The organism is Actinomadura sp. NPDC048394 (assembly GCF_040651755.1).
Lineage (GTDB): Bacteria > Actinomycetota > Actinomycetes > Streptosporangiales > Streptosporangiaceae > Spirillospora > Spirillospora montaniterrae.
The window spans coordinates 1-54,794 of sequence record NZ_JBEZJL010000059.1 but is presented as its reverse complement, the minus strand read 5'-3'; the positions used below and the strand labels follow the sequence as shown (position 1 = coordinate 54,794).

Below are 54,794 nucleotides of genomic sequence, written 5' to 3'. Positions count from 1 at the left end.
CGCCCGATGACCGCCGTGACGTTCCGCGACGAGACCGCGACCGGCACGCCCGTCGCCGCGTTCGAGGTCGGCGGGCTGCCCGCGCGGATGACCGTCCGGGAGCTGATCCGGCTGCGGGTCCGCGAGGAGGTCGCCCGGTACAACGCCCGCCCGTCCACCCGGTTCAACGGCCTGGTCCGCCCGGACGACGCCGAGACCGAGCTGAACGGCTACCGGATGCGCGACCGCCGCCCCATCGACTGGGAGCGGCAGGCGGAGATCGCCGAGCGGGCGTTCCTCGGCAACGGCTTCTTCGTGCTGGCCGGGGACCGCCAGGTCGAGGACCTGGACGAGGAGATCGACCTCACCGGCGACCCCGACCTGGTGTTCGTCAAGCTGGTCCCGCTGGTCGGCGGCTGATCCGCGGCCGGTCAGCCGAGCAGGCCGAACTCCTGGGCGCGCAGCCCCGCCTGGAACCGGGACCCGGCGTCGAGCAGGGTGAGGATCTCGGCGACGCGGCGCCGGTAGGTGCGCAGCGACAGGCCGAGCTGCCGGGCGGCGGCCTCGTCCTTCAGCCCGCCGGCGAGCAGCCGCAGGATCCGCCGGCTCTCCTCGCTCAGCGCGGGCGGCCGCTCGCGCCGGTAGTCGGCGAGGTCGGCGGAGGTCTCCCAGGTCGCCCAGAACAGCGACACCACGCCCTTCACCACGCTCGGCGACCGGACGACGGTGTACTCGCGCACCCCGTTCTCCGGCGGCCCGGCGAGGATCGCGGTACGCCGGTCGACGATGATCGTCTCGTGCGGCAGCGGCGTCGTGCAGATCCGCACCCGCGCGCCGCCCTTGGCGATCTCCACGAGCCGCCGCTCGGACTCCTCGTCGGCGAGCGCCGCCGGGTTGTGCAGCTTGTACGCGGCGGGCCGCGGCACGAGGCTGCGCCGGTGCGCGGCGATCCGCTCCCGGATCTCCGGCATGGCCCAGGTGTTCATGTCCGTGGCGGCGCACGCGAACTCCTCGCGGGCGAGGAACAGCCGCCAGGCGCGCTCGATCAGCTCCCGCTCGCCGCGCAGGATCACGTTCTGGTCCACGTCCACTGTCATCACCGGCCAGTCTGCCACGCGGGCGGGACGGGGTGGCAGCAAGATGCCAGCGGCTCGTCCGGGCGCGACCTGCGCAGCACAGTGGGACGCATGACGACACCGACCACGCGTAACGACCATTTCGACCTCGGCGGCGACCTGCGGATCTCCCGGATGGGCTTCGGCGCGATGCGGCTGCCGGCCAGCACCCGCGGCGGCGCCCCCAACGACCGGGACACCTCCCTCCGGGTGCTGCGCCGCGCCGTCGAGCTGGGCGCCGACCACATCGACACCGCCGCGTTCTACTTCCACCCGTCCGGCCTCGCCGCGAACGAGATGATCCGCAGCGCCCTCGCGCCCTACCCGGACGGCCTCGTCATCGCCACGAAGGTCGGCCCGTACCGGGCGCCGGGCGACCCGTACCCGAGCGGCCAGCTCCCCGCGTCCGGGCTGCGCGCCGAGGTCGAGCGCAACCTGCGCGAGCTGGGCCGCGACAGCCTCGACCTCGTCTACCTGCGTCCCGGCGGCCTGGAGACGCCGCTGGACGAGCCGATCGGCGAGCGGTTCGAGATCCTCGCCGGGCTCCGCGAGGAGGGGCTCATCCGGCATCTCGGGCTCAGCCACGTCAGCGCGGCGCAGCTCGCCGAGGCCCGGACGATCGCGCCCGTGGCCGCCGTCCAGAACAGGTTCGACATCACCCAGCCCGCGGACACCGAGCTGCTGGCGATCTGCGAGCGCGACGGCATCGGCTACGCCCCGTACTTCCCTCTCGGCGGCTTCGGGATCCCCGACGACGACCGCGTGAAGGCCGTCGCCGCCCGCCACGGCGCCACCGTCCCGCAGGTGCTGCTCGCGGGCCTGCTCGCGCTGTCGCCGGTGATGCTGGCGATCCCCGGCACCGGCTCCCCGGCGCACCTGGAGGAGAACATGGCCGCCGCGGAGCTGGCGCTCAGCGCCGCCGACCTCGCCGAGCTGCGCGCCTAGCCGGGGCTCGGGAGGACCGGGCCCGGGACGCCGGAGCCCGGGAGATCGGCGGTGAGATCGGCGGCGGCGAGGTCGATGATCGGGTCCGGCTCGGGCGGCTCGGCCTCGAGCGCCGCCGCGCCCGGTGCGGGGACCGGCCGCCGGGGGACCGGGGCCCCGGACGACCCGCCGCGGCCCCGGTACACCACCAGGCCGTTCACCGGGTCGGGGACGGCGTCCAGGGCCGCGCGCACGACGGGCAGGGCCCGCCACGCCTCCCACTGCTCCTCGTCCTCGAAGAACACCTCGAAGACGACGCCCCAGCTGTGCGCGTGCCATTCCCAGTGGAGCGCGCCGTAGGTCAGCGCGGTCTCCGCGAGCGTCTCCTGCCACGACCGTTGCCAGGCGGACGCGGGCAGGGACGCGTCGAACACCTCGATGGACCACCATTCCGCAGCCATGGCACGACGCTAGGCCGGGACCCGTCCCGGGACCAGTGCCCGCCCGGGAAGGACCCCCTGGCGCGCGGCCGCCGAGGGGGCGTGCCACCGGCGCCCGCCGCAGGCTCTACCCTGAACGTCGGCTCGATCAGGGAAGGGTGATGATGTCGGCGACGCGGCTGCTGGTCCTCGGCGGGGTGCGGCGGTTCGGCTGCGCCCACGGGTACGAGGTCCGCCGGGAGCTGATCTCCTGGGGCTCGGACGAGTGGGCCCACGTGAACCCGGGCTCGATCTACCACGCGCTGCGGCAGCTGGCCAAGGAGGGCCTGCTCCTCGCGCACGACGTGGAGGAGAGCGACGCCGGGCCGCCGCACACCGACTACGAGATCACCGACGCGGGCCGGGAGGAGTTCTTCCGGCTGCTGCGCTGCGCGATCTCGACGGTGGACATCCGGCACCCGGAGATGCTGACGGCCGGGCTCGCCTTCCTGGCCGAGCTGACCCGCCCCGAGGCGATCGAGCTGCTCCGGCAGCGGCTGGACGGCCTGGCCGCCCGGCGCGCCAACGTCATGCCGCTGTACGAGGCGCCGGCGGACCCCGCGCACCTGCACGAGCTGCTCGGCTGGTGGGTGCACTCCGCCGACTCGGCGATGCGCTGGGCGCGCGGCCTGATCGAGCGCCTGGAGGCGGGCGACTACGTCATGGCGGACGAGCGCTAGCCCTCCTGGTCGCCCGTCAGCTCCCAGCCGCCGCGGCGGCGCAGGACGAGCGCGAAGTACCCCGCGGACACCGCCATCACCACGACCGTGACGATCAGGCTGGGCCGCCCGACCTCGGGGTCCTCGGCGTTCTGGTAGATCACGTACCCGAGGGCGGCGAGCGCGGCGACCGGCGCGACCGGGAACAGCGGCATCCGGTACTTCGCGTGCGCGGTCGTCCCGTTGCGGCGCCCGGCGATCACCGCCAGGCACAGCGCCGCGTACACCGCCACGAGGGACGTGCCGGTGACGACGAGCAGGAACTTCTCGTCCAGGAAGCAGGCGGCGGCGCTGAGCACGCCGGTGACGACCGTGGCGATCCAGGGGGTGCCGAACCGGGGGTGGATCGCGGTGAGCGCCCCGTCGATCCGCGGCGTCCAGGTGCCGTCCCGGCCGGAGCTGAAGATCAGCCGGGCCGTCAGCAGCATGATCGCTATCACCGCGTTCAGGATGGCGAGCGCGATCGCCAGGCTGATCACCGTGTTGAGGGCGTGGCCGCCGCGCGCGGTGACGAAGTACTCCATCATCGCGTCCGAGCCCAGCAGCTCCTTCAGGTCGGGGGCGCCGAGCAGGACGGCGGTGACCGGGACCAGCTCGGCCGCGACGGTGATGCCGAGCGCCCACAGGATCGTGCGCGCGACGGCGCGCTGCGCGTCGTGGGTCTCCTCGCCGAAGTACACCGCGGAGCCGTAGCCGTTGTAGGCGAAGATCGCGACGGCGGTGGCGGCGGCGATCAGCCCGGCGGACGTGGCGGCGAGGCCCCCGCCGTCCGCCGCCGCGACCGGGTGCGCGAGCAGGTCGGTGAACGGCCGCTCGACGTGCAGGAACCCGAGCCCGGACAGCACCAGCAGCGCACCCATCTCGATCGCCAGGAAGACCCCGGTGACCAGGGCGTTGACCTTGATGTCGAGGATCGCGACGACGGTGGCGACGGCGACCGCGAGCGCGGCGACCACCGGGCCGTCCAGGCCGTGCACGAGCACGCCGAGGTAGGTGCCGACGCCGAGCGCGATCACCGCGAGGATCAGCAGCTGGGTGATGAGGATCAGCCCGAGCACCACGAAGCCGGGCAGCCGGCCGAGGGTGCGGCCGACGATGGCGTACTCGCCGCCGGTCAGCGGGTACGCCGACGACAGCTCGGCGTACACGAAGGCCATGAGGACGCCGACGGCGCCCGCCGCCGCGAAGCTCCAGAACGCGCCGGTGCCGGCCTGCGCGATCACCCCCGGCGCGATGATGAAGACCGACGACGCGGGCGTGACGGCGGACAGCACGATGAGGAGCGCGCCGAGGGTGCGCAGCCCCCGGTGCAGGGCCGGGGGCCGGCCGGCGGCGGCCGGCGGGCGGACTTCGGATGCGGCCATGGGGCACCTCCCGACGGAGTTCTTTGAACGAGTATCAAAGAACCCTGGGGCATCGGGTCAAGCGAGACGCCTGTAACATCTCGGTCTCGGATGCGTGTGCGCCCGTCCTGACTTGAATTGTCTGAATGATCTTCGGAGAATGTCGACCATGGCACGACCCAGCAGGGCCGCCGAGAAGCGCACCGAGCTCGTCGCCGCCGCGCGCCGCGCGGTCGCCGAGCGCGGCATGCTCGGCCTGCGGCTGCGCGACGTGGCGGACCAGGCGGAGATGTCGCCCGGCTCCGTCCTGTACTACTTCCCCACGCTCGCCGACCTGCTCCGCGAGGTGCAGCGCGAGGCCGTCGACCGGTTCTGCGCCGCCCGCGAGGACGCCGTCCGCGCCGAGCCCGACCCGCGCCGCCGGCTGGCCGCGATGATCGCCAGCGGGCTGCCGTCCGGGCCCGGCGACGAGCTGTGCGTGCTGCTGTACGAGCTCGGCACCGTCTCCCGCCGCGACCCGGCGTACGCCGCCGAGCACATCCGGCTGTTCGAGCGGCAGGCCGGCGTCTACGCGGGGATCCTGGAGGCCGGCGCCGCCACCGGCGCGTTCCGGCTGACCCGCGACGCCGCCGACATCGCGCGCACCCTCGTCGCGCTGGAGGACGGGTACGGTCTGCACATCGTCAACGCCGTGCCCGCCGTGGACGCGGCGCACGCCGCGCGGCTGCTGCGCGCCTACGCCGCCGACGCCACCGGCCGCGACCCCGGCGACTTCGACCTCGACCGCCGCGACCTGGAAGGTGACACATGACCCGCGCCCGCGCCCTCGGCCTGCCGCTGCCCGGCGACACCGGCCCCCTCAACGCGATCACCGACGTGCCCGGCGTCGAGGTCGGCACCGTCACGCTGGTGTCCGGGGACGGCCCGCTGCGCCCCGGCGAGGGTCCCGTCCGCACCGGCGTCACCGCGCTGCTCCCGCGCGGCCGCGCGGGCCTCGCCGACGCGTGCGCGGCCGGGGTGTACTCGCTCAACGGCAACGGCGAGATGACCGGCACGCACTGGATCGCCGAGACCGGCGCCCTCAACACCCCCGTGCTGATCACCAACACGCACGCCGTCGGGACCTGCCACCGCGGCGCCATCGACTGGATGCTCCGCGAGAGCCCCGGCTCGGAGGACTGGATGCTGCCCGTCGTCGCCGAGACCTGGGACGGCTACCTCAACGACGTCGGCGGCGCCCACGTGCGGCCCGAGCACGCCGTCCAGGCGCTGGACGCGGCGCGCGGCGGCCCCGTCGAGGAGGGCAACGCCGGCGGCGGCACCGGCATGAACTGCTACGGCTTCAAGGGCGGCAACGGGACGTCGTCGCGGGTCGTGCGGTACGGCGGCGACGCGTACACGGTCGGCGCGTTCGTCCAGGCGAACTTCGGCTCCCGCAAGGACCTCACCGTCTGCGGCGTCCCGGCCGGCGCGGCCCTCGCCGACGACAACCCGATGGAGGACACCGACTGGCTCGGCCTCGCCGGCGCCGGCTCCGTCATCGCGGTCGTCGCGACGGACGCGCCGCTGATCCCCGGGCAGTGCACCGCCCTCGCCCGCCGCGTCCCGCTCGGCCTGGCCCGCACCGGCACCTACGGGCAGCACTCGTCCGGCGACATCTTCCTCGCCTTCTCCACCGCCAACGCGGGCGCGCTCACCGGCGGCTTCCCGGCGGGGGAGGAGGGCTACGAGACGCTGCGGTTCGTCCCGTGGAACCGGATCGACCCGTTCTACGAGGCCGTCGTCCAGGCCGTCGAGGAGGCCGTGCTGAACGCGCTGCTCGCCGCCCGCACCATGATCGGCCGGGACGGGCACCGGTCGCCGGCCCTCCCGCACGACCGGCTGCGGGACCTGCTCGCGGCGCGCGGCGTGCTCTGACCCGCGGCGTGCTCCGACCCGCGGCGTGCTCCGACCCGCGGCGTGCTCCGACCCGCGGCGTGCTCCGACCCGCGGCGTGCTCCGACCCGCGGCTGCGCGGGATCAGGTGTCGTCGAACGTCTGCGGGACGATCACGCGCAGCGCGTTGCCGCGCAGCCGGATCGTCACCGGCGTCCGGCCGCGGACCTCGCCGTCGACGTCCACCCGCATCGGCGGGTCCGTCTCGATCTCCACGTGCCCGGTGGTGAGGAACGCGTCCTCGTCCAGCGTCCGCCACGGGCCGGTCAGCACGTGCCGGGCCGTCGCGGACGCCAGCCGCAGCCGCCGCTCGTCGCCCAGCCGGTAGACGGCCAGCAGCCGGTCGTCGGGGCTCGCGTCCCGCGCGATCCGCTGGCCGCTGTGGTGCGCGCCGTTCGCGACGTTCAGCTGGTGCGTCTGCAGGGTCGTGGTCTCCCCGTCGATCGTGATGCGGGCCGTGAACGCCGCGTGCCGGGGCAGCAGCCCCGCCGCCGTCAGCGCGTACGCGGGACGGCCCAGGTACCGCTTGAGCAGGTGCGGGACCTTCCCCGCGACCTGCACCGACAGGCCGAGGCTGACCATGTTCGCGAAGATGTGCTCGCGGTCGGCGCCCGGCCCCTCGCCCTGCGGATCGCCGGTGCTCTCGAACCAGCCGACGTCCACGTCGGCGACCTTCCCGCCGCCCGGCCCGCCCACCGCGACGGTCCGGACCGCGCCCGGCAGGTCCAGCGGCAGCTCCAGGCTGCGCGCGAAGTTGTTGGTGGTGCCGAGCGGCAGCACGCCGAGCGCGATGTCGCGGTGCGCGAGATGCCCGACGGCCTCGGCGACCGTCCCGTCCCCGCCGCCGACCACGACCAGGTCGGGTTCCAGCGCCAGCACGTCGCCGAACAGCTCGCGCAGCCGGGTCGGGTCGGTCACCGGGAAGACCTGGTCGAAGGCGATCCCCGCCTCGTCCAGCAGGCGGCGCGCCCGGCCGTACAGCCGGCGGCCCCGCCGCGACCGCGAGTTGATCACCAGCACCGCGCGGCCGCCCTTGCCGATCGCCGACTCCAGCTCCGCTTTGCTCCGCATCTCGACTCGGTCGCCCTCCACTCGTTCGCGCCACCCTACCCGGCCGCCGTCCGGGAACCCCGGTCCGCTGCTTTATAAACCCATTACTTCGCGTTGAAACATGGCCGGAAGTGGGGACATTACCGGTGAACCACAGCTGAATGACCGGGACGGAAAATATGTCCATGGCCACCGGGGGCGCCGCCCCGTCCGCAGCACCCGCCGACGACGGCGCGACCGTCGTCGGCGAGCACCGGCCCCGCGGCCGCGTCCTGGACCTCGCGGTCCGCTCGCCCGTCCTCCCCGGCGTCGCGCACGCCCGGCTCCTGCTGCCTCCCGGCTGGTCACGGGACGCCCACCGGACCTGGCCCGTGCTGTGGCTGCTGCACGGATCCGGCGCGGAGCACACCGCCTGGACCGACCACGGCGGCGTCGAGGAACTGATCGGGGACCGCGATGTGATCGTCGCCATGCCGGACGGCGGCCGCTGCGGGAATTACACCGACTGGTGGAATCGCGGCGACGGCGGGGCGCCGAAGTGGGAGACGTTCCATCTGGCGGAGCTGCGGCAGATACTCGAACGCGGATACCGCGCCGGAACGCGGCGCGCGGTCGCCGGGAATGGGACCGGCGGGATGGGCGCGCTCGCCTACGCGGCCCGGCACCGCGGCCTGTTCCGCGCCGCCGCGTCGTTCAGCGGCCCCGTGCACACCCTGCACCGCGACCCGCACGGCCTCGACGTCGCCGACCTGGTCGAGCTGACCGTCGCGATCGCCGAACCCGCCCGCGACTGGACCGACGTGTGGGGCGACCCCGACGAGCAGCGCGTCGTGTGGCGGCAGCACAACCCGTTCGACCTCGCCGACCGCCTCGCCGGCGTGCACCTGCACGTCAGCGCGGGGGACGGGCGGCCCGGCCCCTACGACCCGGAGCCCGGCACCGGCCACGACGTGGTCGAGGCGCTCGCCGGCGCCGTCAGCCGCGAGTTCGCGGGCAAGCTGAAGAAGCTCGGCATCCCGATCTCCACGCACTTCTACCGGGGCACCCACTCCTGGCCGTACTGGCGGCGCGAGCTGCGCGCCGCGCTGCCCGCCCTGCTGGCCGCGATCGGCTAGCTGTACTCGGTCGTGAGGTTGGTGACACGCCGGGTTGGTGGTTGATCAAAGCGAAGACCTCCGAGTGCGGTGGAGATAGCCGTCTTCACCCGTCTCGGAGGTCTTCATGGCCCACGCTAATGCACGGTTGACCGTCCACGGCCGTCGTCTGCTGGTCGAGCGTGTCCGTGTGCAGGGACGCCCGGTCGCGCACGTCGCACGGGAGCTGGGAGTCTCGCGGCAGTGCGCGCACCGCTGGGTGCGCCGCTTCGATGCCGAGGGCATGGCCGGGCTGCACGACCGGTCCTGCCGCCCGCACCGCACTCCCGGCCGCACCACACCGCAGGCCGAGGAACGCGTGCTGGAGCATCGGCGCCGCCACCGCCGGGGCCCGGCCTTCATCGCCGCCGCGACCGGGGTGCCCGAACGGACCGTCACCCGCATCCTGCGCCGCCATGCCGTTCCACGACTGGCCGAATGCGACCCGCTCACCGGCCGCCGCGTCCGGGCCACCCGCCACACCACCATCCGCTACGAGCACGACCGGCCCGGGGCACTGCTGCACATCGACGTCAAGAAGATCGGACGCATCCCCGACGGCGGCGGCTGGCGCGCCCACGGCCGCGACGGCTCCCGCCTGACCCGCCACAAACACGCCCGCATCGGCTACGACTACGTCCACGCCGCCGTCGACGACCACACCCGGCTCGCCTACGCCGAGATCCACCCCGACGAGAAGGGCCCCACCGCGGCCGGCTTCCTGCGCCGAGCCGCCGACTTCTTCGCCGCCCGCGGTATCACCCGCATCGAGCGGGTGCTGACCGACAACGCCTGGTGCTACCGCCACAGCCGCGACTTCGCCACCGCCCTGGCCGATCTGGACGCACGCCACAAACTCATCCGCCCGCACTGCCCCTGGCAAAACGGCAAGGTCGAACGCTTCAACCGCACCCTGGCCACCGAATGGGCCTACCAGCAAGTGTTCACCAGCAACACCCAACGCACCCACCGCCTGACACCCTGGCTGCAGTACTACAACACCCAACGCCCACACACCGCACTCGGCGGTCACCCACCCACCAGCCGCCTGTCACCAACGTCATGACCGAGTACAGCTAGCGGCTGCGGCGGGCCGGGGGCGTCCGGCTAGGGTCGGGGCGTGACTGAACCTCGTTCGGATTCCGCCGTCCCCGCGTTCTGGCAGGCGCTCGGGCTGCCCGGCATCGTCGACGCGCACGTCCACTTCATGCCGCCGCGGCTGATGAGCGCGGTCTGGGCGTACTTCGACGACGCCGGCCCGCTGATCGGCACCGAATGGCCGATCCGCTACCGGGACTCGGAGGAGGAGCGGCTGGCGTTCCTGCGCGGCCTCGGCGTCCGCGCGTTCACCGCCCTGGTGTACCCGCACCGGCCCGGCATGGCGGAGCCGCTGAACGAGTGGGGCGCCGAGTTCGCCGCCCGCGTCCCCGAATGCCTGCAGACCGCGACGTTCTACCCCGAGCCGGGCGCCGCCGCCTACGTGCGGCGCGCCCTCGAGTCCGGGGCCCGCGTGTTCAAGGTCCACCTGCAGGTCGGCGGGTTCGACCCCCGGGACAAGGAGCTGGACGAGGCGTGGGGGATCCTCGCCGACGCCGGGGTGCCCGCCCTGGTCCACGCCGGTTCCGGTCCGGTCGCCAACGGGTTCACCGGCCCGGGGCCGTTCGCCGGTGTGCTCGCCCGGCACCCCCGCCTCACCGCGATCATCGCGCACCTCGGCGCGCCCGAGTTCGACGGGTTCTTCGCCCTCGCCGAGCGGTACGGCGGCGTCCACCTGGACACCACGATGACCTTCACCCGGTTCGCGGGCGGGCTCGGCACGTTCCCCGAGGCGCTCCTGCCGCGGCTCCGCGACCTCGGCCTGGACGGCCGGATCCTGCTCGGCACCGACTTCCCCAACATCCCCTACGAGTACGCCCACCAGCTGGAGGCGCTGGCCGCCCTCGGCCTCGGCGACGACTGGCTCCGCGCCGTCTGCTGGGAGGCCGCCGCCGGGCTCTTCGACCTCTGACGCCGGCCTCTGACGCCGCGGGCGGTCAGTGGTCGCAGGGGGCCGAGCCCGCGTGCTCGTGCGGCTGGTCGGCCTCGCCCACGTGGCGGGGGCCGTGCGAGTCCTCGCAGTGCCCGTGCCGGGACGGGCCGTCCACGTGATCGACCTCCAGCGTCGTGTGGGTGATCCCGTACGAGTCGCGCAGCACGTCCTGCATGTCGCGGCGGACGGCGTGGCAGTCGCCCTCCACGTCCACCAGCACGTGCGCCGACAGCGCCGGATAGCCGGACCCGACCTCCCACACGTGCAGGTCGTGCACCTCCTCGACGCACGGCCGCTCCGCCAGCCGGGCGCCCAGCTCGGACGGGTCGATGCCCGCCGGGGCCGCCTCCATCAGTACCCGCCCCGCGTCCCGCAGCAGCCCGTACCCGGCCTTCAGCATCAGCGCCGCCACCACCAGCGACGCGATCGCGTCCGCCCGGGCGAACCCGGTCGTCCAGACCACGAGGCCCGCGATGGCGGTGCAGACGAACGCGAACAGGTCGTTCAGGATGTGCTGGAACGCGCCCTCCACGTTCAGGCTCGTCCGGTTCGCGCGGCTCAGCAGCCAGGTCGCGGCGAGGTTGACCACGATGCCGGCCAGGGCCGTCCAGAACACGAACTGCCCGTGCACGTCCGGCGGGCTGATCAGCCGGTGGACGCCCTCGTAGACGAAGAACGCCGCCAGCAGGATCAGCGTCAGCCCGTTCAGCTGCGCCGAGAGGATCTCCGCCCGGCGCATCCCGAACGTGAAGCCGCCCTGCGGCGGGCGCGCCGCGATCCGCATCGCGACCAGCGCCAGCGCGATCGCGAACGCGTCGGTCAGCATGTGCGCGGCGTCGGAGAGCAGGGCCAGCGACCCGGCGATCAGGCCGATCGCGACCTCGCCCGCCATGTAGGCGACGATCAGCGCGAGGGCGCCGCCGAGCAGCCTCCGGTCGGCGCCGGCGGAGATGCCGTGCCCGTGGCCGTGCCCATGCCCATGGCCGTGTCCATGCCCGTGCCCGGGGCCGTGCCGTTCCGGCTCGTTCTCCGGCTTCGCGGTCATGCGCCTTCCTCCCCGTGGCCGACGTGGGCGAGGGCGAGATCGAGCAGCATCCGGACGTGCGAGTCGTCGAGCCGGTAGTAGGCCATCCGCCCGGCCCGGCGGACCCGGACGACGCGGTTGGCGCGCAGCAGGCGCAGCGCGTGCGACACCGACGACTCCGACTGCCCGCAGGACGCCGCGATGTCGCACACGCACATCTCTCCCCCCTCGAGCAGCGCGGTGATCACCCGGAGCCGGCCCGGGTCGGACAGCAGCCCGAACACCTGCGCGAGCTCCCCGACCGTCTCCGCGCCCGGCATCGAGGCGGAGACGAGGGCGACCTTCTCGGCGTCGACCACGCGGACGGCGCACGCCTCCGCGGGGACGACGTCTGAAGCACTGCTCATATGTGCAAATGTAGCACCACCGGTCAGAACGCCGCGGGCGACCCCGCCGGGGACCCCTCCGACGGGCCGGGCGGCGCCATCGAGATCACCGGGCTCTGCGGCTCGTCACCGGGCGTCCCGGCCCCGCCGGTGGCACCGCCCGTGCCGCCGGAGCCGTCGCCGCCCGAGCCGCCGTCGCCGGTGCCGGTGCCGGTGCCGGTGCCGGTCGTGGTGCCCGTGCCCGGTCCGCCGCCCGGCGACACCCCCGGCTGCGAGATTTCCGGCCCGGGCGACCCGGCGCCGGGCGACCCCGGCCCGGAGATCCCCGGCTCCGGCGACCCGGGATTCGGCGACCCGTCGCCCGGGACGGGGGAGCCGGAGGACCCGTCGCCCGAGTCGACCGGCGCGGGGGAGTCGCTCGGCGGCGCGGTCTCGGTCGGCGGCAGCGGCTGCGGCGGCCCGTCGTCGTCGCCCGCCGTCGCGCGCGGCCGCTCGAAGCCCATCGTGGCGCCCGGGTCGACGAGCACGAAGACCGTGATCGTGCCCTTCCGGGAATCCCGCGGCCGGATCCGGGTCACATTCCGCTTCTCGAATCCCGGCCACTTTCGGCCACTGTACCGCGCGTTCGACGTTTTGATCTTGCCTTCCGGTGCGGTCAGCGGATTACCGCAATTGCACTTCACCGCCGGCATGCCGTAGCCATTGACCAGAACCCCCATTCCGGCCTGGAGGACGGCGGCGGCGCTCGTCGCCCTCCCGTCCCGGTAACCGTGATTGGTCACCAGCGTGTCGGTGCGCAGCAGCACCGGCGTCAGCCGCGACACGTACCGCGCGATGTCGCTCACCGGGATGCCCTGAACCCTCGCCCACGCGCGCGCCTTGTCCGGGTTGGCCTGCAGGAACGCGACGAGCCTGCGCTGGTCGCAGCTCGAGATCCGGCGCGTCCCGCCGTACAGGCCGGGCGCGTCGCCGTCCTTCGTCCCGCCCCGCGCCGGGCGCGTCGTGACCTTCGCCTGGTCGGTGTTCGCCGCCAGCGTGTACGGGTCGGGGCCCGGCGAGCCCACGGTCAGCCGGGTGATCGCGGCCCCCGCGTCCCCGCAGCCCGCGAGCGTCCCGGCCGCGAGCACCAGCGCGCCGGCCGCCGTGATCACGAGCCGGCCCCGCGCCATTCGTGAATTGATCTCGAGCATGCGTCGTCTCCCGCTCCGGGTGGTGCGAACCTATACTCTTGGATGCCGGGCGGCGCCGATTTGTGCCCGGGAAATCACGGAATTCTCGCGGCCGGCCGGCGGCCGGTATTACGGGAACCTGACGGGGGTCACAATGGCGAGCCCGCTTCCCCTCACCGCCGCGGATCCCACCCGCCTCGGCGGCTACGAGATCCTCGGGCGCCTCGGCACCGGCGGCCAGGGCGTGGTCTACCTCGGCCGCCCCGCGGGCCCCGCCGCCGGTGGCGCGCCGCCGCGGGTCGCCGTCAAGCTGCTGCACGCGCAGCTGCTCGGCAACGCCGCCGCGCGCGGCCGGTTCGTCCGCGAGCTGGCGCTGCTGGAGCGGGTCGCCGGGTTCTGCACCGCGCAGGTGCTCGCCGCCGACATGGACGGCGACCGCCCGTACATCGTCAGCGAGTACGTGCCGGGCCGGTCGCTGCGCGAGCTCGTGCACGAGCGCGGCCCGCGGGCCGGCGCCGACCTGGACCGGCTGGCGATCAGCACGGTCACCGCGCTCACCGCGATCCACCGCGCGGGCGTCGTGCACCGCGACTTCAAGCCGCAGAACGTGCTGATGGGCCTGGACGGCCCGCGCGTGATCGACTTCGGCATCGCCCGCGCGTTCGACGCCGGCGCGACGATGACCAGCCAGGTCGTCGGGACCCCCGCCTACATGGCGCCCGAGCAGTTCGCGGGCCGGGTGTCGCCAGCCACCGACCTGTTCGCGTGGGCGGCCACGCTGCTGTTCGCCGCCACCGGCCGCGACCCGTTCGCGGGCGGCGCGCTGCCCGCCGTGATGTACCGGATCATGCACGAGGCGCCCGACCTCGGCGCGCTGCCGGGGCCGATCGCCGAGGTCGCCGCCGCCTGCCTCGCCAAGGACCCGAAGGCCCGCCCGACCTCCGAGGACGTCCTGCTCCGGCTCCTCGGCGACCGTCCGGGGCCGCCCCACCCGCGCCTCGAACCGTCCGCCGCCCGGGGGACGGAGCCCCTGCCCGAACCCACGGCCGCCACCTGGACCGGCACCGCCCAGCCCAGCGCGGCCCAGCCCGGCGTCGTCCCGCCCGGCGCGGCGCAGCCCGGCGCCGCCCAGCCCAGTGCGGTCCAGCCCGGACCGACGCGGCCCGGGCCCGAGCCCGGCGTGGGCTTCACCGGATCACCGCCCGGCGCGTACGGCGTCGCGGAAGCGCCGACCGCCGTCGGCTTCGGCACCGGCCCCGGGTCGACCGAGGCCGCCGCCCCCGGCCGCCCGGCCGGCCCGGGTGCGCCCGCGACGTGGGACGCCGCCGCCCCCTCCGGACCGGACGCGGACACCGCGTCCGCGCTCCACCCGGCCCCGTCCGGCAACTCCGGCCATCCCGCGTATCCGCAGCCCATGGGCCATCAGCACCCTCAGCGGCCTCAAGAACCACTGGATTATCAGGGCCCGCCCGGCCATCCCGGCCCGGTCGCCGCCCACGGACGGCCCGAGCACCCCGCGCCGCAGCCGGCGCGGACGTACCGGCGGCTGCGGCGCGGCCCCGGGGTCGTCACGGGCCTGGCGCTGGCGGCGCTGCTCGCCGTGCTGGACGTCGCCGCCCTCGCGATCCTGATCGCCCGGCCGTCGCTCAGCAGCGGGCACCGGGGCGGGCTGCTGCCGGTGGTCGCGTCCTCGTTCGCGCTCGTCGCCGTCGTCACGCTGGTCGCGGTGATCGTCGCGTGGCGGGGTAGCCGTGCGGCGGCGTGGACGGTGGTGGCGGCGCGGGTCGTCCGGGTCGCGATGTGGGCGGGGTGGGGCGCGCTGGTCACCGTGCAGCCGTCCGCGCTCGCCGGGCACGCCGCCCTCACCGCGCTGGTGGTGCTCCTGCTGGCCCAGGGCCTCTGGGCGTCCTGATCACCGCCGCTCCGCCCACTCCCCGAGGTCGCGGCGCTCGATCGCCGCCGCCATCAGGTCGGGGAAGGCGTCCGGGGTGCAGGCGAACGCCGGGACGCCGAGCGCCGCGAGGGCCGCGGCGTTGTCGTGGTCGTAGGCGGGCGCGCCGTCGTCCGACAGCGCGAGCAGCACCACGACCTGCACGCCCGCCGCCGTCAGCGCCGCGACCCGCTGCAGCATCCCGTCCCGGTCGCCGCCCTCGTACAGGTCGCTGACCAGCACCAGGATCGTCTCGTTGGGCCGGGTCACGAGGCCCTGGCAGTACGCGACCGCGCGGTTGATGTCGGTGCCGCCGCCGAGCCGGGTCCCGAACAGGACCTCGACGGGGTCGTGCAGCTGGTCGGTGAGGTCGGCGACGGCGGTATCGAACGCCACCAGCGACGTCCGCAGCGACCGCATCGACGCGAGCACGGCGCCGAACACGCTCGCGTACACCACCGACGCCGCCATCGAGCCGCTCTGGTCGATCGCGAGGACCACGTCGCGCTGCACGGCCTGCCGCCGCCGCCCGTACCCGATCATCCGCTCCGGCACGAGCGTGCCGTGCTCGGGCAGGTAGTGCCGCAGGTTCGCGCGGATCGTCCGGTCCCAGTCGACGTCGGCGAGCCGCTTCGGCCGCCGCACCCGCGCGGACCGGTCGAGGGCGCCGCCGACCGCCGAGCGGGTCCGCTGCGCGAGCCGCCGCTCCAGCTCCTCGACGACCTTGCGGACCACGGCCCGCGCCGACTCCCGGGCCTTGTCCGGCATGACCTTGTTCAGCGACAGCAGCGTCCCGACCAGGTGCACGTCCGGTTCGACGGCCTCCAGCATCTCCGGCTCCAGCAGCAGCCGGGTGAGGTCGAGCCGCTCGATCGCGTCCTTCTGCATCACCTGGACGACCGTGGACGGGAAGTAGGCGCGGATGTCGCCGAGCCAGCGGGCGACCGACGGGGCGGAGTCGCCGAGCCCGGCGCCGCGGCGGCCCGGCCGGGGCCGGCCCCCGCCCGCGTCGCCCGCCCCGTAGAGCTTCTCCAGCGCCGCGTCCATCCGGGCGTCGTCGCCGGTCAGGGACACGCCGGTGCCGTCGGCGCGCTCGCCGCCGAGCACCAGCCGCCAGCGCCGCATCCGTTCCGGATCCTCGCCCACGGCGCCTCCGTTCCCGATGCCTCCGTTCACGGCGTCACGGTTCACGGTGCCTCCCAGCCGAGGACGCGCAGGGCCGTCGCGACGGCCGGGGCCGCGCGCTTCTCGTCCACGTCGCCGGCGGACGGGCGCGGCGGCCCGGAGCCCGTCCCGGCGCGGCGGACCCGCTCGCCGATCGCGCGCCGCTCGGCGGCGGCGTACGCGCCGAACGTGCGGCGCAGCAGCGGCAGGACGTCGGTGAACGCGTCGTCGGGCAGCCCGGCGATCCAGCCGTCCACCAGGCGGAGCAGCTCCTCGTCGTGCACGAGGACGAGCCCGCCGCCGGACAGGAACCCCTCGACCCAGGCGGCGGCGCGGGCGGGCGCGGCGCCGACCGACACGGCGCGGGCCATCCGGGCGGGGACGTCGTCCAGCCGGCCCGCGTCGAGCAGCAGCCGGGTGACGCGGCCTTCGAGCAGCCCGTGCAGGGTCTCGGGCCGGGCGATCAGGGTCTTCAGGGCCGCGCGCCAGCGTTCGAGGTGGGCGTCGTCGGCGAGCAGGGCGAGGGCGCCGTGCACGGAGTCGATGTGCCCGAGGAAGTCGCGGGCCGCGTCGTCGTCGAGGCCGGACACGGCGGGCGGCAGGCCGACGCAGATCCGGACGACGAGGCCGTCGACGACGGTGCGCAGCGGGCCCGTCGCGGTGCCGCGCACGTCGCCGTAGCGGAGCGCGCGGACGAGCGCGGGCAGCGCCGCCATCAGGTGCGCGACGTCGGTGTCGAGCGCGGCCCGGTCGGCGAGCGCGCGCATCACCGTCGGCAGCGCGTCGCCGAGGTCGGCGAGCAGGCAGCGCTCCGCGACGGACGTCAGGTCGGGCAGCGCCGTGGCGTCGGCGGCCATCGCCTCGGCGCGGGCCGTGGTCGCGTCCCGCACGGTCGTGCCCCACGCGCTCGCCTCGATCAGCTCGACGTCGAACTCGGGCCGCCACGCCAGCGTCCACGTCTCCCGGAACGTGCCCTTCGACCGGCTCTCGGCGGGGACTCCCCAGTCGACGTCGAGCAGCCGGAGCCGGTGCAGCAGCCGGCTGCGCTCCAGGTCGGTGGGCTTGCGCAGGTCGAGGTCCTGCTCCTTGTCGAGGGCGGACGGCTTGAGCCGCAGCCGCCGCTGCTCGGCCTGCAGGTCGCGCTGGAGCGGCACCATCGGCGTCCGGTCCGGGACGGAGCCGAGCCGCTCCCCGACGACCATCCGCTCGCGGATCAGCTCGACGGGCAGTTCGGCGCCCTCGCACAGCACCGCGCGGGTCGCCTCGGTGACCTCGTCCAGCCCGGCGAGGGGGCGGCCGCGCAGCGCGGCGAGCGTCTCCGCCAGCCGGACCGCCTCGATCACGTGCGCGGACGAGACGTGCAGGTCCTCCTCGCGCAGCAGCCGTGCGGCGCCGGCGAGCCAGCGTTCGACCGGCCGGTCCGGCGCCGCGAACAGGTGGTGGTACCAGCCGGGGGCGCGGACGCCCGCGCCGTACCCGGAGCGGCCCGCGAGCCGGCCGTGCGTCCACGGCACCCACGTCATCGCGATCTTCGTCTTCGGCAGCCCGCGCAGCGTCCGGTCGTCGTGCGTCGCGGGCACCTTCGCCAGCAGGGCCGGGACGTGCCAGGCGCCGCAGACCACCGCGACCCGCTCGAACCCCTCCTTGAGGGCGCGGCGCACCGTCCGGCGCATGTGGGCCTCGCGCTGCTCCTCGCGCCGGTCGACCCGGCACGGCTCGACCCGTTCGCGCAGCTCGGCCATGGCCTCGGCGATCGCCGGGAACGGCGAGGGGCCCTCGTGGCGGTGCTCGACGACGTCGTCCCACCAGCGTTCGGCGTCGTCGTAGCCGGCGGCCTTCGCCAGCGTCCCGAGCGGATCGAGCCGGACGTCCTCCGGCGCCGCGCCCTCCGCCGTCTCCGCTGTTTCCGCCGCCTCCTCCGCGTCCGGCGGGACGAGCTGGTTCGCGGCGGGAAGGTCGCAGAACCGGACGGCCGCGCCCGCCGCCAGCCCGTACCGGATCGCCTGCCATTCCGGGCTGAACTCCGCGAACGGCCAGAACGCGGCCTTCCGGTCGCCCTTGCCCGCCGGAGCGCCGGACGGCCCGGCGGGGGAGTACGCCAGCAGCGCGACCGGCGGGACCATGCCGGGGTCGCCGGCGAGTTCCACGATCCCGTCCGCCTCCGGCGGCCCCTCGATCAGGATCGCGTCCGGCTCGAACTCCTCCAGCGCGCCGCGCAGGGCGCGCGCCGAGCCGGGCCCGTGGTGGCGGATCCCGAAGACCTCGACCCGTCCGGCCGTCAAGACACCTCCCGGCAGGCGCGGTAGAAGTCCCGCCACTCGGGCCGGTCCCGCACGACGGCCTCCAGGTACTCCTGCCACACCACCCGGTCCGACACCGGGTCCTGGACGACGGCGCCGACGAGCCCGCCCGCCACGTCCGCCGCCCGCAGCACCCCGTCGCCGAAGTGCGCGGCGAGCGCCAGCCCGCTGGTGATCACCGAGATGGCCTCGGCGGTGCTGAGCGTCCCGCTCGGCGACTTCAGCTTCGTGCGGCCGTCGGCCGTCAGCCCTGAGCGCAGCTCCCGGAACACGGTGACGACCCGGCGGATCTCCTCCAGCCCCGCAGGGGCCTGCGGCAGCTCCAGCGACGCGCCGATCCGGTCGACGCGCCGGGCGACGATGTCGACCTCGTCCTCGACGGTGTCGGGCAGCGGCAGCACCACCGTGTTGAACCGCCGCCGCAGCGCGCTGGACAGCTCGTTCACGCCCCGGTCGCGGTCGTTCGCGGTCGCGATGACGGTGAACCCCTTGCGCGCCTGCACCTCGGTGCTCAGCTCCGGGACCGGCAGCGTCTTCTCCGACAGCACCGTGATCAGCGCGTCCTGGACGTCGGACGGCATCCGGGTCAGCTCCTCGATCCGGGCCACCGTGCCGCGCCGCATCGCCCGCATCAGCGGGCTCTCCACCAGCGCCTTCTCCGACGGCCCCTCCGCGAGCAGCCGCGCGTAGTTCCAGCCGTAGCGGATCGCCTCCTCCGCCGTCCCGGCCGTCCCCTGGACCAGCAGCGTCGAGTCGCCGCCGATCGCCGCCGCGAGGTGCTCCGACACCCAGGTCTTCGCGGTGCCGGGCACGCCGAGCAGCAGCAGCGCCCGGTCGGTCGCCAGCGTCGCCACCGCGACCTCCATCAGCCGCCGCCGGCCCACGTACTTCGGCGAGACCACCGTCCCGTCGGGCAGCTCCCCGCCGAGCAGGTACGTCGTGACGGCCCACGGCGACAGCCGCCAGCCCGGCGGCCGGGGCCGGTCGTCGTGCTCGGCCAGCCGGGCCAGCTCGCCGGCGTACTCCTGCTCGGCGTGCGGGCGCAGCACCCCGGCGGGCACGGGTTCTCCGGTCACGGGTTCGGTCACGGGGCGAGCTCCTTCAGCATCTCGTCGCGGAAGCGCAGGGTGGTGATCAGGGCCGGGACGGCGCGCGGCAGGGCCCGCCCCTGCTCCTCGGGCGGGCGGCGGGCGAGCAGCTCCTCCAGCCGGGACGCGGCGGACGGGTCGAGGCGCCGCTCGGCGAGCCGGCACAGCTGGGTGAGGGCGTGCTCGTCGCGGCGCGTCGGCCGTCCGGCGGACGCGGCGAGCGTGCCGACCACGGCGGCGGCGAGGTCGCCGGTCCACGGCCCGGGGACCCGCTCCAGGATGGGCGGCAGCTCGGACCGGCCCTCCACCCAGCGGATCAGCCCCGCCGCCGCGGCGTCCCGCTCGCCGGCGGGCAGGACCGCGAGCAGGTCGGCGAGCGCGCCCGGCTCGTCTACCATCACCCCGCCCTTCAGCAGCGCGCGCGCCCACTCGGTGTCGTGCTGCTTCAGCGCGGCCCGCGCCCACCCGATGTGCACGTCGCGGGCGTCGCCGTCCTGCTCGTCGCGGCCGGGCCGCCCCTCGGCCGCCCCGGCCGCCGCGACCGGCAGGCACACGATCTCCATCGGCGGCAGGCCGAACAGGTCCGTCCAGGTGCCGAGCGGCGTGCGGGCGAGGATCTCGCGCAGCCACGCCGCCCGCGTCCCCACCGGGCGCCCTCCGCCGCCGGGCGCGAACGACCCGCCCGGATGGAACGGGACGCCGTCGCGCGCCAGCTCCTCGTCGTGCGCGGCCGGCGGCTCGACCATGATCCACGTCTGCTCGCGGCCCCGCACGGTGCGCCGCCGCGGCGTCAGGCAGGCGCGGGCGCGCGCGGCCATCCGCTCCCCGTACGCGGAGCCGGGCAGCCGGGCGAGCAGGTCGGCGGCGAGCTGCCGGACGTCCTTGCCGCGGTCCTCCAGCGCCGACTCCAGGAACTCCTCGTCGTCGGGCGACAGCCCGGTCCGGAACGTGCCGAGGAAGGCGGCGCGGTCGGGCGCGGGCTCCTTCGCCCACGTCTCCCGCAGCGCCTCGCGGGCGGCGGCGGGGTCGGTGCCGCGCAGCGCGGTCAGGTGCGCGGCCCGCTGGTTGCGGGTGCCGGTCTCCCACACCTCGGCTCCGCCGCCCGGGTCGTCGCCCGCCCCGACCAGGTACGCCCAGTCGGTGTTCCGCAGCGCCAGCCACACGCCGCGCCGCCCTGCCGCGCGGCTGATCGACGGCCGCAGCATCCGGTCGCCGCGGCCGCGTTCGAGCAGGTCGGGCAGCAGCCGCGCCGGCACCCGCAGCCCGCGCGCCGCCGCCGCGTCCAGCCACTCGGGCAGCACCTGGACGTACTCGCCGCGCAGGATCCGGCCGAGCCGGGCGGCCGCCGCGGGCGGCACGGCCGGCGCCTCCTCGGCGGGCGCCGGGGCGATCACCTCCGGCGCGCCGCGCCCGGGGACCCGCCCGGCCCGCCGCGCGACGGCCAGCAGGGCGGCCTGGTCCAGCAGCCGGCCCGCCCGGTCGGCGTCCGGGCCGTCCGGCGCCTCGGGCAGGACGGGCGGGTCGCGGCGCTCGGTGCCGAGGAGCGCCGCCGTGACGTGCTCGTTCCAGCCGCTCACAGCGGCACCGCCCCCTCGTCGGCCTGCCAGGCGGTCAGCGGCCGCAGCCCCTCCGGCGTCCACTCCCCGGCGAGCGTGACGGGCCCGCCGCCGGACACCGCCAGCAACCGCCAGGGATCGGCCGTCCGCAGCGGCAGCGCGTCGCCCGCCTCGTCGACGACGTGCAGGCCGCCGCCCTCCTCGCGGGCGAGCCGCACCTTCTCCAGCGTCGCGGGCCAGCGCTCCAGCCACGGATCGCTCGCCACCGCCGCGGCGTGGTCGTCCAGGAACCCCGCGACGGACGTCCCGCCGGGCGTCGCCGGGACGGCCGGGCCGTGCCGTTCGGCGACCAGCACCCGCAGCGGCCGGGCGCCCGGGTAGAACGCCAGCTCGGCGTCGACCTCCGTGCCGACGACGAGCGAGGAGTCCAGGGCCGCGCCGGGCGCCGCGAACGACAGCACGAGCGCCGGCCGCCCGCTCTCCCGCCCCCGCAGCCAGACCCGGCGGGTGGTGAGCTGGTCCTGCACGGTGTCCCGCGACCCGGTCACGCACCAGCGGTCCCGGACGCGCTCCCCATGACGCAGCACGTCGTCCTGCGCGACGGTGAACCCGACCCGCGAACGCACCGTGTCGCGCAGCCCTTCCGGCAGCTCGTCGCGCCGCCGGTACGCCCGGACCAGCAGCCGCAGCAGCGCGTACTCCTCCAGCAGCCGGTCCGGCCAGCCCGGCTGCCGGGGGATCGCCGCGAGCGCCCTGACCTGCCCCGACAGCGCCCCGGCCTGCGCGTCGACGAGCCGCCGCGCGGCGTCGTCCCACAGCCCGTAGGGCGCCTTCTCCGCCTGCGCGAGCCCGTGCGTCACCTGGTCGCGCAGCCACTGGTCGAGCTCGGCGAGACCGTCCTCGACCCGCCGCTCGCGCCGCTCCACCGTCTTCGGGTCGCGCGCCTTCGCCGCCCCCGCCGCCTTGCGCTCGCGCGCCTTCCCCTCCCGCTCGCGCCGCTGCTCGATCCACTCCGCGACCCACCCGGGCCGCGCCCCGTCCTCGACCGCCCCGTCCGACCACAGGAGCAGCAGCCCGAGGACGTGCTTGCACGGGATCTTGCGGCTCGGGCACGAGCAGCGGAACGCCGGCCCGGCCAGGTCGGCGCACGCCCGGTAGACGCTCGCGCCGCTGCCCTGGCACTCGCCCCAGACGGCCTCGCCGTCGCAGCCCGCCCCGGCCCACCTGGCCGGCCGGGCGACGCCGCCGGCCGCCTTCGCGGCCGCCGCGTCCGGCACCAGCGCGGCGACCCGCCCCCGCTCCCATCGACCGCTCACCCCCCGAAACTATCCGCCCCGTCCGACATTCTCAGCGGGACGTTCCGGGTGGTGGGCGGGCCGCCGGATCACTGGCCGGGGAGGGTGGGGAGGTGGAGGGAGACGTCGGGGAACAGCAGGGTGCCGCCGGCGAGGAGGGCGACGAGCGCGGTGGCGCCGAAGAGGGTGACCCAGGCCAGGCCCGGGACGCCGGTGAGGTGCGCGAGCTGGTCGGCGTCGGAGCTCGGCGCCATGTGCCGGGTCCGCATCCGCTGCAGCTCGATCACCGGCCGGGTCGCGGCGAGGAGCAGGAACCAGGCGGCGAGGTAGGCGAAGCCGGCCTGCACCTCGGCGCTGCCGAACCACGACACGAGGAAGACGACCGCGCCGGTCGCGACGACCGACAGCGCGCCGTAGGCGTTGCGGATCATCACCAGCATCCCGGCGAGCAGGGCGAGGGTGAACCAGAGCATCAGCGTGATACGGCCGGCGGCGAGCAGCAGCGCGAAGAACAGGCCGAGCAGCGGCGGCGTCGTGTACCCGGCCATCGCGGTGAAGATCATGCCGGGGCCGTGCGGCTTGCCGCGCGAGACGGTGACGCCGGAGGTGTCGGAGTGCAGCTTGATGCCGTCCAGCTTGCGGCCGGTGACGAGGGCGATCAGCGCGTGCCCGCCCTCGTGCGCGATCGTCACCGTGTTGCGCGCGACCCGCCAGGTGGGGCCGTGCAGCACCGCGGCGAGGGCGACGGCGCCGACGAGGACGACCAGCCACCACGGGGGGTCCGGCTGCGTTCCCGTCACGCGGTTCCACAGGTCGGCGATGCTTGCGTGTTCCACGTCCACCTCGGGGTCGTCGGTCGGGGGATGCCCAACCTTAGGACGTCGGGGATAACGTTCGCGTTCGGTTCGCGACGCCCGGGATCCGGCGATGACTACCGGGAACCGACATCGGATGACTCGTCCGAAGTGAGACGCGGGGCACCCGTGACGTCACCGTCCGGTCCCCGTCGCGCCTGGATCTGCCGCTCGGGCCACGGTGATCCACGTCACGTCTACCGTCGCGTAACCCCCGCATTATCGCGATTCGCCAGGTGAGATGTGACGAATCGCATTATCGTGTGGCCCGCACAGTCGTTATGGTGCCCTTCGCGCCGAGGTTCCCAGGCTTGCTTCCGGCGCAGGGCCCCCGCCCGCCGGCGCCGTCGGCGGCGCGGCGGGGACGGCGCCGGCCGCAAGGTGCCACCGCGAGTTCCGGAGCGGGTGGCCCCGGCGCGACGAGAGGTGACGGGGATTGAGCGGGGATCGATCCCCCGCGCGGGACGCGCGCCCGCGCGGGGTGCTGAGGCATTTCCGGCGTGACCGGCTGACCGGGCAGCTCGCGATCGGCCTGGCCGGCGTGCTCTGCGTGAGCGCGCTCGTCTACGGCGTCGGGACGGCCAGCGCCAGGTACCGGCTCGCCGACGTCGGCGCCTGGCTCAGCGCCGGCGCGAAGGGCCTCGTCGTGCACGCCAACGGGCTGGCCGGCAAGGTCGACGGGAAGGCGGCCGTCGTCCCGCAGATGCGCGGCCACCACATCAAGATCGTCCAGGACGGCACGACCGTGCTGCTCGTCGACACCGACACCGGGGTCGTCAGCCGGATCGACCCGTCCCAGCTGAAGATCACCACGAGCCGGGCGGCGGGCGGCCCCGCGCTGCAGGTCCTCGCCGGCTCCGGCGCCGCCTACGCCATCGACTCCGTCAAGGGCACCGTCCAGCGGATCGACCCGCTTACCCTGGCGCCCGCCGGGCCGGCCGCGACGCTCACCGCCCCGCTCGGCCAGGCCGGCATCGACGGCCGCGGGAACCTGTGGGTGCCGGTCCCGCAGGCCGGCCAGGTCGTCCCGTTCCAGAACGGACGGCAGGGCACGCCCGTCACCGCCGGGCGCGCCGGCGACCGCCTCTCCCTCACCATCGCCGCCGGAACCCCCGTCATCGTCGACAGCACCTCCGCCACCGCCCTCGTCGTCCACCCCGACGGCACCCAGCGCGTCACGCTGCCCGCGCCGGTCGCGGAGGCCGAGAACGGCGTGCGGGTCCCGCCGGTCGCCGACGGCCAGACGGTCCCGATGCTCGGCGCCGGCGGCTCCCTCTACCTGCTGGACACCGGCGTCGGACGCGTCGAGTCCGTCGCGCTGCGCGTGCCGCACCACGCGTTCGAGGCGCCGAACGTCCTCGGCCCCCGCGTCTACCTGCCCGACCGCACGTCCGGTCGGCTGCTCGTCTTCAACACCGACAAGGGCGCCTGGGAGGCCCCGATCACCGCCACCCGGCCCGGCGGGACGATCGAGGTCATCACCCGCGACCACATGCTCTGGGTGAACGACCCGAACGGCGCCACCGCCCTCGCCCTCGACCCCGGCGGCGCGGTCAAGCGCATCAAGAAGTACGACGACCACGTGCCCGGCGGCAACCGGCGCCCCATCCCCATCAAGGCCGCCCCGGGCAACGGCAACGGCAACCGCAACGCCGGCGGGCCCGGCAACGGCGGCGGCGACCCCGTCCCGCCGCCCGGACGGCCCGCGAAACCGCCCGCGAAGCAGGACCCGACCGCGCCCGACCCGCCGACGCCCATCGCGTCCGGCGACAACGGCTCCATCAAGATCCGGTTCACGCCCGCACCGCAGCCGCAGGGCGTCTACCCGGTGAGCCGGTTCGTCCTGCTCGACGGCAACGACCAGCCCGTCAAGGGCGCGACGCCCGCCCAGTTCGCCGGCAACGCGCCTGGCGGGACGTTCACCGTCGGCGGCCTCGCCTGCAGCACCAAGACCTACGAGTACAAGGTGGCCGCCGAGTACAAGGGCAAGAACGGGAAGACGGCCCTCAGCCCGTCCGGCCCGGTCGGCGCCACCGCCTGCCAGGCCCCCGGCCCGCCCACCGCGCTCCGGGCCACCGGCGTCAACCACGGCGCCCAGCTCACCTGGGGCAAGTCCGCCGGCTACGCCGTGACGTACGTGATCAGTTCCCCGTCCGGCACGGTCACCACGACCGGCACCGCGAAGACCATCACCGGCCTCACCAACGGGACGACCCCGATCACGATCAGCGTGTCCGCCCGCAACGGCGCCGGCGACTCGACCCCGGTGAGCACCCCGGTGACCCTCGACCCGAACCAGCACACGCACGTCTACAACGGTCAGCACAACCAGAGCACCAACACCTGGCTGCACACGGCGGCAGGAAAGAACGCGCCGCACGACGGTCAGTTCCCCCAAGGGTTCGTCGGGCCCGTGACCGTGATCTGCCAGGTCCAGAGCGACCAGATCACCGACGACAACGACGCCAGCCTCAAGAGCAGCATCTGGGACAAGATCAACTATCAGGGTCGCGACCGATGGGTCAGTGACATCTACGTCAGCACGCCGAACTCCGGTGCCGGGACCTTCTCCTCGCCGACCGTCTGGGGGTGCAGTTGATGACCGAGAGCGGCGGGGTGGATGCGGACGCGCTGGCGGGGCGGTTCGCGCAGATGTTCGGTGCGCTGGCGCAGAACGTCGAGCGGATCGTGCGCGGCAAGCGGGAGAAGGTCGAGCTGGCGCTGGTCTGCCTGCTGTCGGAGGGGCACCTCCTGGTCGAGGACGTGCCGGGCGTCGGGAAGACGACGCTCGCGCGGGCGATGTCGGCGTCGGTGGAGGCGGAGTGGGCGCGCATCCAGTTCACGCCGGACCTGCTGCCGAGCGACATCACCGGCGTGTCGATCTTCAACCAGGGGACGAGCGCGTTCGAGTTCCATCCGGGGCCGATCTTCGCGAACCTGGCGGTCGCGGACGAGATCAACCGGGGGTCGCCGAAGACGCAGTCGGCGCTGCTGGAGGTCATGGAGGAGCGCCGGGTGACGGTGGACGGGACGCCGCATCCGGTGCCGCGCCCGTTCATGGTGATCGCGACGCAGAACCCGGTCGACATGGACGGCACGTACCCGCTGCCGGAGGCGCAGCTCGACCGCTTCCTGATGCGGATCTCGATGGGGTACCCCGACCACCAGGCGGAGGTGGCGCTGCTGGCGGGCGCGCCGACGGGCGCGCTGCTGGACCGGCTGCCGCCGGTGATGGGCCGCGAGGACCTCGCCCGGATGATCGACTTCGCGCAGCGGCTGCACGTCGCGGCGCCGCTGTACGACTACGTGGTGCGGGTGGTCGCGGCGACCCGCGACCATCCTGACCTGCGGCTCGGTGCGAGCCCGCGGGCGAGCGTGGCGCTGCTGCGGGCGGCGCGGGTGCGGGCGGCGGCGGCCGGCCGGTCCTACCTCGTCCCGGAGGACGTGAAGGCCCTGGCGGTGCCGGTGATCGCGCACCGGCTGATCGTGACGCCGGAGGCGGAGCTGCGCGGGCGCGGCGGCGCGGACGTGGTCGGGGAGGTCCTGGCCTCCGTGCCGACGCCGCAGGCCGCAGGGGTCTGACGTGCTGACGCCGCTGGGGTGGGGGACGGCGGCCGTGTCGGCGGCGCTGTTCGCGGCGGGCTGGTGGCTCGGGTATCCGGAGCCGGCGATGCTGGGGGTCGCGGGGCTCGCGGCGGTGGCGGCGGCGGTGCTGTGGACGCTGCCGAGCCCGAAGCTGGCGGTCCGGCGGGACATCGCGCCGGTGCGGGTGGCGCGCGGCGAGCCGGCGGTGGGCGTGCTGCACGTGACGAACGAGGGCCGCACCGTCCGGGGGCTGAGCGCGCGGGACGCGGCGGGCTCGACGGACGTGGCGGTGGACGTCCCGCGGCTGCGGTCGGGCGGGAGCCGCAGCGTGACGTACCGGCTGCCGACGGAGCGGCGCGGCGAGATCCCGGTGGGGCCGCTGCGGCTCGTCCGGGCGGACCCGCTGCGGCTGGCGCGCCGGGTGCGGGAGTACGGGACGCCGCGGACGCTGCTGGTGCGGCCCCGCACCGTCCCGCTGGCGCTGCTGCCGTCGGGCCGCGCGCACCATCTGGAGGGTCCGACGAGCGACCGGTCCCCGGCGGGGACGGCGACGTTCCACGCGCTGCGCGAGTACGTGATCGGGGACGAGCTGCGGCACGTCCACTGGAAGTCGTCGGCGCGGACGGGGACGCTGATGGTGCGGCAGCTCGTGGACGCGAGCCTGCCGACGACGACGGTGGTGCTGGAGGCGCGGCCGGAGTCGTGGCCGGAGCCGGACGACTTCGAGCTGGCGGTGGACGCGGCGGCGTCGGTGGCGGCGGGCGCGGCGTCGGCGAGCTTCCCGGTGCGGGTGCTGACCGGTGCCGGGCCGGTGGCGGACACCCGCGGCGGCCCGGGCGACGTGGAGGTGCTGCTCGACCGGCTGACCGCCGTCGCACCGGAGCCGGGCCCGCGGTCGGCGGCGGACGTGGTGCGGCGCGTCCCGGCGGGCGGATCGCTGGTAGTGATCACGCGGGACGGTGCGGAGCTGGGGCGGATCGCGTCGGTGCGGAGCCGGTTCGACCGGGTCGTGGTGCTGCGGGTGCGGCCGGAGCGGGAGACGCCGGTGCCGCCCGGCGTGCACCTGATCGACGTGGCGGATCTGGACGGGCTGGCGGACGCGTGGCGACGGCTCGGGGGCGTCCGGTGACCCGGTACGTCTCGCTGGTCGTGACGGCGTGCCTGTCCGCGGTCGCGGGGCTGGCGTTCCAGCGCGTGTTCGGCTTCGGTCCGGTGGCGCCGGTCGCGGCGGTCGCCGCGGCCGTCCCGACCGTGTTGTGCGCGCTGCTGTCGGGGCCGCGCAAGGAGAAACGGCCGTGGCCGCTGTGGATCTCGCTGGTGCTGACGGTGGCGGCGTGGACGGGCACGGTCGCCGTGACCGTGCTGCGTCCGGCGCTCGGCGACGGCACGTTCCCGCAGGCGGTGCGGGAGGGCGTGCTCGGTTCGTGGAAGTCGATCCTGACGACGCTGCTGCCCGCGCCGGCGAAGCCCGAGTTCCTCGTCCTGGTGAACGTGCTGGTGTGGCTCGCGGCGTTCGCGTCGGCGGAGATCGCGCTGCGGACGCGGCTGCGGGCGCTGCCGGCCGTGCCGCCGCTCGGCGCGTGGGCGGTCGCGCTGCTGCTCGGCGTGGACGGGCCGGGCTCGAACCTGCCGCTCGCCGCGGCGACCGTCGTGCTGATCGCGGTGATGGTCCTCGTCCGCGCGGACGGGCCCGGCGCCGGCCCGGCGTGGCGGCCGCTGCTGTCCGGGCTGCCCGTCGCGGCGGTGCTCGGCGCGCTGGCGCTGGTGGCGGGCCCGGTCGTGCCGGTGAGCGCCGACCCCTACGACCCGCGCGAGCAGGTGCAGGCCCCGCCGCCGCAGCAGCGCGACAGCGTCAGCCCGCTCGACCGCGTCGGCGGCTGGCTGCTGAGCCCCGACCAGGTGATGTTCACCGTGACGTCGAAGCGCGACGAGATCGAGCGGCTCGCCGTCCTCGACACCTTCGACGGCGTGACGTGGACGTCCGCCGCCCGGTTCGTCCCGACCGGGAGCCGCGTGCCGGAGGGGCCGAAGCCGCGCAAGGAGCACGAGGTCGTGCAGCGCGTCACCCTCGGCGCGCTGCCGGGCGTGTACGTGCCCGCGCCGGACCGCCCGCGCCAGGTCGACGGCCTCGGCGTCGTCGTCGACCCGGCCAGCGGCGCGCTCGCCGCCGCGAAACCGCCGGCCTCCGGCCAGACGTACACGGTCGAGTCGGAGGTGCCGGAGTGGTCGGCGGACGACCTGGCGGGCGCGGGCGTCGCCGACGACGCCGAGGCCCGGGCCGACCGGCGGCTGCCGTGGGGACCGGGTGCGACGAGGCCGCCCGTCCAGCTCGCCGAGTTCCGGAAATTCGCGGAGGCGGCGACGCAGGGCGCGGTGTCGCCGATCCAGAAGGCCGCGATGCTCGCCGAGTATCTGAAGCGGTACGCCAAGTACGACGTGACGGCGCCGCCCGGGCACAGCTACCGGCAGCTCGACTACTTCCTCGGCGAGGGCCGGCGCGGCACGCCCGAGCACTTCGCCACCGCGTACGCGCTGCTCGCCCGGACGCTCGGGCTGCCGTCCCGCGTCGTCGTCGGATTCGACGGCGGGAACCGCGCCGGCGAGACCGTGCAGTACCGGTCCGGCGACGTGATGGTGTGGCCGGAGATCAAGTTCGCCGGGCTCGGCTGGATCCGGTTCAACCCGCTGCCCGACAGCGCGCGCCGCTCGAAGAGCAACGACTCGGTCGCGGCGGGCGAGACGGAGAAGAAGCTCGAGCAGGCGCAGAAGAACGCCGCGTCGCAGACGCGCGGATCCGGGCCGGGCAAGACGCCGCAGAAGACGCCGCCGAAGCCCGCCGCCGCCCATGACGCGCCCACGCCCTGGTGGGTGTACGCGTCGATCGCCGCCGCGGCGCTGGTCGTCGCCTACCTGATGGCCGTCCTGCTCGCGCCCGCGCTGCGCCGCAGGCGCCGCCGGACCGGCCCGCCCGGCGACCGCATCACCGGTGCCTGGCACCAGGCGCTCGACCACCTCGCGGACGTCGGCCTGTCCACCGCCCGGACGCTCACCGCGCACGAGGTCGCCGGGTTCGGCGCGGCGGAGGTCGGCGAGGACGCCCGCGGCCACCTCGGCCCGCTCGCCGACCTCGTCAACCGCAGCCGCTTCGCCGCGTCCGGCCCCGACCCGCGCGCCGCCGACCGCGCGTGGCACCACACCGACCAGCTCGGACGCCTCGTCACCGCGAGGGCCGGGCGGCTGCGCCGGCTCCGCCGCCGGCTGCACCCGCGCTCGCTCCGCGACCCCCGCGCTAGCGGGCGGCGGGCAGGCTGACGGCGATCTCGCCGCCGAGCACCGCGCCCGACTCCAGGTCCAGGTCGTCGCCGCTCCAGAAGCGGCCCGGGTCGAACCAGTTCGGGCGGCGGCCCTTCGGCAGCAGCCCCATCGCCTGGTACGTCACCGCGACGATCTCCGCGCAGAACGCCGTCTCCAGGTTCGGGTCGCGGTCGGCCGGGCGGCGGATCGGTACCCGGCCGCGCAGCCACCGCGACGCCAGCCGCGACGTCGACGGGAACGGCGTGCCGTCCAGCCGGGCCACCGCGCGCAGCGCCGCGTCCTCCATCGCCCGCGACGCCGGCGGGTCGAGCTGCCGCAGCCAGGCCCGCTGCCCGTAGCGGGTGCCCCACGTCAGCACCGCGTCGCGCAGGTCGTGCAGCTGCGCGCCGCGCTGGTGGCCGCCCGCCCACAGGTCCGGCAGCGACCGGCCGAGCTCGGCGTGCCACATCAGCGGCGGCAGGTCGTCGATGACCAGCGACATGCCGACGTGGTTCACCGGGCTGTTCGTCGTCATCTGGATGGCGCGGTCGGCGACGGTCCGGCCGCGGAACAGCCACACGTCGCCGGTGCGGGTCAGGTCGGCGGCCTCGTCGAGGGAGATGCTCGTACCCGGCATGATCGATACCGTAGCCGCATGCGGTGGTGGAGAAGGGCCGGCCTGTGGAAGGCGCTGGGCATCGCGGGGTTCCTCGGCGTGGCGGCGACCGGCGCGGTGATCGTGCGCTCGGAGCGGCGGCGCCGCGCCTACACGCCGGAGGAGATCCGGAGCCGGCTGCACGAGCGGCTGGACGAGACGCCGGGGCACGGCACGCCGGGGGACGGCACGCCGGGGGGCGGGTCGTGACGGCCCGCGCCGTCCGCGTGCCGGCCTCGCTGGACCTGGAGCTGGCCTGGGAGGCGGTGTCCGGGGTGCTCGCGCCGACGCCCGCCGTCCCGTCCGGCCTCGCACCGGACGCGCTGCTGAAGCTGGAGACGTTCCAGCCGACCGGCTCGTTCAAGGTGCGCGGCGCGCTCGCCGCCGTGGCGGCGCTGCCGGGCGGGACGCCGGCCGTCACCGCGAGCGCCGGCAACCACGGCCTCGGCATGGGATACGCGGCGGCGCGGTCCGGCGCGGACGTGACGGTGGTCGTCTCGACGCGGGCGTCCCAGGTGAAGGTGGACCGGATCGGCGCGTTCCCGGTCCGGCTCGTCCAGCACGGCGACACCTACGACGAGGCCGAGGCGCACGCGATGACGCTGCCCGGCCACTACGTCTCGCCCTACAACGACCCGGCGGTCATCGCCGGGCAGGGCACCATCGGCCGGGAGCTGGACGCGCAGGCGGACGGCCCGCTCACGGTGATCGCGCCGGTCGGCGGCGGCGGGCTGCTCGCCGGGCTCAGCCTGTGGGCGCGCGAGCGCGGCGACGTGCGGATCGTCGGCGTGGAGTCGGCGGTGTCGCGCGGCGTGTCGGCGTCGGTCGCGGCCGGGCGGGTCGTCGAGGTGGAGGTCGGCGACACGTTCGCCGACGGGCTGCCCGGCAACCTGGAGGCCGGCTGCGTGACGCCGGAGGTGATCGGTCCGGACGCGGCGCTGACCGCCGTCACCGACGCGGAGATCCGCACCGCGCTGCGCTGGCTGTTCGCCGAGCACGGCCTGGTCGCCGAGGGCGCGGGCGCGGCGGGCGTCGCGGCGGTGCTCGCCGGCAAGGCCGAGATCGTCGGACGGCCTGTCGTGGTCGTGTCCGGCCGCAACATCACCGTCCCGACGTACACCGACGCACTGCGGAACCCGTAGCCGGGCGGCCCGGCTAGGGCGCGGTACGCGGCTTGTGGACGCAGACGGCCGGCGACCACGCCACGTCCGGCGCCTTGCCCTGCCGCAGCCGCACCACCGCGCCGACCTTGAAGCAGTAACGCACCTTCGGCTTCAGGCCGGGGACGGTGAACGACCGCGAGTTCGCCGTGGCCGACTGGACCGCGGCCGTCCCGGCCGGCTGCTGCCGGACGAGCAGCGGCAGGTCGCGCGCCGCCTCCGGCAGCGTCCAGGCGAGGACCGCCGTCCGGCCGACCGCGCGGGCGGTCAGGTGGCGCGGCCGGGCGGCCGCCAGCTGCGCCGGGTCGGGCGGCTGCTCCGCGCCGCCGCCGGGCCGCGACTGCGACACGGCGGGCGGGGTGCTCGCCGTCCCGTTCGGGCTGGGCGGGTCGTCGTGGCCGCCGCCACCGGTCAGGGCCAGCGCGCCGACGCCGAGCACCGCCCCGCCCGCGAGCGCGACCGCCGCCGCGATGACGAGCCCGCGGCGCGGCCCGTCCTGCGGCGGGCCCGACGGCACGTCCTGCGGCCCCGGCGGCGGCGCCGGCGCGGTGTGCGGGGTGGTCGACGAGCCGTTCCGCCGCGGATCGGTCGTCTCCTGCGGCGCGCCGAGCGGCCAGGCGGCGGCCTGGAGCGCCGGACGGTCCTGCGCCTGCTGCGCGGTCTCCGCGGTCTGCTGCGGCGCGGCGTCCGGATGCCAGGGCGACGGTGGTGCGGGGGCGGCGGCCTGGGCGTTCTTCGCGGACGGCGACGGGGTGGTCGGCGCCCAGTCCGGCACCGGGGGAGGCCCCGGATGCTCGGGGAACGACAGGCGCGGCGCGGGCGGCGGCCCGGACGGCGGATCCTGCAGCGGCAGCGCGGACTGCGACCCGGTCGGATGCGGAAGGACCGACACCCCGCTCGCCGCCACGTCCGTCACCGGCAGCCCCAGGTCGGCCTGCACCTGCTGCAGCGCCTGCGCGAACTCCACCGCCGAGCCGTAGCGGTGCTCGGGCGCCTTCGCCATCGCGCGCCCGATGACGTCGGCGACGGACGCGGGCACGTCCGGGCGCGGGATCGGGGGCGGCGGGTCGTTCAGGATCCGCAGCATCAGCAGCGCGATGCCCTCGCCCGGCGGCCCCTTGAACGCCGGGCGGCCGGCCAGCAGCTGGTACAGCGTGGAGCCGAGCGAGTAGATGTCCGCGCCGACGCCCGGCGGCCTGCCCTCCAGCACCTCCGGCGCGGCGTGGTGCGGGGTGAACGCCTGCGTGTGCGTGGCGTCGAACGAGTCGACCAGCCGGGCGATGCCGAAGTCGGCCAGCGCCGGCTCCCCGTACCGGGAGACCAGCACGTTCTGCGGCTTGACGTCGCGGTGCAGCACGTCGGTCTCGTGCGTGGCGGCGAGCGCGCCCGCCATCTTCACCCCGATGCGCAGCGTCTCGGCGACCGGCAGCGGCCCCTCCCGGGCGAGCCGGTCGGTGAGCGCGCCGTGCTCGAAGTACTCCATCGCGATGTAGGGGCGGCCGGACCGGGCCGTCCCGGTGTCCAGCACCGTCACGATGTTCGGATGCCCCGACAGCCGTCCGGTGATCTTGCATTCGCGCTGGAAGCGGCGCATCGCCGCGTCGTCGACCGAGCTGATCGACAGCACCTTCAGCGCGACCATCCGGTCCAGCCGCTCCTGGTGCGCGCGGTACACCACGCTGAAGCCGCCCTCGCCGACCTGCTCCAGCACCCGGTAGCCCGGGACGTCCTCGGTCATGGGCGGGGGGTCCTTCTCCGTCTCGTCCGGTGGTGGGCACCATCGCGGCGGGGGCGCGAGCGGCGGCCGGGGAGGTCCCCGGAGGTCAACAGCGTAGTACGGGGACGAATCGGGCGTAGGCGGTCTCGGTCCGGCGGCTCCGCGCGGGCGGCCGCCGCGCCCTCTCCGTACGGAAATAGGATGACATTTCTTTTGGCCTTGCTCATCGTTGCCCCAATTCCGCTCCACCGCGCGCCGGTGCCGCATAACCTCGGTCTCCGCGGTGCGAGGAACGCCGTGCCAGGGAACGGAAGGGGGAGGGGCCCGCCGTGACGGAGGACGTCATCGCGCAGCCGGCGCAGGAATCGCCGCCCACGAAATCGCATTATGGAAATCTCGTCCGAATGGCGTATTTCGTTCTGCCGGGCCGCGGGAAACGCGTCTACCGGCTGGCGATCGCCCGCCGGATCGTGGACGCCACCGCCCGCGGTCCCCGCGACCGCACCGCCCCGGGCCTCGCCCGCCGCCGCACCCGCGTGCTGCGCCGCGCGCTGCACCCGTCCCGCCGCCTGCAGATCGGCCTCGGCCCCTGGCTGCGCGCGCTCCCCGCGCGGCTGCCCGACCCGGCGCTGACCGCCGCGCTCGCCGAGCTCGACCCGTACGTCCGCGTCGCCTACGTGCTGCTGCGCATCGAGGGCCTGCCGAAGTACGCCGTCCGCGACCAGCTCCGCGAGCTGCGGGTGCGCGACCCGTGGCCCGTCATCGACGCCGCGTGCGCGGTCTCGATCCCCGTCCCGCGCCGCGCCGAGCGCTTCGACCCGGCGCACCTGCGGCCCGTCCGGACCCGCTCGGTGCTGCCGCTGGTGACCGCCGCCGCCCTCACCACGGCGCTGGTCGGCGTGCTGATCCACACCGGGGCCGAACCCGCCGCCGTCCGCACCGGCGCCCGGACGCTGCGGCTCGCCGCGGCCCCGCCGGCCGCCTGGACCCGCGGCGCCCGCACCCTGGACGCCTGGCCCGCGCGCGGCGACCTCACCGGCGACCGCGCGTTCCTCGACCGCGCCGCCGCCGCGTGGGCCGCCGCCGGAGGCGGCCGCGGACCCGGCGGCGGCACCGCGCAGCTCCTCTACGCGGGACACGCCGGCGGCGCGCCGGTCGCGCTGATGCGGCGCGGCGACCGCCTCGCCCGGTTCGCCCCGCCCGGCCTGGACGTCGTCGCCATCGGCACCGACCCGTCCGCCCCGATCGCCCTCGGCGGCGGACGCTACCTCCTCGCCCCCTGGGACCCGGCGCCCCGCACCCTCGCGGGCGCCGCGCTCCCCGCGCGCGACGGCGTCGTCGCGCCCCCGCCCGCCCGCACCCCCTGCGGCCGCGGCCCGCTCTTCCACCTCGGCGACCGCACGCTCGGCTACCTCGGCGGGCCGCGCGCCGCCGTCCTCACCTACCACTCGCCCGCCTACGAGCCCGCCGCGCGCCCCGACCCGCCCGCCCGCCTCGGCCCCGGCGCGGTGCGGACCTGGAACCGCCTCGGCTGCCTCGAACCGCCCCGGGCGCGCCCCGTCGCCGGCGCCATGGCCTGGGAGTTCTGGTCCGGGACGCTCCCGCACGGCGGCGCGCCCGCCGGCTGGTTCTGCACCCGGACGACCTACGCCGACGGCGGCCAGGCCGGCACGTCCACGCTCGTCGCCGACCGGCCCGCCGGCCGGCCCCGCGACACCGGCGCCTGCGACGGCCGCCGCCCGGTGTCGGGCACCTGGTGGCAGGCGCCGTCGGGCGGCTGGTACTACCTCGCCGCCGCCGCGTCCGGGCTCGTCCCGCGGGCGCGAGGGCCGCTCGGGCCGGCCACGACCGAGCACCGGCTGCTCGTCGCCCGGCCGGAGCGGCGCCCGAACGTCCCCGTCGCCGTCACCGCCGCGTCCCGCTGAACGGGGCCGGTCAGAACCCACTTACCGCGATCGGGCACACTAGGGTTACCGAACGGGATTCAGCGTCGCCCGCGGGGAGACCGCCCCGGGGCCGGCTCCCGGCGGAGACAGGTGGGACCGAAAGGGGCTGCAGATGGGCAAGGGGCCGCTCTCCGGAGTGCGCGTGATCGAGCTGGCCGGGATCGGGCCGGGGCCGTTCGCCGCGATGCTGCTCGCCGATCTCGGCGCCGACGTCATCCGGGTCGACCGCGCGTCCGCCGTGCAGGGCGCCGCCACCGGCGGCACCGACTTCAGCAACCGCGGCAAGCGCTCGATCGCGATCGACCTCAAGAGCGAGAAGGGCAAGGAGGTCGTGCTCCGGCTCGTGGAGCGGTCGGACGTCCTGCTCGAGGGCTTCCGGCCCGGCGTCACCGAGCGCCTCGGCCTCGGCCCCGACGACTGCCTCGCCCGCAACCCGCGCCTCGTCTACGGCCGGATGACCGGCTGGGGCCAGGAGGGCCCCCTCTCCCAGACCGCCGGCCACGACATCGGCTACATCGCCATCACCGGCGCGCTGCACGCGATCGGCCGCGCGGGCGGCCCGCCGCAGGTCCCGCTGAACCTGCTCGGCGACTTCGCCGGCGGCAGCATGTACCTCGTCGTCGGCGTCCTGTCCGCCCTGCTGGAGGCGAAGACCAGCGGGCAGGGCCAGGTCGTCGACACCGCCATCGTGGACGGCGCCGCGCATCTGTCCACCTTCATCCACGGCTTCCTCGCCGGCGGCATCTGGCAGGACCAGCGCGGCGTCAACATGCTCGACACCGGCGCCCCCTGGTACGACGTGTACGAGACCGCCGACGGCAAGCACATGGCGGTCGGCGCGATCGAGCCCCAGTTCTACGCCGAGTTCGTCCGCCGCCTCGGCGTCGACACCGACGGCCTGCCCGAGCAGTACGACCGCGCCCGCTGGCCGGAGATGCGCGAGCGGTTCGCCACCGCCTTCAAGGCGAAGACCCGCGACGAGTGGACCGAGGTCTTCGTGCCGAGCGACGCGTGCGTGGCGCCCGTCCTGTCGATGAAGGAGGCCATGGAGCACCCCTTCAACACCGCCCGCGACGTGTTCCCCGAGCGCGCCGGCCACCGCCAGCCCGCCCCGGCGCCGCGCTTCTCCCGGACCGCCACCGACACCGACGGGCTGCCCGTCCTGCCCGGTGGCCAGACCCGCGCCATCCTGGAGGACCTGGGCTTCGACGACGTCGACGCCCTCCTCGCCGACGGCGCGGTCGCCCAGGCCTGACACCCGCGAAAGGTGCCCGGGCCGGGCACCTTTCGCGGCGCCGTCAGCGCCGTTCCTGCCGGGAGCCCCGCCGCAGGGTGATGGACATGACGTCGCTCGGGCCGTCCAGTTCGAGGCGGTGCCAGCGGCCCCGGGGGACGATCACCGCGTGGCCCGCCTTGAGCCGGACCATCTCCTCCTCGCCGCCGGGCTCCTCGGGGCGGAAGTACATGCGGACCCCGCCGCCGGCCAGGCAGCAGACCGCCTCCTCGGCCGCCGGATGCACCTCCCAGTGGTCGGCGTGCACGTCCGCGTCGGTCTCGACGTGGAACGCCGCCACCTGCCAGCCGCCGTCGTCGGTGGTCATGCGGCGCTCGGCACCGTTCACCGCGCCGTCGGGGTAGAAGTTGAGCGCGAGGGCGAACATGTCGATCGGCTGGGTCATGACGGTGTTCCTTCCAGTCGGTTCTCCGCCGGAGCGGCGGACGGTACGGGCGCGGCCTTCGCCCGGCGCGGGAGGGCCAGCGCCACGAGCGCGGCCAGGACGAACAGGGCCGCGGAGACGGTGAGGCTCAGCGCGTAACCGCCGTTCAGGGCGGACGGGGAGGCCGCGTCGCCGGTGCGGTGGGCGGCGACCGTGGCGAGCGCGGCGAGGCCGACGCAGCCGCCGAGCTGGCGGGAGCTGTTGAGCAGCCCCGAGGCCATCCCGGCCTCCCGCGCCGCGACGCCGGTGGTCGCGGCGGCGGCGACCGGGGCGAGCACGAGCCCGATGCCGATGCTGCCGACGACCGACGGGCCGAGCACGTCGGTGAGGAAGCCGCCGTCCGGGCTGATCCGGGTGAACCAGGCCAGGCCCGCGGCGGCGAGCAGGCTGCCCGGGACCAGCGCCGCGCGGGGCGAGCGGTTCCCGGCGACCCGGGTGGCGAGCAGCGTGCCGAGGACGACGCCCGCCGAGAAGGGCAGGAAGGCCAGGCCGGTCTCGGCGGCGCCCATGTGCAGCACCTGCTGCATGTAGAGGGAGACGAAGTAGAACGCGGCGAACTGGCCCGCCGCCGCGAGGAAGACGATCAGGTTGGCGCCCGCCACCCACCGTCCGCGCAGCAGGCCGAGCCGGACGAGCGGCGCCCGCACCCGGGTCTCGACGGCGACGAAGGCCGCGAGGAGCACGGCCGCGGCGGCGAGGCAGGCGAGGGTCGCCGGGGCCGTCCAGCCGATGGCGTCGGTGCGCACGACGCCGAAGACGAGCAGCCCGAAGCCGGCAGTCGCCAGGACCGCGCCGGGGACGTCCAGCCGCTCGCGCGGGCCCGTGCGCGCGTGGGCGGCCACGCCCGCCGGGACGAGCGCGAGGGTGAGCGCGACGAACGGCAGGTTGACCAGCATCACCCAGCGCCAGCCCGCGTACTCGGTGAGCACGCCGCCCGCGAGGACGCCGAGGGCGCCGCCCGCCGCGTTCATCGCGCTCCAGACGCCGAGCGCGCGCACCCGTGCCCGGCCCTCGGTGAACGTGGTGGTCAGCAGGGCCAGCGAGGCCGGTGCCGCGGCGGCGGCGCCGAGGCCCTGGCCGGCGCGCGCCGCGACGAGCTGCCACGGCGCTTGGGCGAGCCCGCCGGCGAGCGAGCACAGCCCGAACACGGCCAGGCCGAGGACGAACATCCGGCGCCGCCCGTACAGGTCGCAGGCCCGGCCGCCGAGCAGCAGGAACCCGCCGAAGGCGAGCGCGTAGACGTGGACGACCCAGGACAGGCCGACCGGTGCGAAGCCGAGGGCGGTCCTGATCGCCGGGAGCGCGACGTTCATCACCGCCATGTCGAGCGCGAAGACGAACTGGGCGACGCAGGCCGCCGCCAGCACCGCCCAGGGGCGGGCCCGTTCTTTTTTGTACATGTATAGAAAGTAACCGGCGGCGGGCCCGGCTGTCGAGTCCGCGATGATGGGGGCATGCCGCAACCGTCCGCCCAGCGGGGCAGGCCGCCCCGGATCTCCCGCGCCGAGATCGTCGAGACCGCGCGCCGGATCGTGGACGCCGAGGGCGTGGACCGGCTGACGATGCGGCGGCTGGCCAAGGAGATCGGCAGCACGCCGATGGCGCTGTACCACCACGTCCGCGACAAGGAGCAGCTGCTCGTCCTGCTGCTCGACGACTACGCCGCGCGGATGGCGCGCGCGCCCGAGCTGCCCGCCGACCCCCGCGAGCGGATCGTGGTGACGGCGGCGGCGATCCGCGAGACGCTCGCCGCCTGCCCGTGGATCGCTGAGGTGCTCACCGCCGACGACCTGCTCGGACGGTCGGCGCTGTGGTTCGTCGAGCAGATCCTGGACGGCCTGGAGGAGTGCGGGCTGAGCCCCGAGCGGGCCGTCCACGCGTACCGGGCGATCTGGTACTACACCGCCGGGGAGATCATCGTGCGCGCCGCGGCGGCACGGCGCCGGGCCGGCGACGAGCGGCCGACCTACCGCGAGCGGGTGTTCGCCGACATCGACCCCGCCGAGCTGCCCCGCCTCGCGGAGGTCGCGGACCGCTGGACGGCGCTGACCGCGCAGGACACCTACCTCGACGGCCTGCGCGCGCTGGTCGACGGGCTCGCCGGCGCACCGTAGGAAGCCGGGGCACCGTAGAAGGGCGGCGCACCGTCGGAAGCCGGGGCACCGTAAGAAGCCGGGGCACCGTAGAGAGCCGGGGCACCGTGGAAAGGCGGCGCACCGCGGAAAGGCGCCGGGCCGCAGGTCGGAGGGCGTGCGGGCGGGCCCGCTTGTGAGCCGCCTGACAATTCCTCCGGGCCAAGTGGCGAGTCCTGCTACAAGACCGCGCGGAAACGCGGCCGTACCTTGTCAGCACCTCAGCTGATCAACGCGGCCGCACCCACCCCCGACCTCACGACGATGCGCGGCCGGAACCCGCATTCCCGCTCCCCGGGTTCCGGCCCCTCTTCGGCGTGCCCGTTTCCAGGGAGATGAACATGCGTTTCAGGCGACTCAAGTCCTGGGCCGTCATCGCCGCGGCGATCCCCACCGCGATCGGGCTGTCCGCCGTGGCCGCGCCCGCGGCCCACGCGGAGACGAGCCCGGACGGCGCCAACGACTGGAACTGCAAACCGTCGTTCCTGCACCCCCGCCCGGTGGTGCTGGTGCACGGCACTTTCGAGAACATGGCGTTCAACTGGCAGAAGCTCTCGCCCGCGCTGAAGAAGGCCGGATACTGCGTCTACGCGCTCAACTACGGCGGCGCGCAGGACGCCCCCATCCAGGGCACCGGCGAGATCGCCGCGTCCGCGGGCCAGCTGTCGGCGTTCGTCGACAAGGTGCTGGCCGCGACCGGCGCCTCGAAGGTCGACATGGTCGGCCACTCCCAGGGCGGGATGATGCCCCGCTACTACCTGAAGTTCCTCGGCGGCGCGTCGAAGGTCAACAAGCTGATCGGCATCGTGCCGTCCAACCACGGGACGAACCTGGACGGGCTCGTGGCGCTCGGCAGCCTGCTCGGCATCACGCAGGCCGTGGTGAAGGCCGCGCCCGCGGCCGGCGAGCAGATCACCGACTCCGACTTCCTGAAGAACCTCAACGCGGGCGGCGACACGGTGCCCGGCGTGCAGTACATCGTGCTGTCGACCAAGTACGACGAGGTCGTCACGCCGTACACCTCGGAGTTCCTGAACGGCTCCAACGCGCAGAACGTCCTGCTGCAGGACAAGTGCGCGAACGACACCAACGCGCACGTCGGCATCGCGTTCGACCCCGTCATGATCAAGTTCGTGGAGAACTCGCTCGACATCTGGGGCCCGTACTGGCCCATCGACTGCGGCAACCCGCTCGGCTGACGATCCCGGAAAACCGGCGTTCTCGAAAACAGGGCGTTCCCGGAAATGCGGCGCCCGGCGGTTCCCCCTTTCACCGCCGGGCGCCGTTCCGCGCTAGAGCCCGAGCCGTTTGGCGACGATCTCGTTCATGATCTCGTTGGTGCCGCCGCCGATGCCGAGGAGGCGGGCGTCGCGGTAATGGCGCTCGACCTCCGATTCCCGCATGTACCCCATCCCGCCGTGCAGTTGCACTGCCTCGTGGACGACGTGCTCGCAGGCGTAGACGGCGGTGTTCTTCGCGTACGCGGTCTCGGTGAGGACGTCCTCGCCGGCGGCGTGCCGTTCGGCGACCGAGCGGGTGTAGGCGCGCGCCACGTCCACCTGCCGCGCCATCTCGGCGACCTTGTGCCGGACGAGCTGGCGCGACGACAGCGGCCGGCCGAACGTCTCGCGGTCCCGGATCCAGCTCAGCGTGAGGTCGAGGCAGCGCTGCGCGGTCGCGTACGCCTGGACGGCCAGCGACAGCCGCTCGGTGACGAAGTTCTGCACGATCTGCAGGAACCCGCTGTTCTCCGCGCCGATCAGGTTCGCGGCGGGCACCCGGACGTCGGTGAAGGCGAGCTCGGCGGTGTCGGAGCACTGCCAGCCCATCTTGCGCAGCGCCTTGGAGACGGTGAAGCCGGGCGTCCCCTTCTCGACGACGATCAGCGAGATGCCGCCGAAGCCGGGTTCGCCGGTGCGGACGGCGGTGGTGACGAAGTCGGCGCGCACGCCGGAGGTGATGAACATCTTGGCGCCGTTGACGACGTAGGAGTCGCCGTCGCGGACCGCGGTGGTGCGGATGCCGGCCACGTCCGACCCGGTGCCGGGCTCGGTGACGCCGAGCGCGCCGATCTTCTCGCCGGCCAGCACGGGCCGCGCGAACCGGTCGATCAGCTCCTTGTCGCCGGACGCGATGAGGTGGGGGAGCGCGATCCCGTGGGTGAACAGCGACGCGACGACGCCGCCGGACCCGCCCGCCTGAATGATCTCCTCGGCGACGATCAGCGCGTCGAACAGCTCGCCGCCCGAGCCGCCGGCCTCCTCCGGGAACCCGGCGCCGAGGATGCCCGCCTCGGCGGCGCGGCGGTGCAGCGACCGGGGGAGCTCCCCGGCGTCCTCCCACTCCGGCAGCGACGGGACGATCTCCCGCGCGGTGAAGTCGCGGACGAGTTCGCGCAGCGTCGCGCGCTCGGGGGTCTGCCAGGGGTTCAACGCGCCTCCTCGTGATTAGAACGAGGTTCGGAATCTAGCAGCCGCCGGTGGCGGGGACGGTGGTGAGCTCGGCCACGTGCCGGCGCAGCACCGCCCGTATCTCCTCCGGGCCGGAGCTCTCCGGCTGCAGGACGGCGTGCAGGGTGAGCCCGTCCACGAGCGCGTGGACCCGCGCGGCCTCGGCCTCCAGGTCGAGGCCCGGCCGCAGGACGCCGGTCCGGCCGGCCGCCCGCAGCACGCGCAGCGCGATCGAGCGCAGGTCGCCGTGCATCTCCGCGGCGAGCGGCCGCAGCTCGGGCCGGGTGCGGGCGCCGACGACGAACGCCAGCCACACCTCGGCCTCCTCGCGCCGCTCGGCGTCGAGGGGGAGCAGCTCGGCGAACAGCGCCTCCAAGGCGGCGGCGTGCTCGGCGGGCGGCGCCGCCGGGTCGGGGACGGCGAGCCGGCCCGCGCGCAGCCGCAGCCGCTCGCCGGCCCGCTCGGCGAAGTACCGCATCGCGAAGATCATGATGTCGGCCTGGCCGCCGAAGTAGTGCCGGACGGACCCGATGGCGAGGCCCGCCTCGGCGGCCACGTTGCGCAGCGACGCCTGCTCCAGGCCGTCCCGGCGGGCGACGCGGAAGACGGCCTCGGCCACCTCGCGGCGGCGCGCCTCGGGGTCGACGATCTTGGGCATCCCCCTTTTATAGCACGTCCGTGCTACGGTGGATTTAGCACGACCAAGCTAAAAACGACGGAGGGAGAGGGACGTGCGAGAGGTGATGGACATCCTGCTGATCCGGTTCGCGATCATCGTCGGGCTGATCACGCTGCTGATCATCGCCGGGTTCACCGCGGCGATCGTGCTGAAGCGGCGCGGCGGGCTCGGGCGGGCCCGGCGGCTGGTCGAGCCCGCCGTCCGCGCCTGGGCCGCCCGCCCCGACGCCGCCCGCCCCGACGCCGCCCGCCCCGACGCCAGCCGCGCCGATGCCGCCCGCCCCGCCGCCGGGCGGTATCCGCGGCCGGGCGCGGCGCGGAGCGGCGGCCGGGCCGGGCTCGGCCGGCTCGCCGTCCGCGGCGCCCTGCACTACCTGGACCGCACCGAGGCCCGCCGGACGGAGGGGACCCATGATCGTCGCGAGCGGTGACGCGGACGTGCTCACCGAGCTGCTGCTCGACCGGCTGCTCAAGGGCGCGATCGTGCTGGCCGCGCTGATCGTGCTGGTCGCCGTCCTCGCGGTCGTCTACCGCAAGGCCGGCCCCAAGGACCCGCCCTAGCCGGCCGCGCCGGCGACGGCCGCCGACCACAGCGCGAGGGCGTCGTCGATCTGCGACGCGTCCACCACCAGCGGCGGGATCATCCGCACGACGTTGCCGAACGCGCCGCAGGTGAGCAGCAGCAGTCCCTGCTCGGCGGCGGCGCGGTGGGCGCGCTGGGCGGCGGCCGTGTCGGGCTCGCCGTCCGGCGTGCTGAACTCACAGGCCTGCATCAGCCCGAGCCCGCGCACGTCGCCGATCTCCGGATGGTCGGCCGCGACCTTGCGCAGGCCCTCGTTTAGCCGGGCGCCGAGCACCGCCGCGTTCTCCACCAGGTTCTCGTCCCGGATGACCTCCAGGGTGGCGAGCGCGGCGGCGCACGCGACGGCGTTGCCGCCGTAGGTGCCGCCCTGCGACCCCGGCCACGCCTTCTCCATCAGCGCCGCCGGCGCCGCGATCGCCGACAGTGGGAACCCGCTGGCCAGGCCCTTCGCGGTGATCAGCACGTCCGGCATGATCGCCGAGTGCTGGTGGCCCCAGAACCTGCCCGTCCGGCCGTACCCGGTCTGCACCTCGTCGACGACGAGCAGGATCCCGTGCCGGTCGGCGCGCTCGCGCAGCCCCTCCAGGAAGGCGGGCGGCGCCGGGATGTAGCCGCCCTCGCCGAGCACCGGCTCGACGACGAACGCGGCGGTGTCGGACGCCGGGCTGGACGTGGCGAGCGCGTAGTCCAGCTCCCGCAGCGCGAACCGGGTCGCCTCGTCCTCGTCCCACCCGTACCGGTAGGCCTGCGGGAACGGCGTGACGGCGACGCCCGGCATCAGCGGGCCGATGCCCGCGCGGAACTTGGTGCCCGCGGTGGTGAGCGCGGCGGCGCCCATCGTCCGGCCGTGGAACGAGCCGTGGAAGACGACGATGTTCTGCCGCCCGGTGGCGTGCCGGGCGAGCCGGATGGACGCCTCGACGGCCTCGCTGCCGCTGTTGAGGAAGAACAGCGAGTCCAGGCCGTCCGGCAGGACGTCGCCGAGCGCCTCGACCAGGCGCAGCAGCGGCCGGTGCATCACCGTCGTGTACTGGCCGTGGATCAGCGTGCCGACCTGCTCGCGCGCCGCCTCGACGACGCGCGGATGGCAGTGCCCGGTGTTGGTGACGCCGATGCCCGCGGTGAAGTCCAGGTGGCGGCGGCCGTCGGCGTCGTACAGGTACACGCCCTCGCCGCGTTCGGCCAGGACGGGGGTGGCCTGCTTGAGCAGGGGTGAGAGCTGAGCCATCGCGTCCTCCGGTAGATTGTCGACAATCTGCACGCTAGGTCGCCCTGGACCGGATGTCCAGGGGACCCCCTGCGCGGTCCTCCTGCGCGGTCCTCCTACGACGTGCGCAGCCGCCGGATCGAGTCGGTCATGTGCTCCTCGATCAGCTGCAGCAGCCGCTCCTCCTCGCCGTCGCCGATCGCGTCCACCAGCCGGCGGTGCTCCTCGACCAGCTCCGACGGCTCGGGATAGGTGTCCTGCAGCGCGTTCAGGCACATCCGCGTCTCGACCAGCAGCGTGTGCGCCATCCGCTCCAGCCGCGGGCTGCCGGACGAGCTGACCAGCACCTCGTGGAACGCCTGGTCGGCGTCGCTCATCTTGACCCGGTCGCGCTCGCGCGCCGCCTCGATCAGCGCCTCGAGCGCCTCGGTGAGCCGGGCGACCGCCTCGCCCCGGTTCCGCTGCATGATCAGCTGGCAGGCGGCCCGCTCGATCGCCAGCCGGGTGAGGTAGACGTCCTCGACGTCGCCCTCGTCCAGGGTGATCACGAAGAGCCCGCGGTGCGGCTCGCTGACCAGCAGTCCCTCCTGGACGAGGCGCTGCATCGCCTCGCGCAGCGGGCCGCGGCTGATGCCGAGCCGGGCGGCCAGCTCCGCCTCGCCGAGCTGCGCGCCCGGCTCCAGCGCCCCGTACATGATCGCCGAGCGCAGCTCGTCGGACACGATCTCGACCGTCGACCTGCGCGGGACGGGTTCCAGCTCACCCAACCGGCCCATCGGCGGGCCCCTTTCGTCATAGCTGCCAGGGATCTCGTCCCGGTGCCGGGGCGGGGACGGCGAACAGCCGGCCGAACCCGGCGCGCGGCGCGAGCCCGGCCGGGCCGGCGGCGAGCCGCAGCCCCTCCCACACGCTCACCTGGTTGGCGGTGAGCACCGGCTTGCCGACCCGCTCCTCCAGCTCGTCGAGCCAGGCCACGGTGTGCAGCGCGGTGTCGGGCACCAGCACCGCCTCGGCGTCGGGATGGTCGTTGGCCGCGACGAACTCCAGCACGTCGTCGCGGCGGAGGGTGCCGACCTCGGCGGCGGTGACGATGCCCCGGCAGGACAGCGCGACCACCTCGATGCCGGCGTGGCCGAGGAACGCGCCGAACCGCTCGGCGACGTCGGCCGGATAGGTCGCGGCCACGGCGACCCGGCGCAGGCCGAGCGCGCGCGCCGCGTGCACGAACGCGAACGACGTGCTGGACGCGGGCACGCCCGCGGCCTCGCCGACGCCCCGGACCTGCGCGGCGGCGCCGTCCCAGCCGAACACGAAGCTGCCGCTCGTGCACGCCCACACGGCGGCGCGGACGCCCAGCTCGCGCAGCTTGCGGGCGCCCTCGCCGAGCACGTCGTCGCCGCCGATGTCGAGCAGCGCGTCGACCCGGTGGGCGTCCTCGCGCATCAGCGTGTGCACGACCGGGAGGCTGACGTCGCCCGCCCCCGACCTGCGCAGGGCGCGCTCGATCGCGGGGTAGTCGTCCTCGGCGCTGTAGCCCGGGTAGAGGAACCCCGCGGCGGGACCGTTGTGCTGCATGTTGTCGACAATCCTACCTTCATCGATCATCGGGGGTCAGGCGGCGGTCGGGCGGCCGAGCTGCACCAGCCACTGCCCGGGACCGGCCGCCGAGCGGCCCATGGCGCGCAGCGCCGAGCACATGGTGACCTGGTTGGCGGTCAGCACCGGCTTGCCGATCATCTGCTCCAGCGGGGCGATGATGTCGTAGGTCGGCACGTTGGTGCAGCTGATGAACACCGCCTCGGCCTCCGGCCGGTCCACCGTCGAGACCGCGCTGACGATCTCGCCGTAGCCGACCTTCCAGATGTGGCTGAGCAGCCCCATCCCGACCGACGACACCACCTCGATGCCGTGCTCGCCGAGGAACGAGACCAGCCGCCCGGTGACGGCGTCGATGTACGGCGTCACCACCGCGATCCGGTTCGCGTCCAGCAGCCGCAGCGACTCCACCAGCGCGCCGGACGTGGTGGCGACCGCGGGCGCGCCCGCCTCGGCCATCGTCCGGTGCAGTGCGAGCTCGCCGGCCTTGCCGCGGATGAAGCTGCCGGACGCGCAGGCGTAGGCCACCGCGAGCGGCTCGGGGGCGAGCACGTCCCGGGTCGCCTGCCGGACGATCGAGTGGTCCGACAGCGCCGAGGCCATCTCGACGGTGACCGGCACCGGGACGTACGGCAGCCGGGTCATGAACAGCGACACGTCGTCGGGGGTCCACCGCCACAGCTCGCGGTCGAGCGCGAAGTCGAACGGCGCGACCACGCCGATGCCCTGCTGCGCGACCAGCTCGGGCCCGACGACCAGCGTGGGGTCGAATGTCATCTGCGCGGCCACCGCTCTAGGACTCGTGCCGGCGGTAGACCAGGCGCTCGCCGACGGCGCCGGACCGCCAGACGTCGTTGCACGCCTCGGCCATCCGGTCCAGGCCGTCGACGATCGTCGCGTACACGTTGCCGGGCACCCAGCCGACGTCCCCGTTCAGCAGCAGGTTGTTGCGGCCGTAGAAGATCGCCAGGTCGATGACGCCGGGCAGCTCGTGGATGTTCTTCTCCTCCTTGAACGCCCGGTCGAGCATCCCGCCGGGGAAGGAGAAGTACACGACGTCGCCGGGGATCGGCGTCACGGTCGGGTTCTCCAGCCCGACCTCCTCCTCGGCGAACCGCTCCACCATCGTGTAGACCTCGTTGCGCGCGTACTTGGCGTGGTACGCGTCCCCTCCGAGGGGCAGCGCGCGCCATACCGCCTCACAGGTGCGCGGCGCGTCCTTCTCCAGGAGCTCGGCGACGCAGGACACGCCGCGCTTCTCCAGTGAGATGGTCATGAGCTTGGCCATGCCGGGCCTCCCCGCGGACAGGGGTGGGCGAGAGCGTCGCCACCCGAAAGGACTCTTGCGTTAGAGCGCTCTGGGACGCGTCCTGGCCTTGGGCAATACGGTTGCGACGGTCTTGCAGCACGATCAGCGCGGCCACCTGGCGGTTCTTCCTCGCTGATTGTTGACAATCCTACGAAGCGTTCCTAGCGTGTCAATGCCCCTCCACGTTGCCGTCCCGTAAATTCCGGAACCCCGAAAGTGGCCGCCGATGGAGCAAGGTCCGAACGCGTCCGGTGAGCCGCCTCGCGTGGTGGTCCTCCAGGACGACGTCCCGCCGCCCGGCATGGCGGCCGCCGAACGCCTCGCGCACGTCGTCTACGTGCGGAAACCCCAGCTCGCGGGCGCCCTTCCAGGGTGCGACGCGCTCTTCATGTGGGACTTCTGGTCGGACGCGCTGGCGGCGGCGTGGCCGCGCGAGGGCGGCCCCCGCTGGGTCCACATCGCGAGCGCCGGCGTCGACCGGCTGCTGTTCCCTGACCTGGTCGAAGGCAACACCATCGTCACCAATTCGCGAGGGGTGTTCGACGAGCCGATCGCCGAATACGTCCTCGCGCTCGTGCTGGCGTTCGCGAAGGATCTGCACGCCACCGTCCGGCTGCAGGGCGAGCGCGTGTGGCGGCACCGCGAGACCGAACGGATCACCGGCGCCCGCGCGCTGGTGGTCGGCACCGGCCCGATCGGCCGCGCCATCGCCCGCCGCCTCGCCGCCGCCGGGCTCCGCGTGTCGGGCGCAGGCCGCACCGCCCGCGAAGGCGACCCCGACTTCGGCACCGTCCACCCGCCGGAACGGCTGCCCGACGCGCTCGCCGAAGCCGACTACGTCGTCCTCGCCGCGCCGCTCACCACCGCCACCCGGAACATGATCGACGCCGCGGCGCTCGCCCGGATGCGGCCGTCCGCGCGGCTGATCAACGTCGGGCGCGGGCCGCTGGTCGCCGAGGACGACCTGGTCGAGGCGCTGCGCGACGGCCGCATCGCGGGCGCGGCGCTCGACGTGTTCGTCGACGAGCCGCTCGCGCCGTCCTCGCCGCTGTGGACCCTGCCCAACGTGATCGTCTCGCCGCACATGTCGGGGGACGCCATCGGCTGGCGCGACGAGCTGGTCCGGCTGTTCACCGACAACCTCGACCGGTTCGCGCACGGCCGCGAGCTGCGCAACGTCGTCGACAAGCGGCTGGGCTACGTGCGCCCGGACGCGACCGCAACACCGGACCCGTACGCCGGGCAGAGGGGATAACGGCCATGACGGACGCGGCAGACCTGACCGCCGTCGAGCTGCTGGAGGCGTACCGCGCGAAGGCGCTCTCGCCCGTCGAGGCCGCCGAGGCCGTCCTCGCGCGGATCGACCGGGACGACCCGGAGCTCAACGCGTTCTGCCTGCTCGACCCGGAGACCACGCTGGAGATGGCGCGCGCCTCCGCCGAGCGGTGGCGGCGCGGCGCGCCGCTCGGCGCGCTCGACGGCGTGCCCGTCTCGATCAAGGACGTGCTGCTCACCCGCGGCTGGCCGACGCTGCGCGGGTCCACGACGATCGACCCCGCCGGGCCCTGGACGGAGGACTCCCCGGCCGTCGCGCGGCTGCGCGAGCAGGGCGCCGTCTTCGCCGGCAAGACGACCACGCCGGAGTTCGCGTGGAAGGGCGTCACCGACAACCCGCTCACCGGGATCACCCGCAACCCGTGGGACGCCTCCCGCACGCCCGGCGGGTCCAGCGGCGGCGCGGCGGCGGCGGTCGCGGCGGGCATGGCGCCGCTCGCGCTCGGCACCGACGGCGGCGGCTCCGTCCGCATCCCCGCCGCGTTCACCGGGACCTTCACCATCAAGCCGACCTACGGCCGCATCCCGCACTACCCGGCCAGCCCGTTCGGCACGCTCGCGCACACCGGCCCGATGACCAACACGGTCGCCGACGCGGAACTGCTGCTCGACGCGGTGTGCGGCGCCGACGTCCGGGACTGGTCGTCCCTGCCGCCGCCCCCGGCGCCGTTCGCGGGCGGCGACCCGCACGACCTCACCGGCCTGCGGATCGCCTTCAGCCCCGACCTCGGCTTCGCCCGGGTCGACCCGGAGGTGGCGGCCTCGGTGGCCGCCGCGGCCGAGGTGTTCACCGAGCTCGGCGCCAAGGTCGAGCAGGCCGATCCCGGCTTCGCCGACCCCGTCGCCGACTTCGAGGTGCTCTGGTTCGCCGGCGCCGCGAAGGTCGTCGAGCACCTCACCGCCGAGCAGCGCGCGCGCCTCGACCCGGGTCTGCGCGAGATCTGCGAGCAGGGCGCCCGTTACTCGGCGGTCGAGTACCTCACCGCGACGGCGCGCCGCATGGAGCTCGGCCGCGTGATGGGCCTGTTCCATGACCGCTACGACCTGCTGCTCACCCCGACCATGCCGATCGCCGCGTTCGAAGCCGGGCTGGAGGTCCCGCCCGGATCGCCGTCCCCCCGCTGGACGTCCTGGACGCCGTTCACCTACCCGTTCAACATGACCCAGCAGCCCGCCGCGAGCGTGCCGTGCGGGTTCACCGCGGACGGGCTGCCCGTCGGCCTCCAGGTCGTCGGCGCCCGCCACGCCGACGCCCTGGTCATGGCCGCCTGCCGCGCCTACGAGCAGGCCCGCCCGTGGAAGCGGCTCACCCGAACGCGATGACGGAGCGGCCGCGGTGGCGGCCGTCGGCCATCGTGGCGAGGACGCGGGGCGCCTCGTCCAGCGTCACGGGCGTGACGTCCGGGAGGATCCCGTGCGCGGCGGCGAACGCGAGCGTGTCGCGCAGGTCGTGCGGGGAGCCCGACGGGCTGCCCATCACCCGCACCCGGTTCATCACGAGCGCGGCGGGCGGCACCGCGAGGGCGTCGGCGCCGACGCCGAGGACCAGCAGGGTGCCGTCCGGGGCGACGCCGCCGAGCGCGGCCTGCGCGGGGGCGGTGCTCGGCGCGGTGTTCACGATGACGTCGGCGCCGCCCCAGCCCTGGAGCGCCTCGGCCGCGTCCTGCTCGTCGGTGGCGACGTAGAGCTCGGCGCCCATCCGGCGCGCCTCGTCCTCCGCGCGCCGCGACCGCGACACCGCGGCGACGCGGGCGCCCATCGCCGCCGCGAACCGGATCGTCATCTCGCCGACGCCGCCGGTGCCGAGCACCGCCACGCGCGACCCGGCCGTCGCGCCCGCGTGCCGCAGCCCGTTGAACGCGGTGATCCCGGCGCACATCAGCGGCGCCGCGGCGACCGGGTCCAGGCCGCCGGGCAGCGGGGTGACGAACCCGGCGCGGGCGACGAAGTACTCGGCGTAGCCGCCGTCGTCGGTGATCCCGGTGACGCGCCGGGGCGCGCCGGTGCACAGGATCTGGTCGCCGCGCACACACTGGTCGCAGCGCCCGCACGAGCCGTAGATCCACTGGGCGCCGACCGGCGTGCCGGGCGCGGGCCAGTCGACGTCCGCGCCGAGCGCCTCGACGACCCCGCTGATCTCGTGCCCGGGCACGGTCGGGAACCGCCCGAACGGGTAGTGGCCCTGCATCAGCCCGACCTCGGAGTAGCACATCCCGCAGGCGGTGACCTTGACGAGGATCTCCCCGGGCCCGGGTTCGGGCACCTCCCGCTCGACGATCTCGAGCGGCCTGCCCTTGCCGGTGAGAACGGCGCTGCGCATCTCGCGTTCCTCTCGTAGACGGGGACGGCCGGATCGCGACCGCCAGAACCAACGATATACCCACTTCTATAGTGCTGCTACATGACCCTTGGCTCCGACCCCGGGTATGCCCACGTCAACCGCCCCTAACGACGCTCGCCGAAGTTATGTAGCATCGATGTTGTGAGCGCGCAGAAGGACACCGACGGGCGGGACCGCATCCTGCGGGCGGCCGCCCGGCTGATCGCCGAGTCCGGCGGCGAGCCCGTCTCGACCCGCGCCGTGTGCGCCGCCGCCGGCGTCGGCGCGCCCACCCTCTACCACCACTTCGGCGACAAGCAGGGGCTCCTGGACGCTGTCGCCGCGCACGGGCTCGAGGAGTACCTGGCGAGCAAGCGCGCCCAGCCCGCTACCGGCGACCCGGTCGACGACCTGCGCCACGGCTGGGACCTGCACGTCGAGTTCGGGATGTCGCACCCGGCCGTCTACGCGCTGATCTACGGCTCGCCGCGCACCCCGCCCGCCGCGGACGAGGCGTACGCGATCCTGCTCGGCCTGGTCGGCGCCGTCGCCCGCGCGGGACGGCTCCGCGTCCCGGTGGAGACCGCCGCGCGGATGATCCAGTCCGCGGGCATCGGCGTCGTCCTCTTCCTGGTCGCGAACGGCGACGACGGCGGCGACCTGTCCGCCCGCACCCGCGAGGCCGTCCTCGCGGCCGTGACCGTCCCGGACGGCTCCGGGAGCGCCCCCGCCCCCCGCGACACCCGCGCGGCGTCCGCGGTCGCCCTCCGCGCCGCCCTCGCCACGGACCCGCCGCCCGGCCTGACCCCCGCCGAGACGACCCTCCTCACCGAATGGCTAGACCGCCTCACCGACTGACGCCCGGCTGCCGCTCAGGCGGGTTTCGGTGGGGTGGTGCCGTAGAGGGTTGAGGTCCAGGCGTTGGTGAGGACGTCTATGAGGACCTTCTCGTCGTCGAACGGGGGGACTCCGGTCGCGGCGAGGTAGTAGAGGCGCTCGCCGAGCCAGGTCAGCGAGGCGGCCACGGCGCGGGTGTCCATGGGACCGAGCCGTTCGCGGGCTCGTGGGTCGGACTCGATGCGCGCGGTGGCGGCCTCGGTGAACAGGTCCATCTGTTCGAGCCACAGTTTCCGCAGGTCCTCGTCCGATCCCCAGCTCTCCACGATGGCCGCGAGCACGCCGGCGTTGTCGCGCCACAGCCGCGCGCCGGCGGCCACGCCGGCACGGAGCGCGGAGACCGGGTCCTGCTCCTGGTCGATCCACGGGCGTGCCGCCTGCTGCCCCTGCGCGACGGCCTCGCGCACGAGCTCGCCGAGCACGGCCTGCTTGCTCGGGAAGTAGAAGTAGAAGCTGGCCCGGGAGACCCCGGCGGCGGCCAGGACGTCGGCCACGCTCAGGGCGTCGAAGCGGTGCTCGCGCAGCAGCTCGCGCGTCGCGGACAGGATCCGCTCCCTCAGCTCGGCGGAGGCCGGGGACGAGCCGGATCGGCGGGTGGGGTGCACGGGCCGCTTCGAAGGCATGTGAGCCATCATAGCCAACGCCAGACATTGTGTATGGACATGGTGTCCAGACACGTTGTATGGTCCCGGGCATGACGCAGATAGCGATTCATTTGGTCGTCGGCGACCCGGACGAGGCCGCCTCCTGGTACGCCGAGGCGTTCGGGGCGCGCGAGACGAGCCGCCTCACGCTCCCCGGCGGCCGGACGCTGACCGTGGAACTCCTGCTCGGCGACACCGTCCTGGCGGTGGCGGGGGAGATGCCCGAGCGGGGCATGCGCACCCCGGCCGCGCTGCGCGGCACGCCCGCCGCCCTGCACGTCGAGGTCACCGACGTCGACGCCGCCTCCGCTCGCGCGCTGCGGGCCGGCGCCACGGTCTTCGAACCGGTGCACGACGCGTTCTGGGGCGACCGCACCGGCCAGTTCCTGGACCCGTTCGGGCACCGCTGGGCCCTGAACCAGCACGTGCGGGACGTGCCGCCGGAGGAGATCGCGGAGCGGGCCGCCGAACTGTTCGGCGGAGCGGCGACGGCATGAGGTACCGCACTCTCGGGACGAGCGGCCTCCGCGTCTCCGAACTGGTCCTGGGCGCGATGACGTTCGGGGAGCAGGGCGGGGTCGGCGCGCCGCTGCCGGAATGCCGGCGGATGCTGGACCTGTACGCCGAGGCCGGCGGCAACATGATCGACACCGCCGTCAACTACCGGGACGGGGCGAGCGAGGAGATCCTCGGCGAGTTGCTCGGCGGTCGCCGCGACTCTTTCGTGCTCGGGACGAAGTACACGGTCTCCCGCGACCGCGCCGATCCCAACGCCGCCGGGAACCACCGCAAGAACCTGCGCGCCTCCCTGGAGACGAGCCTCCGCCGCCTGCGCACCGACTATGTGGACGTCTACTGGGTGCACATGTGGGACCGTCACACGCCGTTGGAAGAGACCATGCGGGCGCTGGACGACGCGGTGCAGGCGGGCAAGGTCCTGTACGTGGGCATCTCCGACACGCCGGCCTGGGTCGTGGCCCGCGCCAACACGCTGGCGCAGTGCCATGGCTGGAGCCCGTTCATCGGCCTGCAGGTCCCCTACAGCCTGCTCCAGCGCGACATCGAACGCGAGTTGCTGCCGATGGCCGAGTCGCTCGGTCTCGGCGTCACCGCGTGGAGCCCGCTGGCCGGCGGGGTGCTGACCGGCAAGTACGGCCGTCCGGAGTCCGCCGCCGGCGGACGTCTGGCCTCCGCGTCCCTTTCGGAAAAGGACCACGCCGTCGCCCGAGCCGTCCAGGACGCGGCCGAGGAGATCGGCGCCACGCCTTCACAGGTGGCGATCGCCTGGACGATGCACCGCTCCCGCGCGATCCACCCCATCGTCGGAGCCCGCACCGAGGACCAGCTCCGCGACAACCTCGCCGCCGCCGACCTCACCCTCCCGCCCGAGACCGTGACCCGCCTGGAGGAGGCCACCGGTTTCACCCTCGGATTCCCCGCCGACTTCATCGCCCAGACGTCGCCCTGGGTCTTCGGCGCGGCCCTGATGCGGTGAAGGCGATCAGTCGTTGTCGCGGTTCTTGAGCTCCTTGCGGAGCTTCTTCTCGCGGCGGCGGGCGCGGCGCTTGACGTCGACGCCGCCCCAGAACGCGAAGCCCTTCACGACGACCGTGGGGGAGCCGGGGACGCCGGCGGCGCTCGCGCCGTGGTCGAAGCCGCCCATGATGCCGATGCCCTTGACGTGGACGGTGATGTCCTCCGGGACGACGATGTCGACGCCGCCCATCAGGGCGAACGCGCGGATCGTGACCTCGCCCTCGGTGAAGCGGGCCTCGCGCAGGTCGATCTTGCCGCCGCCCCAGAACGCGAACGCGGTGAACGCGCGGGGGACGTTCCACACGCCGGTCCGGGTGAAGCCGCTCATGATGCCGATGCCGGTCGACCAGGACGGGGCGCCGTCGACCGGGCGCCAGTCGGCGCCGGCGTGGGGAGCGGGCGCGGCGGGCGTCCCGGCCGCGGGCAGGTCGCGGGTGAGCGGCTCCAGTTCGGCGTACGTCTTCGCCGCGTACACCGCGTCCAGCCGCTCGTCGAGCTCCTCGAGCGTGAGCCGTCCCTCGCCGGCCGCGGGGGGGGGGCCCCGCCCGGCGCCGGGGGCC

The 54,794-nt window shown here is 75.0% G+C and carries 54 protein-coding genes (1 of these 54 running past the window's edge); 27 read left to right on the top strand and 27 right to left on the bottom strand.

What is annotated here, in order from left to right; genetic code table 11:
• Positions 1 to 10, top strand: partial view of a DUF4132 domain-containing protein gene (locus tag AB0C78_RS35085; RefSeq protein WP_360756542.1) — the 3' end only. Its footprint begins 2,321 nt before the window's first position; 10 of the gene's 2,331 nt are visible here — the last part of the coding sequence; the start codon falls outside the window, past its left edge; the stop codon is at positions 8 to 10.
• A complete protein-coding gene (locus tag AB0C78_RS35080) occupies positions 7 to 399 on the top strand; it encodes a hypothetical protein (protein WP_360756539.1) in 393 nt (130 codons plus the stop codon). The genes AB0C78_RS35085 and AB0C78_RS35080 overlap by 4 nt, the downstream gene beginning before the upstream one ends.
• 11 nt (positions 400 to 410) lie before the next feature.
• Here AB0C78_RS35080 and AB0C78_RS35075 read toward each other — a convergent pair whose 3' ends face one another.
• Complete coding sequence (locus AB0C78_RS35075; RefSeq protein WP_360756536.1) at positions 411 to 1,076, bottom strand: helix-turn-helix transcriptional regulator; 666 nt, start codon at positions 1,074 to 1,076, stop codon at positions 411 to 413.
• 90 nt (positions 1,077 to 1,166) lie between these two features.
• Between AB0C78_RS35075 and AB0C78_RS35070 the strand changes: the two genes are divergently transcribed.
• A complete protein-coding gene (locus AB0C78_RS35070; protein ID WP_360756533.1) occupies positions 1,167 to 2,039 on the top strand; it encodes an aldo/keto reductase in 873 nt (290 codons plus the stop codon).
• On the opposite strand, the gene AB0C78_RS35065 is transcribed toward AB0C78_RS35070, so the two are convergent.
• On the bottom strand, positions 2,036 to 2,479 hold the full coding sequence (locus AB0C78_RS35065; RefSeq protein ID WP_360756530.1) for a hypothetical protein: 444 nt from the start codon (positions 2,477 to 2,479) through the stop codon (positions 2,036 to 2,038). The genes AB0C78_RS35070 and AB0C78_RS35065 overlap by 4 nt on opposite strands.
• A gap of 140 nt (positions 2,480 to 2,619) precedes the next feature.
• Here AB0C78_RS35065 and AB0C78_RS35060 point away from each other — a divergent pair, with 140 nt between their 5' ends.
• Positions 2,620 to 3,177, top strand: coding sequence for a PadR family transcriptional regulator (locus AB0C78_RS35060; RefSeq protein ID WP_225991810.1), 558 nt, complete (start codon positions 2,620 to 2,622; stop codon positions 3,175 to 3,177).
• Here the strand turns inward: AB0C78_RS35060 and AB0C78_RS35055 are convergent.
• On the bottom strand, positions 3,174 to 4,580 hold the full coding sequence (locus tag AB0C78_RS35055; protein ID WP_360756527.1) for an APC family permease: 1,407 nt from the start codon (positions 4,578 to 4,580) through the stop codon (positions 3,174 to 3,176). The genes AB0C78_RS35060 and AB0C78_RS35055 overlap by 4 nt on opposite strands.
• A 148-nt stretch (positions 4,581 to 4,728) precedes the next feature.
• Between AB0C78_RS35055 and AB0C78_RS35050 the strand changes: the two genes are divergently transcribed.
• Positions 4,729 to 5,370: a TetR/AcrR family transcriptional regulator gene (locus tag AB0C78_RS35050; RefSeq protein ID WP_360756524.1), complete on the top strand. Its 642-nt coding sequence runs from the start codon at positions 4,729 to 4,731 to the stop codon at positions 5,368 to 5,370.
• The gene (locus AB0C78_RS35045; RefSeq protein WP_360756522.1) at positions 5,367 to 6,476 is read left to right on the top strand and encodes a P1 family peptidase; all 1,110 of its coding nucleotides are present in this window, start codon (positions 5,367 to 5,369) and stop codon (positions 6,474 to 6,476) included. Before AB0C78_RS35050 ends, AB0C78_RS35045 begins: the two co-directional genes overlap by 4 nt.
• 102 nt (positions 6,477 to 6,578) lie before the next feature.
• On the opposite strand, the gene AB0C78_RS35040 is transcribed toward AB0C78_RS35045, so the two are convergent.
• A complete protein-coding gene (locus AB0C78_RS35040; RefSeq protein ID WP_151541778.1) occupies positions 6,579 to 7,565 on the bottom strand; it encodes a diacylglycerol kinase family protein in 987 nt (328 codons plus the stop codon).
• A gap of 164 nt (positions 7,566 to 7,729) precedes the next feature.
• On the opposite strand from AB0C78_RS35040, the gene AB0C78_RS35035 reads away from it, so the two are divergent.
• The 3 genes from AB0C78_RS35035 to AB0C78_RS35025 all read left to right on the top strand — a co-directional run bounded on the left by AB0C78_RS35035 (position 7,730) and on the right by AB0C78_RS35025 (position 10,685).
• Positions 7,730 to 8,659, top strand: coding sequence for an alpha/beta hydrolase family protein (locus tag AB0C78_RS35035; RefSeq protein ID WP_192808903.1), 930 nt, complete (start codon positions 7,730 to 7,732; stop codon positions 8,657 to 8,659).
• A gap of 106 nt (positions 8,660 to 8,765) precedes the next feature.
• Positions 8,766 to 9,743: an IS481 family transposase gene (locus tag AB0C78_RS35030; RefSeq protein ID WP_360756518.1), complete on the top strand. Its 978-nt coding sequence runs from the start codon at positions 8,766 to 8,768 to the stop codon at positions 9,741 to 9,743.
• Between the two features lie 54 nt (positions 9,744 to 9,797).
• Positions 9,798 to 10,685 carry an amidohydrolase family protein gene (locus tag AB0C78_RS35025; protein ID WP_360756517.1) on the top strand — a complete coding sequence of 296 codons (888 nt, stop codon included), beginning with the start codon at positions 9,798 to 9,800 and terminating at the stop codon, positions 10,683 to 10,685.
• 25 nt (positions 10,686 to 10,710) lie between these two features.
• Here the strand turns inward: AB0C78_RS35025 and AB0C78_RS35020 are convergent, their stop codons facing one another.
• Genes AB0C78_RS35020 through AB0C78_RS35010 form a run of 3 tightly spaced genes read right to left on the bottom strand, consistent with a single transcriptional unit; the run spans position 10,711 to position 13,306 of the window.
• The gene (locus tag AB0C78_RS35020; RefSeq protein WP_360756514.1) at positions 10,711 to 11,751 is read right to left on the bottom strand and encodes a cation diffusion facilitator family transporter; all 1,041 of its coding nucleotides are present in this window, start codon (positions 11,749 to 11,751) and stop codon (positions 10,711 to 10,713) included.
• Positions 11,748 to 12,137 (bottom strand): metalloregulator ArsR/SmtB family transcription factor, encoded by a 390-nt coding sequence (locus AB0C78_RS35015; protein WP_151541782.1) that lies wholly within the window; start codon positions 12,135 to 12,137, stop codon positions 11,748 to 11,750. Before AB0C78_RS35015 ends, AB0C78_RS35020 begins: the two co-directional genes overlap by 4 nt.
• A 23-nt stretch (positions 12,138 to 12,160) precedes the next feature.
• Entirely contained in the window at positions 12,161 to 13,306 is a 1,146-nt protein-coding gene (locus tag AB0C78_RS35010; protein ID WP_360756511.1) for a DUF6777 domain-containing protein, read from the bottom strand.
• 133 nt (positions 13,307 to 13,439) lie between these two features.
• On the opposite strand from AB0C78_RS35010, the gene AB0C78_RS35005 reads away from it, so the two are divergent.
• Positions 13,440 to 15,197: a protein kinase gene (locus AB0C78_RS35005; protein WP_360756509.1), complete on the top strand. Its 1,758-nt coding sequence runs from the start codon at positions 13,440 to 13,442 to the stop codon at positions 15,195 to 15,197.
• Here the strand turns inward: AB0C78_RS35005 and AB0C78_RS35000 are convergent, their stop codons facing one another.
• The 6 genes from AB0C78_RS35000 to AB0C78_RS34975 all read right to left on the bottom strand — a co-directional run bounded on the left by AB0C78_RS35000 (position 15,198) and on the right by AB0C78_RS34975 (position 23,460).
• Positions 15,198 to 16,340 (bottom strand): VWA domain-containing protein, encoded by a 1,143-nt coding sequence (locus AB0C78_RS35000; RefSeq protein ID WP_360756560.1) that lies wholly within the window; start codon positions 16,338 to 16,340, stop codon positions 15,198 to 15,200. It lies immediately after the preceding gene.
• Between the two features lie 62 nt (positions 16,341 to 16,402).
• A complete protein-coding gene (locus AB0C78_RS34995; protein ID WP_360756506.1) occupies positions 16,403 to 18,661 on the bottom strand; it encodes a DUF5682 family protein in 2,259 nt (752 codons plus the stop codon).
• A complete protein-coding gene (locus tag AB0C78_RS34990; protein ID WP_192809368.1) occupies positions 18,658 to 19,740 on the bottom strand; it encodes an AAA family ATPase in 1,083 nt (360 codons plus the stop codon). The genes AB0C78_RS34995 and AB0C78_RS34990 overlap by 4 nt, the downstream gene beginning before the upstream one ends.
• 23 nt (positions 19,741 to 19,763) lie before the next feature.
• Positions 19,764 to 21,344: a DUF5691 domain-containing protein gene (locus tag AB0C78_RS34985; protein WP_360756505.1), complete on the bottom strand. Its 1,581-nt coding sequence runs from the start codon at positions 21,342 to 21,344 to the stop codon at positions 19,764 to 19,766.
• A complete protein-coding gene (locus AB0C78_RS34980) occupies positions 21,341 to 22,639 on the bottom strand; it encodes an SWIM zinc finger family protein (protein ID WP_360756502.1) in 1,299 nt (432 codons plus the stop codon). The genes AB0C78_RS34985 and AB0C78_RS34980 overlap by 4 nt, the downstream gene beginning before the upstream one ends.
• 68 nt (positions 22,640 to 22,707) lie before the next feature.
• Positions 22,708 to 23,460 carry a M50 family metallopeptidase gene (locus AB0C78_RS34975; RefSeq protein ID WP_360756500.1) on the bottom strand — a complete coding sequence of 251 codons (753 nt, stop codon included), beginning with the start codon at positions 23,458 to 23,460 and terminating at the stop codon, positions 22,708 to 22,710.
• Positions 23,461 to 23,908: 448 nt separating this feature from the next.
• On the opposite strand from AB0C78_RS34975, the gene AB0C78_RS34970 reads away from it, so the two are divergent.
• Genes AB0C78_RS34970 through AB0C78_RS34955 form a run of 4 tightly spaced genes read left to right on the top strand, consistent with a single transcriptional unit; the run spans position 23,909 to position 30,369 of the window.
• Complete coding sequence (locus AB0C78_RS34970) at positions 23,909 to 26,071, top strand: hypothetical protein (protein WP_360756497.1); 2,163 nt, start codon at positions 23,909 to 23,911, stop codon at positions 26,069 to 26,071.
• Complete coding sequence (locus AB0C78_RS34965) at positions 26,071 to 27,054, top strand: MoxR family ATPase (RefSeq protein ID WP_360756494.1); 984 nt, start codon at positions 26,071 to 26,073, stop codon at positions 27,052 to 27,054. The genes AB0C78_RS34970 and AB0C78_RS34965 overlap by 1 nt, the downstream gene beginning before the upstream one ends.
• 1 nt (position 27,055) lies before the next feature.
• The gene (locus AB0C78_RS34960; RefSeq protein WP_360756492.1) at positions 27,056 to 28,186 is read left to right on the top strand and encodes a DUF58 domain-containing protein; all 1,131 of its coding nucleotides are present in this window, start codon (positions 27,056 to 27,058) and stop codon (positions 28,184 to 28,186) included.
• Positions 28,183 to 30,369, top strand: coding sequence for a DUF3488 and transglutaminase-like domain-containing protein (locus AB0C78_RS34955; protein ID WP_360756490.1), 2,187 nt, complete (start codon positions 28,183 to 28,185; stop codon positions 30,367 to 30,369). The genes AB0C78_RS34960 and AB0C78_RS34955 overlap by 4 nt, the downstream gene beginning before the upstream one ends.
• Here AB0C78_RS34955 and AB0C78_RS34950 read toward each other — a convergent pair.
• Entirely contained in the window at positions 30,347 to 30,988 is a 642-nt protein-coding gene (locus AB0C78_RS34950) for a hypothetical protein (protein WP_151546387.1), read from the bottom strand. The genes AB0C78_RS34955 and AB0C78_RS34950 overlap by 23 nt on opposite strands.
• Before the next feature lie 18 nt (positions 30,989 to 31,006).
• Here AB0C78_RS34950 and AB0C78_RS34945 point away from each other — a divergent pair, with 18 nt between their 5' ends.
• Positions 31,007 to 31,216 (top strand): hypothetical protein, encoded by a 210-nt coding sequence (locus AB0C78_RS34945; RefSeq protein WP_360756562.1) that lies wholly within the window; start codon positions 31,007 to 31,009, stop codon positions 31,214 to 31,216.
• Positions 31,213 to 32,148: a pyridoxal-phosphate dependent enzyme gene (locus AB0C78_RS34940; RefSeq protein ID WP_360756486.1), complete on the top strand. Its 936-nt coding sequence runs from the start codon at positions 31,213 to 31,215 to the stop codon at positions 32,146 to 32,148. Before AB0C78_RS34945 ends, AB0C78_RS34940 begins: the two co-directional genes overlap by 4 nt.
• 13 nt (positions 32,149 to 32,161) lie before the next feature.
• Here AB0C78_RS34940 and AB0C78_RS34935 read toward each other — a convergent pair whose 3' ends face one another.
• On the bottom strand, positions 32,162 to 33,904 hold the full coding sequence (locus tag AB0C78_RS34935; protein WP_360756483.1) for a protein kinase: 1,743 nt from the start codon (positions 33,902 to 33,904) through the stop codon (positions 32,162 to 32,164).
• A 383-nt stretch (positions 33,905 to 34,287) separates the two neighbouring features.
• Here AB0C78_RS34935 and AB0C78_RS34930 point away from each other — a divergent pair, with 383 nt between their 5' ends.
• Entirely contained in the window at positions 34,288 to 35,808 is a 1,521-nt protein-coding gene (locus AB0C78_RS34930; RefSeq protein ID WP_360756480.1) for a hypothetical protein, read from the top strand.
• A 133-nt stretch (positions 35,809 to 35,941) separates the two neighbouring features.
• Positions 35,942 to 37,084, top strand: coding sequence for a CaiB/BaiF CoA-transferase family protein (locus AB0C78_RS34925; RefSeq protein ID WP_360756478.1), 1,143 nt, complete (start codon positions 35,942 to 35,944; stop codon positions 37,082 to 37,084).
• A gap of 43 nt (positions 37,085 to 37,127) precedes the next feature.
• On the opposite strand, the gene AB0C78_RS34920 is transcribed toward AB0C78_RS34925, so the two are convergent.
• Positions 37,128 to 37,508: a cupin gene (locus AB0C78_RS34920; protein ID WP_360756475.1), complete on the bottom strand. Its 381-nt coding sequence runs from the start codon at positions 37,506 to 37,508 to the stop codon at positions 37,128 to 37,130.
• The gene (locus AB0C78_RS34915) at positions 37,505 to 38,947 is read right to left on the bottom strand and encodes an MFS transporter (RefSeq protein ID WP_360756473.1); all 1,443 of its coding nucleotides are present in this window, start codon (positions 38,945 to 38,947) and stop codon (positions 37,505 to 37,507) included. The genes AB0C78_RS34920 and AB0C78_RS34915 overlap by 4 nt, the downstream gene beginning before the upstream one ends.
• A 54-nt stretch (positions 38,948 to 39,001) precedes the next feature.
• On the opposite strand from AB0C78_RS34915, the gene AB0C78_RS34910 reads away from it, so the two are divergent.
• Together AB0C78_RS34910 and AB0C78_RS34905 are read left to right on the top strand one after the other, a co-directional pair.
• Positions 39,002 to 39,661: a TetR/AcrR family transcriptional regulator gene (locus AB0C78_RS34910; protein ID WP_360756470.1), complete on the top strand. Its 660-nt coding sequence runs from the start codon at positions 39,002 to 39,004 to the stop codon at positions 39,659 to 39,661.
• A gap of 359 nt (positions 39,662 to 40,020) precedes the next feature.
• Complete coding sequence (locus tag AB0C78_RS34905) at positions 40,021 to 40,878, top strand: alpha/beta fold hydrolase (protein WP_360756467.1); 858 nt, start codon at positions 40,021 to 40,023, stop codon at positions 40,876 to 40,878.
• A 93-nt stretch (positions 40,879 to 40,971) separates the two neighbouring features.
• On the opposite strand, the gene AB0C78_RS34900 is transcribed toward AB0C78_RS34905, so the two are convergent.
• Positions 40,972 to 42,111, bottom strand: coding sequence for an acyl-CoA dehydrogenase family protein (locus tag AB0C78_RS34900; protein ID WP_360756464.1), 1,140 nt, complete (start codon positions 42,109 to 42,111; stop codon positions 40,972 to 40,974).
• Between the two features lie 34 nt (positions 42,112 to 42,145).
• Entirely contained in the window at positions 42,146 to 42,787 is a 642-nt protein-coding gene (locus AB0C78_RS34895; protein WP_360756462.1) for a TetR/AcrR family transcriptional regulator, read from the bottom strand.
• Positions 42,788 to 42,860: 73 nt separating this feature from the next.
• Here AB0C78_RS34895 and AB0C78_RS34890 point away from each other — a divergent pair, with 73 nt between their 5' ends.
• Positions 42,861 to 43,238, top strand: a complete 378-nt coding sequence (locus tag AB0C78_RS34890; protein WP_360756460.1) for a hypothetical protein — start codon at positions 42,861 to 42,863, stop codon at positions 43,236 to 43,238.
• Positions 43,219 to 43,368, top strand: a complete 150-nt coding sequence (locus tag AB0C78_RS34885) for a hypothetical protein (protein WP_360756458.1) — start codon at positions 43,219 to 43,221, stop codon at positions 43,366 to 43,368. The genes AB0C78_RS34890 and AB0C78_RS34885 overlap by 20 nt, the downstream gene beginning before the upstream one ends.
• Here AB0C78_RS34885 and AB0C78_RS34880 read toward each other — a convergent pair.
• The 5 genes from AB0C78_RS34880 to AB0C78_RS34860 form a co-directional block, all read right to left on the bottom strand.
• Positions 43,365 to 44,618, bottom strand: a complete 1,254-nt coding sequence (locus AB0C78_RS34880) for an aminotransferase class III-fold pyridoxal phosphate-dependent enzyme (RefSeq protein ID WP_360756456.1) — start codon at positions 44,616 to 44,618, stop codon at positions 43,365 to 43,367. The two genes, AB0C78_RS34885 and AB0C78_RS34880, sit on opposite strands and share 4 nt — an antisense overlap.
• A gap of 95 nt (positions 44,619 to 44,713) precedes the next feature.
• Entirely contained in the window at positions 44,714 to 45,373 is a 660-nt protein-coding gene (locus tag AB0C78_RS34875; RefSeq protein ID WP_360756454.1) for a GntR family transcriptional regulator, read from the bottom strand.
• Positions 45,374 to 45,389: 16 nt separating this feature from the next.
• On the bottom strand, positions 45,390 to 46,172 hold the full coding sequence (locus tag AB0C78_RS34870; protein ID WP_360756452.1) for a maleate cis-trans isomerase: 783 nt from the start codon (positions 46,170 to 46,172) through the stop codon (positions 45,390 to 45,392).
• A gap of 36 nt (positions 46,173 to 46,208) precedes the next feature.
• On the bottom strand, positions 46,209 to 46,970 hold the full coding sequence (locus tag AB0C78_RS34865; RefSeq protein ID WP_151545742.1) for an Asp/Glu racemase: 762 nt from the start codon (positions 46,968 to 46,970) through the stop codon (positions 46,209 to 46,211).
• Positions 46,971 to 46,986: 16 nt separating this feature from the next.
• A complete protein-coding gene (locus AB0C78_RS34860; protein ID WP_206700200.1) occupies positions 46,987 to 47,469 on the bottom strand; it encodes a DUF3830 family protein in 483 nt (160 codons plus the stop codon).
• A gap of 259 nt (positions 47,470 to 47,728) precedes the next feature.
• Between AB0C78_RS34860 and AB0C78_RS34855 the strand changes: the two genes are divergently transcribed.
• Entirely contained in the window at positions 47,729 to 48,757 is a 1,029-nt protein-coding gene (locus AB0C78_RS34855; RefSeq protein ID WP_360756449.1) for a D-2-hydroxyacid dehydrogenase, read from the top strand.
• A gap of 5 nt (positions 48,758 to 48,762) precedes the next feature.
• On the top strand, positions 48,763 to 50,160 hold the full coding sequence (locus tag AB0C78_RS34850) for an amidase (RefSeq protein ID WP_360756446.1): 1,398 nt from the start codon (positions 48,763 to 48,765) through the stop codon (positions 50,158 to 50,160).
• On the opposite strand, the gene AB0C78_RS34845 is transcribed toward AB0C78_RS34850, so the two are convergent.
• Entirely contained in the window at positions 50,144 to 51,157 is a 1,014-nt protein-coding gene (locus AB0C78_RS34845; RefSeq protein ID WP_360756444.1) for an alcohol dehydrogenase catalytic domain-containing protein, read from the bottom strand. The genes AB0C78_RS34850 and AB0C78_RS34845 overlap by 17 nt on opposite strands.
• A gap of 162 nt (positions 51,158 to 51,319) precedes the next feature.
• Between AB0C78_RS34845 and AB0C78_RS34840 the strand changes: the two genes are divergently transcribed.
• On the top strand, positions 51,320 to 52,015 hold the full coding sequence (locus tag AB0C78_RS34840; protein ID WP_360756442.1) for a TetR/AcrR family transcriptional regulator: 696 nt from the start codon (positions 51,320 to 51,322) through the stop codon (positions 52,013 to 52,015).
• Positions 52,016 to 52,029: 14 nt separating this feature from the next.
• Here AB0C78_RS34840 and AB0C78_RS34835 read toward each other — a convergent pair whose 3' ends face one another.
• On the bottom strand, positions 52,030 to 52,677 hold the full coding sequence (locus AB0C78_RS34835) for a TetR/AcrR family transcriptional regulator (RefSeq protein ID WP_360756439.1): 648 nt from the start codon (positions 52,675 to 52,677) through the stop codon (positions 52,030 to 52,032).
• 71 nt (positions 52,678 to 52,748) lie between these two features.
• Between AB0C78_RS34835 and AB0C78_RS34830 the strand changes: the two genes are divergently transcribed.
• Positions 52,749 to 53,195, top strand: a complete 447-nt coding sequence (locus tag AB0C78_RS34830) for a VOC family protein (RefSeq protein ID WP_360756436.1) — start codon at positions 52,749 to 52,751, stop codon at positions 53,193 to 53,195.
• The gene (locus AB0C78_RS34825) at positions 53,192 to 54,193 is read left to right on the top strand and encodes an aldo/keto reductase (protein ID WP_360756433.1); all 1,002 of its coding nucleotides are present in this window, start codon (positions 53,192 to 53,194) and stop codon (positions 54,191 to 54,193) included. The genes AB0C78_RS34830 and AB0C78_RS34825 overlap by 4 nt, the downstream gene beginning before the upstream one ends.
• A gap of 6 nt (positions 54,194 to 54,199) precedes the next feature.
• Here AB0C78_RS34825 and AB0C78_RS34820 read toward each other — a convergent pair.
• The coding region (locus tag AB0C78_RS34820; protein ID WP_360756431.1) for a DUF1707 domain-containing protein at positions 54,200 to 54,794 on the bottom strand (595 nt) is incomplete at its 5' end.

What these genes read in the sequence shown, in the direction of transcription:
- AB0C78_RS35035 (WP_192808903.1), top strand. Translation starts at nt 7,730, where the DNA reads ATGGCCACCGGGGGCGCCGCCCCGTCCGCAGCACCCGCCGACGACGGC.
- AB0C78_RS34850 (WP_360756446.1), top strand. Translation starts at nt 48,763, where the DNA reads ATGACGGACGCGGCAGACCTGACCGCCGTCGAGCTGCTGGAGGCGTAC.
- AB0C78_RS34865 (WP_151545742.1), bottom strand. Translation starts at nt 46,970, where the DNA reads ATGACATTCGACCCCACGCTGGTCGTCGGGCCCGAGCTGGTCGCGCAG.
- AB0C78_RS34845 (WP_360756444.1), bottom strand. Translation starts at nt 51,157, where the DNA reads ATGCGCAGCGCCGTTCTCACCGGCAAGGGCAGGCCGCTCGAGATCGTC.
- AB0C78_RS34910 (WP_360756470.1), top strand. Translation starts at nt 39,002, where the DNA reads ATGCCGCAACCGTCCGCCCAGCGGGGCAGGCCGCCCCGGATCTCCCGC.
- AB0C78_RS35010 (WP_360756511.1), bottom strand. Translation starts at nt 13,306, where the DNA reads ATGCTCGAGATCAATTCACGAATGGCGCGGGGCCGGCTCGTGATCACG.
- AB0C78_RS35080 (WP_360756539.1), top strand. Translation starts at nt 7, where the DNA reads ATGACCGCCGTGACGTTCCGCGACGAGACCGCGACCGGCACGCCCGTC.
- AB0C78_RS34825 (WP_360756433.1), top strand. Translation starts at nt 53,192, where the DNA reads ATGAGGTACCGCACTCTCGGGACGAGCGGCCTCCGCGTCTCCGAACTG.
- AB0C78_RS34895 (WP_360756462.1), bottom strand. Translation starts at nt 42,787, where the DNA reads ATGCCCAAGATCGTCGACCCCGAGGCGCGCCGCCGCGAGGTGGCCGAG.
- AB0C78_RS35065 (WP_360756530.1), bottom strand. Translation starts at nt 2,479, where the DNA reads ATGGCTGCGGAATGGTGGTCCATCGAGGTGTTCGACGCGTCCCTGCCC.
- AB0C78_RS35070 (WP_360756533.1), top strand. Translation starts at nt 1,167, where the DNA reads ATGACGACACCGACCACGCGTAACGACCATTTCGACCTCGGCGGCGAC.
- AB0C78_RS34830 (WP_360756436.1), top strand. Translation starts at nt 52,749, where the DNA reads ATGACGCAGATAGCGATTCATTTGGTCGTCGGCGACCCGGACGAGGCC.
- AB0C78_RS35000 (WP_360756560.1), bottom strand. Translation starts at nt 16,340, where the DNA reads ATGCGGCGCTGGCGGCTGGTGCTCGGCGGCGAGCGCGCCGACGGCACC.
- AB0C78_RS34930 (WP_360756480.1), top strand. Translation starts at nt 34,288, where the DNA reads ATGGCGTATTTCGTTCTGCCGGGCCGCGGGAAACGCGTCTACCGGCTG.
- AB0C78_RS34870 (WP_360756452.1), bottom strand. Translation starts at nt 46,172, where the DNA reads ATGCAGCACAACGGTCCCGCCGCGGGGTTCCTCTACCCGGGCTACAGC.
- AB0C78_RS34965 (WP_360756494.1), top strand. Translation starts at nt 26,071, where the DNA reads ATGACCGAGAGCGGCGGGGTGGATGCGGACGCGCTGGCGGGGCGGTTC.
- AB0C78_RS35060 (WP_225991810.1), top strand. Translation starts at nt 2,620, where the DNA reads ATGATGTCGGCGACGCGGCTGCTGGTCCTCGGCGGGGTGCGGCGGTTC.
- AB0C78_RS35020 (WP_360756514.1), bottom strand. Translation starts at nt 11,751, where the DNA reads ATGACCGCGAAGCCGGAGAACGAGCCGGAACGGCACGGCCCCGGGCAC.
- AB0C78_RS34950 (WP_151546387.1), bottom strand. Translation starts at nt 30,988, where the DNA reads ATGCCGGGTACGAGCATCTCCCTCGACGAGGCCGCCGACCTGACCCGC.
- AB0C78_RS34880 (WP_360756456.1), bottom strand. Translation starts at nt 44,618, where the DNA reads ATGGCTCAGCTCTCACCCCTGCTCAAGCAGGCCACCCCCGTCCTGGCC.
- AB0C78_RS34875 (WP_360756454.1), bottom strand. Translation starts at nt 45,373, where the DNA reads ATGGGCCGGTTGGGTGAGCTGGAACCCGTCCCGCGCAGGTCGACGGTC.
- AB0C78_RS35015 (WP_151541782.1), bottom strand. Translation starts at nt 12,137, where the DNA reads ATGAGCAGTGCTTCAGACGTCGTCCCCGCGGAGGCGTGCGCCGTCCGC.
- AB0C78_RS35045 (WP_360756522.1), top strand. Translation starts at nt 5,367, where the DNA reads ATGACCCGCGCCCGCGCCCTCGGCCTGCCGCTGCCCGGCGACACCGGC.
- AB0C78_RS35050 (WP_360756524.1), top strand. Translation starts at nt 4,729, where the DNA reads ATGGCACGACCCAGCAGGGCCGCCGAGAAGCGCACCGAGCTCGTCGCC.
- AB0C78_RS34920 (WP_360756475.1), bottom strand. Translation starts at nt 37,508, where the DNA reads ATGACCCAGCCGATCGACATGTTCGCCCTCGCGCTCAACTTCTACCCC.
- AB0C78_RS35055 (WP_360756527.1), bottom strand. Translation starts at nt 4,580, where the DNA reads ATGGCCGCATCCGAAGTCCGCCCGCCGGCCGCCGCCGGCCGGCCCCCG.
- AB0C78_RS35040 (WP_151541778.1), bottom strand. Translation starts at nt 7,565, where the DNA reads ATGCGGAGCAAAGCGGAGCTGGAGTCGGCGATCGGCAAGGGCGGCCGC.
- AB0C78_RS34945 (WP_360756562.1), top strand. Translation starts at nt 31,007, where the DNA reads ATGCGGTGGTGGAGAAGGGCCGGCCTGTGGAAGGCGCTGGGCATCGCG.
- AB0C78_RS34885 (WP_360756458.1), top strand. Translation starts at nt 43,219, where the DNA reads ATGATCGTCGCGAGCGGTGACGCGGACGTGCTCACCGAGCTGCTGCTC.
- AB0C78_RS35075 (WP_360756536.1), bottom strand. Translation starts at nt 1,076, where the DNA reads ATGACAGTGGACGTGGACCAGAACGTGATCCTGCGCGGCGAGCGGGAG.
- AB0C78_RS34915 (WP_360756473.1), bottom strand. Translation starts at nt 38,947, where the DNA reads ATGTACAAAAAAGAACGGGCCCGCCCCTGGGCGGTGCTGGCGGCGGCC.
- AB0C78_RS35005 (WP_360756509.1), top strand. Translation starts at nt 13,440, where the DNA reads ATGGCGAGCCCGCTTCCCCTCACCGCCGCGGATCCCACCCGCCTCGGC.
- AB0C78_RS34905 (WP_360756467.1), top strand. Translation starts at nt 40,021, where the DNA reads ATGCGTTTCAGGCGACTCAAGTCCTGGGCCGTCATCGCCGCGGCGATC.
- AB0C78_RS34855 (WP_360756449.1), top strand. Translation starts at nt 47,729, where the DNA reads ATGGAGCAAGGTCCGAACGCGTCCGGTGAGCCGCCTCGCGTGGTGGTC.
- AB0C78_RS35030 (WP_360756518.1), top strand. Translation starts at nt 8,766, where the DNA reads ATGGCCCACGCTAATGCACGGTTGACCGTCCACGGCCGTCGTCTGCTG.
- AB0C78_RS34935 (WP_360756483.1), bottom strand. Translation starts at nt 33,904, where the DNA reads ATGACCGAGGACGTCCCGGGCTACCGGGTGCTGGAGCAGGTCGGCGAG.
- AB0C78_RS34835 (WP_360756439.1), bottom strand. Translation starts at nt 52,677, where the DNA reads ATGCCTTCGAAGCGGCCCGTGCACCCCACCCGCCGATCCGGCTCGTCC.
- AB0C78_RS34925 (WP_360756478.1), top strand. Translation starts at nt 35,942, where the DNA reads ATGGGCAAGGGGCCGCTCTCCGGAGTGCGCGTGATCGAGCTGGCCGGG.
- AB0C78_RS34860 (WP_206700200.1), bottom strand. Translation starts at nt 47,469, where the DNA reads ATGACCATCTCACTGGAGAAGCGCGGCGTGTCCTGCGTCGCCGAGCTC.